Genomic DNA, 57671 nt, shown 5'->3' on the forward strand with positions numbered 1-57671 from the left:
ACTCCTACCATTATCCATGGATTTCCTAAAATTCACATGACCTTCCAAATCATTATCTACCATTTGAAAGTGACTATATACTAAATAAAGGTTCCCATTATCATCATTAGTAATTTGCGGGTAATCTGCAATACCATCATTCATATGTGGATTTCCGACCAATGTCCAATTCAAACCTAAATCTACCGATTCATAAATTTCCAAATCCATATTAAGAACGCCTGTACCTTGAATATTTCTTCGCATAACCACCAGAAACATTTTATCGTCTTTAGTTACCGTTAACACTGGATCATAAGCATCTCCAAGAGAACCATTCGTACTTTGTATAGAGTCTATAAGTGTCCAATTCACTCCTAGATTCTCGCTTCTATATATGAGAACACGATCTACATTCTCAACTCTCTCCATAACTACCGAAACAAAAGTCCCATCTTTCATTTGAACGCATTCTAACTCAACTACGCTCTTAGTCCCCATCTCATTTAATTCTTGTCCTTCCAATGTGAATTGGAACATACAGAACATGACTATTATGATCAATTTATCTTGCATCGTGTCTAAAACCCAAAAATGTATCATAAACCTGAGACCTTTCGCACCAACGGCATTGCCATATTGTTAATTAATTCAACGCATTATTCACCTCATTACGGATTTCAAATTACCTTTACCCTCTTCTTTAGTATGACCAATTATGATAGCACGTACACCAAAACAATCTGATACCGTAATTACAGAATTAATGATTCCTGCATATGCCAATTTCGGAGGTAAAATCCATGGTGGAATCCTGCTCAGTTTGATGGATAAAGTCGCGTATGCCTGTAGTACAAAACACGCAGGTAATTACTGTGTTACTGTATCTGTTGATGGTGTAGATTTTATAGAACCCGTAGAGGTGGGTGATTTGGTATGTATGATGGCCCGTGTTAATTATGTAGGCAACACTTCTTTGGTAGTAGGCATCAAAGTCACGTCTGAAAATGTCAAAGAACGTACCATGAAACATACAAACACATGTTATTTTACAATGGTCGCTAAAGGTGAAGATGGAAAACCTACTCGCGTACCACCACTGATTCTGGAAGACTTTTTAGATGTCAAAAGATTTGGTGAAGCTCTATTTAGAAAAGAATTGAAAAAGTATCGTTTAGATCAAATGGAAAAGAACAAAAAAGATATTTCCAAATCTGAACTCATCCGCATGTTGAAGGATGAAAGATGTGAAATTAATTTTTCTATTGACGACACTCACTAAATTCGAATTTTCACATGCTTTTTAAGTTATTTAAGTTCATCTTTATTCCGCCCATTAATTTTGTTCTTAGTCGAACGCTACATCCGTTTAGCTCATGGATTCCGAGCAAATATCACTTTCCTGTGATCGGGAAATATCAACTTCAAATTGATCCAAATCACTCCGTTTATCTGGAAGGACATTATACCAGTCATCTAAGTAAACTCATCTTTTGGCAAGGAATCAAGGGCTGGGAATATGACAACGTTAGATTGTTTATTGCGCTGATTCAAAAATCAAATACATTCCTGGATATTGGAGCTAATATAGGATATTATTCTCTGCTGGCCTCAGGGCTTCAACCTAAAATCCGCACTATTGCCTTTGAACCTTTCCCAGATGCCTATGCGGCATTAAATGACAACATTCAGGTAAATGGTTTTAAAAATATTCAAACCGAAAGCATTGCCTTGTCAGACCAAAAAGGTGCGTTTGATTTCTTTTATAAAGTCAATCCAACTTTTAAAGATTACAAATACCAACTCGCAGGTGATAACGGTCTTGTAGACTATGATGAAGATGTGCGTCAAAAATCAACGGTCAATACCATCACATTGGACGAGTTTATGGAAGGTCAAGATCTGAATCAAATCGATCTGATGAAAATGGATACCGAAACTACGGAGTATTTCATATTGAAAGGGGGCCAAAAAACGCTTTCCACATTTCAACCGATTATCATGTGTGAAGTTTTGAAAGGCTATCATGAGAAGGAGTTAGAAGAACTATTGAGTGATTTAGATTATACTTTTTTCAAGGTAACACCGGAAGGGTTAAAAGCTTCCGATACGATTATCCAAAATAAAGAACATCAAAATCAATACTTTTTTGTTCCGACTCAAAAACAAAGTTTGATTCACGATTTACTTGCGCCTTAAAAGAACGCACGCACCTGTACATTTCCCGTATGAATCACTGGGTTATTCTCACTCACCCTCCCCATATAACTTAAATTCAATTGGAGATATTTTGCAATGGTGCGCTGGTATTTAACTTCCCACAGACCATTTTTTCCGGGTTGTAATCCATCCAGCATTTGAAACGCAATCGGTGAATTTACATTCCCTTGATAATCATTAATCAGATAGCTTCCGGAAATAATTAAACTTCCTCTGCCCACTTTTCTCACATTGAGTTCGGCACTATACTTTTCACTTAAATTGGTTTCCCCTCCCAGCTCTACCAAATTACGTTTATTGGATTGTTCATACGACAATATGATCTTGACTCCTGATCCTTGTAAATACGTAATAATAGGCTTGAAACTCGTATAATTAATCTGATAATTTCTATTAGAATAAAACTGAGCTCCAGATCGTTTTATACCCTGCTTCGCTTCCAGATTAATCTGATAAATTCTACTCATATTATATCTAAAATTTACCAGGTGGAAATCATCTTCGGTTCCTAAAAGTCCATTGGTCTGCAACACTTTTGTACTTACATCCTGGTAGGTATAATCTATCGACCATAACTTATTTGCGCGATTCAGATACACTGTATTTCTTAAAGAAGAATTCAACGTTCGAATATTGCTATCTGCAATACTGGTTGCAAATGGGTCGACCCAATTATTTAAAGAATTATCATCTGTTTTACGATCAACACGATAGGCAAATTGATTGGAGAACTTACTCAATACTTTTCGAATACCTTTTTTGTTTTTCCAGGTGACTCCGGGTCTTAGAAAAACGGTTTGATTAAACTGCGTACGATACACCTTCTCAAAATTATTGGTTTGTGTTAATACACGAATGTAATTGGCCTGATCCTGAAACTTGGCAATCTCAAATTCATTTTGCTCTGCAATTCCGTTTCCATTATAATCCACCCAGGTATACACTCCGGTACCCGCAGGAACTTCGACATAAACAAAGGCTTGTTCTTCGGTAAGTCCGGATCCCAATTCATAAAAAGAAGATAAGGTCACTACTCCTTTTAACATGCGTACAGTATAATCAATCCGATTCGTTAAAGTCTGCTCCGGATTTCCCATATACAAAGTCGTATCCTTAACCTCCAAAACACGATACATCGAACTCAACTGAAGCTGTGCTTTAGGATTAGACACCAAACCTAATTTCCCCTCGACACTTTGAGCAAAAGTGGATCTTTGTAGTTGTCCATTTTTTACATTGTCATTAATCCTATTGATATATGCTAACTTGAATTTATTCTTCGTGCTATCTCCATTGGCTATAAATGCTTCCCATTCCCAAAAACTATAACTGGTATTCGCTAAGGTATCTGATGACGGTGCTTTCCTTAAGTTATATTCGAAATCATCTCTAAAACCGATATTGATTTTTTCATATTTCTTCTGTAACAAAGCTTTATGTCGATTAAAATTGGAATTTCCTAAATCTCCACTGGAATTCAACAAACTCCCTGTGACTTTAGCTGTATACTTCTTATTGTCAATATTACTAAACAACTGATGCCTGAATCCTTGATATGCGTCTCCGGAAATGAATGACTTAAACTGATATCCCAGTTGCCCTAAACCTTTCTTGATCCACCCCACTTCTGCAGATGGTACATGCTGCATTCCGGTTAACGTTTGCCCTCGTACATTCCAATCTCGATCAAACTCTACAGAACGATAACGTTGGATTTCTTCAAAATTATCAGTCCGATTTTCGTAGTTCACTTTTAACACCATAAACCACGGAGCCACTGTATCATTCGTAATTTGTTTCCTCCTTTCGATTCCCATCCAAACGCCTCCACCTACATTATTTTGATTCCCTATAGATGAAAATGAATTTAAATCCCTTTGAGTCACCGCTCCTTCAAAAACCACTTTGGTATACGGACTCAATTGATAATCCCCCCCTACAGTAAACATTTGTCTTTTCTTCGGAGTAATCAATAAAATCACCGGTAAATACGAACCTTGTCGCACACCTCCAATTGGAGCAACATATTCGAAAACACGCCCGTTAGCTGTACTTGGAATTTCGATATAATCTCCATTTCCGACTCCCACATTGGAAAAAGACAATTGATAAATGGCAGAATCCGGATTGGTAGAAAAAATATAAATCGAATCTCCGGTTACCGGATGAATTTCTCTTTTATATAAAACCCGATCATTTGAGAACTCTACTTGTCTGGCGGAAGGTACAATCGCCTGATCAATATCATCCCCAATGCTTTCTAACAACTCAATATTATCATTGGTCAAATCCTGAAGTAACGGCTGGTTTTTGGAATCCTGTTCAGAATACAAATTAAAATTCAGATTCAACTTTTTCATTTTCACATAATCTGAAACCTGAATCAAAGAACGACTGTATGCCTGCGCGCTATACTGGAATTCAACTACTATACGTTTATCTCTATTGATCGGACGTTTAGCCGTAAAAACAATTTCTGCTTTATTGTAATCAATTACATAATCATTTTCCTGTCCACGCGTCATTTTTTGCCCATCTATATACACCACTTCAGTCCCGGACAACACTGTGATAAATGATTCATTCTCTGCCCCGGTAAGACGATATGGTCCTTGATTTCCTTCTTCTCCCTGGATAATATTACGTGAAAACTTACCTCGACTTAAAGCTGCATTCACACTCAAATAATTCTCTACATTTTCTTTTAAGTTAAATCGTGCGTCTATACCTCCACCACGTAATCGCTTATCAAACTTCATGAAATAGCTCTTGGGCTTTTGAATTCTAAAATCCCCTGCGGTTAATTTCCAATCATCATTATATAACTGAATATACACCTGATCAAAATCTTGTAGCAACTGCGTATTCCCATCTGGTTGCACCGGAATATTATCATCAGAAATCACCGCTTTGATTTTGATTTTTTCCGTTAACTCCCCGGATAACTGTAAATTCAAATTCGAATTAATCCCCAGATTCTGATTATTCCCAAATAGTACCCCTCTGGAAATACTTCCTGATTTATCCAGTTTCCCTGTACTAAATTGCGCTTTGGGTGGAGTTCCCTGATATTTAAATGGGTTTACTTTCCCATACATATCGGGCATAAAAACAGAGCTCGTTTTATGCGAATACGATTTAGCAATATTTACGGGCCAGACTCGAAATTGCACATCTACACTATCCTGACTTGGCTTTTGAAGCCACACCCATTTGGCAGAGGGGTAATCTATATAATAGTAATTTGAATCAATATCTGAAACCTGAACAGAATTGGGAGCTATAGAAAGCGTATCCAATACAATCGTATCTTGTCGTGTTGAAATTCGAATATTTCTGACATTACTTTCAACCTGTCCCCAAACCAGAACCGGACATATTAAAATCAATATGATCGAAAGTACTTTACTCATTCATTAAATGGGGTAATCCCCTTATACTTCGTGTAACACGAAAATAGTTTTTATCGCTGGGCGATAAACGTAACAAACCCTTAATTATTTTGATTTAGAAGTTGTACAACTGCATAATAGAATGATATAAATACACGTTATAAAGCTAAAATTTATGTACATGTTATACCTCAAAAACATTTCTCTAGCCATACTATTTTCGACAACCATTTCTCTTCTTCACGCGCAAAAAATAAAAGTTTCGGAAGTCACCATTACACCCGGAGTTTACAGTGAAGGAAACCCATCTGCTACGGTAAATGACTTTTACGCTTTGGCGCCCAATTCACAACTTCTACCTGGAAGTTTAAATGGTTATAAAACTTATGGCTCTAGTAACAACGGTGGATTTACCTCAAGTATCTTATTAGGATTTCAATTTCTAAACAAAGATCAAAATGAATATAAGGCCAATCCATTATTACGTGTGGGTGTAACATTTAAATCCGGTGACGTAATTTCTGCTTCGATTTTTAAAGAGACACGTACTACAATTGACACCTTGATTTCACAAAGTAATGGACAAAAATATCCACTGGACTCAATTTCATATGAAGCCTATGGATTAAATTATCACTCGCAACAAATAAAATTGGATGCGTCATTAATATTCAGAACCAACCCTAAATCAAGATGGTATTTATTCGGTGGTTTTGGTGGCACTATAGGAACTTCAATTAATAACAAAACCACGATTAATTATCATCAGTTCAATTACTCTTCTCCAGAAAATGAAGACGTACTATTTTTACCAAACAATCCCAGAAATCATAACTCTCAAAACGAATCATTTGTCAACCAAAACAGTATGGTATATTCCATATACGTTCCACTTGGTGTAGACTTTAGAATATCCAATAACAATGAATTCTGGAAGAGAATCCATCTGTTTTACGAAATGCAACCAACTATAAATTTCACCCCGGTTCCGGAACTAAGAACTTTTACCAATATGGCTTTTCAAAATAATCTAGGCATAAAAGTATCATGGCTCTAAAATTTTAATTTTCTGAGCTTTTCATAATACAAACTCCTCTTATCCATGGGCAATCAGTTTTGATTGCCCATTTTTTATTTTAAAATTTTACGATTAAGAGCAACCCTGTCAAAAGCATCGCGTTAATACCATATAAAATTTGGCTATTTCTATAATAACCGAATTTAAAATTTACATCAATCCAACGCTCTACTGTATTATGAAAACGATGAAAGCTTTAGGCCTACTACCTATTTTCCTACTAATCACCTTCTTCTTCTCAAACAATGAAGTACTGGCAGGACATATTTCCGGAGCTGATTTCCAGTATATCTGTATTGGGAAAGGGCCTACTGAAGATACCATTTTGTTACGTCTGAATATTTTTAAGGATTGTTCGGGTATCCCACTACCAAACGCTATTCAAGTTACGATCACCAACTCATGTGGAGTTAATATCAATAACTTCCTAAACCCTACAAATGTAAATGGTATTGAGGTTTCATTTTTATGTGGACCTTTAAGTGGCCAAAGTACCTGTAATGGAGGAAATCTACCTGGTATGGAAATCTATACCTATGAAGCCATATTTAATATTCCATCATCCTGCCCCGGTGAATTACAAGCATCCGCCACGGGAGGCACCCCCGGCTATAATTATTCCTGGCCCATGGGGCTCTCAGGTTCTGATATAGATAAGTTGTGTGCAGGAAATTATCAGGTTACCGTTCAGGACAATAACGGATGTACTGCTGTGGACTCCTTTGAACTGGTAGACATAGATGGTTTAAAACTTACAGCAGCTGTTTCTGAAGTTTCATGTAATGGTGCTTGTGATGGAAGTATAACTGTAACACCGACATTAGGAACCGCTCCATTTGTATATAACTGGCAAGATGGTGCTTCGGGAAATTCCAGAACCAACTTATGCCCCGGACTTTACTCCGTAACCGTTATGGATAATGATGGAAGCCAATATGCCTACTGGGTAAATTTAGAAAACCCTACCCCCATTTTCACTAACTTCATTGTTGAAGATGAATCATGTGCTTCAGCTTGCGATGGTATTATACGCACAGAAGTTACCGGTGGAACTCCTCCATATACTTATGCCTGGTCCGGAGGTTTAACGGGAAATACCCAGGCAAACGTTTGCCCGGGAACCTATACAGTTACCATAACAGATGCTAACAGTTGTTCTTCTACTTCCTCAGTAACGGTTAATGCCGCAACTGCTATAACCCCTTCATTTGTCGTTACCAATCCAATTATTTGTAATGGAGACTGTAACGGGTCAGCTACAGTAGCTGCAACAGGTGGTGTTACCCCATATACTTTCGAATGGGACAATGGATTTGTTGGAACGACTCAAACGAATTTATGCGCTGGAAACTATGTGGTTTCTATCACCGATGCCAACGGCTGTATGGTAACACAAAATGTGATACTGACACAACCCGCAGCAATCACTTCCAACCCTACCATAACAAACGATTCTTGTATTAGCACCACAGGATTTCACGGAGCTATTCAATTGGCTCCAACTGGAGGGACATCTACGTATTCTTATAACTGGAACATCACACCTAACCCAGGTAATACCAATACAGTTTCCAATCTTCAAGCTGGTGCCTATCAAGTCACCATTACAGATGCCAATGGGTGTACATCTTCACATTCTTTTGGTGTGGGACACATCAATGGCCCAACCAATTCCAATAGCATTATTCAATCTCCAACTTGTATTGGAAATACAGATGGCAGTATTATCATCAACCCGTCAGGTAGCACTGCTCCTTATTCTTTTAGTTGGAATACAGGCGACACAACAGATACCATCTCTAGTCTTTCAATGGGAAATTATATCGTTACTATTACAGATAGCAATAGCTGTCAGTTTATCGATATTATCTCAGTAGCAGATCCTCAACCTATAGAAATTGCTTTAGTTACAACTGATCCTTCATGTAACAATTTATGCAATGGTTCGATTGCCATTACACCTTCTGGAGGTACCGGAGGTTATAACGTACTTTGGAGTAATGGTGGTACCGGACTTTCTCAATCTAACTTATGTTCCGGAACTTATTCTTTAACCGTAACAGATGGTAATGGATGTACTTTCGCTCAAAACAACATTGTTCTAATCAACCCTACAATACTTCAAGACTCTATTTCTCTTAACAGCACTGTTGATTGTAACGGTGATTGTAATGGTGAACTTCAGGCGTATCCTTATGGAGGTACAGCTCCGTATTCTTATAGCTGGAGTAATGGCACCTCATTGCAAAAAAATTATGATCTGTGCGCAGGTCTTCATATCGTGACTATTACTGATGCAAATGGATGTACGGTTGTAGATTCATTTACCATTACACAGCCTTTACCTATTGTTCCAACCGTCACACAATTAACCGGGGTTACTTGTAGTGGATTATGGTCTGGCGGCTGGGGCACTTGTTGCCGTGCTCCGGGAATTGTAAATACAGGAACAGCTGATTTTTACAGTGATTTTAAAATGAATCAGACGATACCGCAACACGATTGTAATAGCGGGGTAGAATTTGAGGACAATCCGGATGCGCATCCGCTTCGTTACGTATGTCTTGGAGATACTTTATGTTACAACTTTGGAGCTTCTGAATCTGATGGTGATAGTTTAGTCTTTGAATTGATTCCTGCTAAACAATTTGCCAATGTGAATGTATTATACAACACTGTTGGGGGAATCACTTACTCTGGGACCAATCCAATTGACGGTATTACTTTAAATCCTGCTACAGGTGAAGTTTGCTTTATTGCGCAACCTGTTGGCAGATATGTAGTCGCTATTCAGGTTAAAGAATACGATCCTGTTACCGGATTGTTTAAAGGTCAAAACATGAGAGATATTCTCTTTATTGTAGAACCTTGCCCTCCAAACATCGACCCGTATGGTAGTGACATTGTCAACTTTGATTCTACTGGCGGTGCACAACTCACCGGCCCAAATAGCATAGAAATGTGTGAAGGAGATAGTTTCTGTTTTGACATCGTATTCCACGATTCTAATCTTGTGGATACCAACATGTTTGTTTTCACTAACCTTCAAAACTGGTTAAATGGTCCTAATCCTTCTGATACTGCGACCATCGTTAATACCGTTCTGGATACTGTAATCATTAATGGTGATTCGTTGATGGAAATCACCAGTACCATCTGTTGGACTGCCCCACCTAATAGTGGAGGTACCTATAACTTCTATGTCGCGGTCAATGATGATCATTGCAATATTCCAAAAGACTTCTTCCGAGCCATTACAGTCAATGTCACCGGAAGTACGGTCGCATGGCCTGATGCCACCATCTGTGGTAATCAATCTTCTCAAATCTTCTCTGCTGGTGGTACCGCTTTCTCCTGGAATGCCATATCTGGTGATCCTATTCAGGTCGGAGTCAACTTCTCTTGTGATTCCTGTGCTTCTCCCGTTGCATCCCCTTCACAAACAACTACATATGTCGTCACCAGTAACATCAATAGTGCTTGTCAAAACTCTGATACCGTCACCATCACTGTTGCGCCTGACTATCAGGTGATCGCTACTCCCGATACCATCCTTTGTAACATTGATACCATTCAACTCAATGCTACTGCAACCATTCCGGGGACTTTCACCTATCAGTGGAACAACTCCGCTTCCCTTTCCAATGATGCTATCGCAAATCCTGTGGCTGTCCCTCCGGGTTCTACTGTATACTCTGTCACCATGACTTCTAGTGATGGGTGTCAGAAAAACTCTACTGCTAACATTATTATCACTCCTCCTTTCCCTGTCCTCAATCCGGTAGCTATCGATACTGCTTTGTGTGGAAACGGAGATAGTACCCAACTTAATGTCGAATTCCTGCATGGTAACACCACTTCTTGTGGGCCTAGTTATTCTCAATGTCTGAGCACAACTACTTCTACCGATATCGGGACTGGTACCACTTCTAATGGTACCACTACATATCCTGCTCCGTTCGGTAACTTTAGAGAAACTGCTAAACATCAATTCCTATATCGTGCTTCTGAGCTTACTGCTATGGGGCTCACTGCCGGAATGATCACCGAAATCGGGTTTGATGTCGCTTCTATCAATGGTACCACAAACTATAATGACTTCACCGTCAAAATGGAGTGTACTTCTTTGACTTCTCTTCCTGCTACTTTCCAGGCCGTGAATACTACTGTATTCCCTGCTGCAAATATCACCATCTCTTTAGGCTGGAACATGCTAGTCTTCTCTACGCCTTACATCTGGGATGGAACCTCCAGTTTATTAGTTGAAGTCTGTTTCGATAACTCTTCTTCGGTTACTACTTCTAATTCTGCAACCAGATTCTCCGCTACTCCATTTACCAGTTCTTTGTATTATGCCAACAACTTTAATAATGCTTGTTCTGCCCCTGGAGCTCCTAGTCCTTTGTTCCAAAGACCTAACACCAGATTCTCTTTCTGTGATGGAGCCGATACTGCTGCTTATACTTATTCCTGGGCACCTAATGTGAACATCTCTGATACTTCTATCATCAATCCTTTTGTCTGGCCGGATGCCACTCAAAACTATCAGGTCATTGTCAATGATACTTTCGGGGTCTGTTCGGATACTGCTGATATCACCATCTATGTCGGTGAACTTGAAATTGGTAATGATACTTTGATCTGTGAAGGTGATTCTGTACAGTTCAATCCTAATGTTGTTGCCATTTGTCCAAATGGTACTGATACCTATTCCTGGTCTCCTACCACTGGACTTAGCAATCCTAATATTGCCAATCCTGTCGCTACTGTAACGCAAACTACAAACTATGTCCTCACTTACACCAACTCTTGTGGCTGTACACTTATGGATACCGTTACCGTCTTTGTCAACAATATGCTCAATCCAAATAGAGTATTAACGCATCCTACTTGTGGTTTGGCTGATGGTGAGATTCTTATTAATAGTGTCGGGGGATCTGCTCCTTTCACTTTTAGTATCGACTCCGGAGCTACTTTTGTAACTACAAATAACTTCACTGCTTTAGCAATGGGGGGATATCATATTCAGGTTCAGGATAGCAATGGCTGTTTATCTCCTATGGTAACTGATACATTGATCAATCCTGGAACTCCTATCGTGGATAGTATCTCTACTGTCGATCCTAGTTGTTTTGGATTTACTGATGGAGAAATCACTATTCATGCTACCGGAGGTACAAATCCGCTACGTTATAGCATCTCAGGCGGGGCGCCATTTTTGATTAACAATCATTTTACCAATCTTGCGGCTGGTGCTTACACCATCGTTGTCAGAGATGATAGTTTATGTGAAACATTCCCCCAAACTGTTAATCTAGTGAGTAACAATCAACTCTTCTTAGATTCTATTCAGGCTTCTAACTTACTTTGTTTCCAGGATTCTTCCGGGTCTATCGAAGTATTTGGACATGGAGGTACTTCGCCTTTAACTTATTCTATCGATAATGGAATATCTTATGATCCTTCTGCTTTATTCAATGGTTTAAGTGCCGGATCTTATAACATCATCATCAAGGATGCTATTGGATGTACTACCACAATGCAAAATCAGGTCTTAACTGAACCTACCTTGTTAAGTGCTACCGTATATCCTACCAATGATACTTGTTTCAATGCTTGTGGTGGAGCGGCTAATGCGGTGGTCAATGGTGGTACGCAACCTTACACCTATTCATGGAAAAAAGGCGTCAACATCATTGGTGCCAATAGCAGTAATGTAAGTGGATTATGTCAGGGGATCGATTATGAGTTTACCGTTGTTGATTCTAACAATTGTGTGCAAGCGATTCCTTTTGTCATCACTCATCCTGATCTACTTGTCGCTTCTTTCTCTTCAACTAACATCTCTTGTTATGGCGCAAATGATGGGACACTTTCTTTAAGTGCTACAGGGGGTACTGCGCCTTATCAGTATAGTATTGATGGTGGAAATACTTTTAGTAATTCTCCTAACTTCTCTGCTTTGGCTCCAGGTACTTATAACATCGTTGTTGCTGATTCAGGGTTTAGATGTGATGCAACTGTAACTGCGATCTTAACTGAACCTTCGCAGATTACTATCTCTTCTAATATCACTCAAAAACAATTATGTCTTACCGGATGTACTCAGTTGATTGCTTCTGCTGTGGGTGGGGTCGGACCTCCTTACAACTACATCTGGAATCAGGGTTTAGATTCTAATGGAACGCAAACTGCTTGTCCTACACAGACTACCATTTACTCTGTTTATGCTGCGGATACCAATGGTTGTACTTCTGATCCTATTGGTATTACTTTAACACTCTATGATTCTTTAACTGTCGATGCAGGTCCAAATCAGGATTTATGCCCTGAAGAATCTGCGCAGCTTTCTGCCATCGCTTCAGGAGGAAATGGAAATGGTTTGAGTTATCAATGGACCCCTGCTGCTGGATTAGATAATCCCTTTATCTCCAATCCTACTGCAAAGCCTTTTAATTCTACGCTCTATACCGTTAAAGTAACGGACAACTGTGAAACGCCTGCAGCTTATGATTCTGTGTGGGTCAATGTACACCCACTTCCAACTATGGGATTCTATGCCAAGGATACCACTGAAGGCTGTGAACCTTTTGATATTACTTTAGTCAATACTTCTGCTCCGGTGCAATTTGCAGAGTGGTCTATTCCCGGTACAGGAATCACTGCACACGGGTTCCAGACAGACATCACAGACATCCCAGAAGGAGTTTACGATGTACATCTTAAAGTTATCACGCCATTTGGTTGTGAAAATGAAATCACCAAAACTGATTTTATCACAGTGCATCCTCTTCCAATTGCTAAGTTCAATATGAATCCGGATCAAACTACCATTTACAATACTGTGGTACAATTTAAAGATCAGTCTATCGGAGATATCCAAAGTTGGGCATGGGACTTTAGTAGTTTAGACTCTGCTACAGAGCAAAACCCTACTTATGAGTATCCTAAAGAAATCGGTAACTTCCCAATTAGTTTACACGTAACCACTACAAAATCATGTGAAGACGACATTACTCAATTCCTAAGAATTGGTGGAGAGTATAACATCTTTGTTCCAAATTCATTCACACCAAATAATGATCAAAACAATGATGTATTCGCCCCAAGAGCTACAGGATTAGATCCAACAAAATACTCTCTGATTATTTATGATCGTTGGGGAGGAATTGTATTTGAATCCACTGATCTCAATCAACCTTGGGACGGACGTGTTCAAGGTTCAACCAAAATGGCTCAGAATGGTGTTTATGTCTGGCGCATCGTAGCCCATGAAGCTACAGATGAAGCCGAGGGTCACGTTTATAAAGGAACAGTTAACCTAATCCGTTAACAAAAAAAGGGAAGTCAAATTGACTTCCCTTTTTCATTTACCAATATGATTAACTCTAATCTACATTATCATGTAAGAACGAGTTATTGTTGCTAATACCAGTTTTCTTACCGTCTTCCGTCTCAGATCCATCCAATGAGTATCTTGAAACCTGAGACTCTGATGAATGCGGCACATCTTCTAAAGAAACCGCACGTCTTTGATATGCCGGAACATCTTCTAATTCGCTTAAACCAGAGGCTGTACGCAATCTACGACTCAATTCTTTTAGTCTCCCCATTCTACTCTTAATTCTCGCTTGCTGTCCTTCATCATTCATCTGAGGTTCCGGAGCTTGTGTATTTTCTACACGCTCTTCTGTTTTCACAGGCTCATTTGTCGGCACTTCTTCATCTAATGAATGAACGATTGGTGCTTGCGGAGGAGGTGTTTGAGAAATCGGTTTTGGAATAAATGGTTTAGGCTCTTCCATTTTTGGTGCTGGAGGAGGCGGGGTTTGATTAGCAGGCTTAATAAAAGGCTCTAATGGCTCCGCTGGTTTTACCTCTTGCACTTCATCGGAAGGCATATCTAATTTAAACTCTATTTTCCCTTGCGTCTCATCTTTCTTAATAAAAGGCTCCGGAGTTACAGGAACTTCTGGCGCTTTTTGCTGTGGCGTAGGTGCTGGTGTTGGATTAGCCATAGCCGTTGGCTGTGGATCATCTAATGTATGCACCTTTTTACGATTAGCTTCCGGTAATACATCATTCTTGTGTGCATCAGATAAGTCAAATCCTGTAGCAATTAAAGTAACAGATAAACCATCACCCATTTCTTCATTTTGACCATATCCCCAAATGATGTCTGCTGTAGATCCTGCCTCTTCCTGGATGTAATCAGTGATATCAGCAATCTCATCCATGGTGATCTCTTCGCTACCAAATTCCATATTCAATAAAATGAATCTAGCTCCTTTGATATCATTATCATTCAATAACGGAGAAGAAAGTGCATTTTCAACAGCTTTAATCGCTCTGTTTTCACCTTGAGCAATCGCGGCACCCATGATAGCTACACCACTTTCTCTCATTACAGTTGACACATCCTGAAAATCCACATTGATATGTCCGGTTCTAGTAATAATCTCAGCAATTCCTTTCGCAGCAATAGTCAGTACGTTATCCGCCTGAGCAAAAACTTCACTCATTTTTAAGTTACCGTACATCTGACGTAACTTATCATTGTTAATGATCAATAAAGTATCTACAGCCGATCGTAATTCTTCTATTCCTTTTTCTGCTTGTTGCTTTCTTTTACGCCCTTCAAAAATGAACGGTAAAGTCACAATTCCCACTGTCAATATCCCTAACTCACGAGCAGTCTGCGCGATAATAGGAGCCGCACCTGTTCCGGTACCACCACCCATTCCGGCAGTAATAAAAACCATTTTAGTTTCAGGGTCAAAAATCTTTTGAATATCGTCTGCAGACTCAATTGCTGCATTTCTACCAACATCCGGGATAGAACCAGCACCCATACCTTCGGTTAAGGTACCGCCTAACTGTAACTTGTCACTAACCGGGCTTATATCTAAAGCTTGCTGATCAGTATTACAGATCAAAAAATCCACACCCTTGATTCCTTGTGAAAACATGTGGTTGACAGCATTGCTACCACCACCACCAACACCAATTACTTTGATGATAGACGGTTTTCCTTTTGGCAAGTTAAATTCCATAATGTTCTAATTTGTTATTTTCAATGTACTTCTCACACGATACACTATAACAAAAATGCAAGAAAATCCGCTTGATTTCTCACCTTTTTGCCACGGTTTATTAAGATTAATCTGTTAAATCACTAAAAAACGTATCTGAAGTCTTTTTAATCATATCTAAAAAGTTATTCATCCCCGACTTCTTTGACGGAGTTTCAACCTTTTCAATCATTTTCTTTTCTACCGAGCTTTCCGCATCGGTATTGGTTTGTAATCTTTCAAAACCTTTCAAGATCAGCCCCACACCCGTAGAATACATTGGACTTGTAATATCCTCCGTTCCATTAGCTAAGTGCTCAGTTGGATATCCAATTCTCGTATCCATACCCGTTAAGAACTCAAATAATTGCGTAATATTTTTCAACTGAGAACCACCACCAGTTACAACAATACCTGCGATCAATTGTTTTTCTAATCCTGAGTTACGGATTTCATAATAAACCTGCTCAATAATTTCTTCTACTCTTGACTGGATAATACAAGCCAAATTGAATAAAGAGATCTCTTTTGGCTCACGACCTCTTAAACCAGGTATAGACACAATTTCGTTGCTGGAAGCTGTTTCAGACAAGGCGCTACCAAATTTAACTTTCAATTGTTCTGCTTGATTCTTAATGATCGCACAACCGTGCTTAATATCCTCAGTAATAATATTTCCTCCGAATGGAATCACTGCTGTATGACGAATAATTCCTTCCTTAAAGATCGCCACATCAGTGGTACCACCACCTATGTCTACCAATACAACTCCGGCTTCTTTTTCCTCCGCACTTAAAACCGCATCAGCAGATGCCAATGGTTCCAAAATAAGATTATCCACTTCCATATCAGCACCAGCCACACATTTCACAATGTTTTTAGCCGCTGCAATATTTCCGGTAATAATATGGAAATTGGCCTCAAGCCTTACACCAGCCATACCGATTGGATCATGAATTCCTTTTTCATTATCGACAGTAAAGTCCTGAGGCAATACATCAATCACTTTTTCACCAGGTAACATTACCAATTTGTACATTTCCTTGATCAACTGATTGATATCCTTCTGTGTGATTTCAGTTTCAATATTCTCGCGCATGCGGCTACCGCTATGCTGAATACTACGAATATGTTGTCCGGCAATACCCACATTCACCTTACCAATCTCATATCCTGCAATTTCTTCAGCTTCTTTCATCACTTTCTGAATCGCGTCAATGGTTTGGGTAATATGTGTTACCACACCTCTTGATACACCTAATGACTCTGTTCTGGCCATTCCGAGTATTTCAAGTTTACCATGTTCGTTAATAGTTCCAATAATGGCTACGATCTTGGTGGTTCCAATGTCTAGCCCTGCTACGATTTCTTTATGTCCTGTCTGTTCCATAGTTATCGTTTTATACACACAATTTGATCTTTATACTTGAGGTTTATTACTCTATAGTTATTCCATCCGGTTTTACTCAAACCTTCTTTATACAAAATCATTAATTTCGTTAACGACTCATCAATGCTATTTGAGCCATCTATTAAAATCACGTGATTTCCTACTGCTGGGATAAGCTCTATATCCCCATCTTCTTTAAAATATATTTGTTTAAACTGCGCATCCCAAAATGGCACACTCATGAATTTATATGCCAATTGATATGCTTCAACTAATTTCTTTGCTTCAAAATTCTTTTGTGTCAACTGATTCTCATTTGCGAAATTCAAACCTGCAACAACACTATAATCAATATTCAAATCCCCATTAACCACAGGTACCTTTGCCGTATACTTATCAGATAAAGGCATCACATATCCTGCTTTATCCAAATAGAAACTACTCGTTTTTGTAAACACGCGTGCAATCGGTGTACGTTGTTTGATATCCACTTTCAACATGCCATTCAAAGTGGTATATACTTCTGCTTTCTTTACAGAAGGCATCGCATCGAATTGCTTTTCAAGAGCCTTTAAATCCAAATTCACGATAGGCTCCTTACCCGTTTGATATCCATGCGCAAACACCTGACTCTCGATATCCAAATCGTTCACAAAGTAGTTTCCGTCACTGACATCAATATTGACTTTTAAATCGCTAAACTTAACGTCCTGTCTATTCGTTTCAGCCAACCCCATTACGGATAAAATCGCTACAATAGAGATCAAAACAATCGCTATGTTCTTAAACTTTTTCATGCAACAATTAATTCCTTAATAGGTTCAACCAATGTATCTATATCACCTGCGCCCAGAGTGAATAACACTTCAAATTCATTTTGCTTCAAGTAATCCACTACCTTAGACTTTTCAATAATTCGTTTAGGTCCTGTAGTTACTTTTTCCAATAATCTTTCAGAAGTCACCCCATCAATTGGCAACTCCCTAGCTGGATAAATATCCAATAAAATCACTTCATCAAACCCGGATAAAGCTTCTGCAAATTCATTTTCAAAATCGCGAGTTCGTGAATACAAATGCGGCTGGAAGATCACAGATAACTTCTTACCTGAATACATCTCACGCGCAGATTCTAAAACTCTGGAAATTTCAGTCGGGTGATGGGCATAATCATCCACATACACCATTCCTTCTTTCTTGCGTGTAATTTCAAATCTTCTTTTAACCCCTTGAAATGCAGCAATGGCTTCACCAACTTTGTTCGCATCCAGTCCGGAGTTTACCGCAACAGCCATAGCAGCTACAGCATTTTCTACATTATGTCGACCAGGTAACATCAATTCTACTTCAGATACTACACCCTTCGGATAGTAAAAATCAAATTGATATTTTCCATCTACTACACGTAAATTTCTTGCTACGTAAGTCGCTTCTACTTCAATTCCAAAAGTCTCAATCGTCACATTCGACAGATCAAATATGGATGGGATCGCATGATTAATAATTAATCTACCATCTGGTTGAATTCTGCTGGCAAAATCTTTAAAGCTATCCACCAATGAGGCTTCTTCACCATAGATATCCAAATGGTCTGCATCGATAGAATTAATCACCGCAATTTGTGGTTTCAAGTGCAAAAATGAACGGTCAAATTCATCTGCTTCTACCACAAAATATTCGCTTTGATCCGAGTACAGAAAGTTGGTTTGGTAGTTTGTTAAAATCCCCCCAACAAACGCATTAATTTCACCTGAACAATACTTGAAGATATGTGTTAGAATAGCACTCGTGGTAGTTTTCCCATGGGTACCCGCAATAGCCAGGCATTTACCCGAATTACTAATCAAGCCCAAAACTTCTGCGCGCTTCATCGTCACTAACCCACGTTCACGAATCGCAGTCCATTCCGGATTATCACCTGATACTGCTGGTGTGTAAACCACTAAATCTACATTCTCAGGAATCCGATTCGCATCCGGAGTATAATGAATTGCAATACCTTCACGCTCCAATTGAATCGTCAAAGGCGTTTGAGTTTTGTCATATCCCAAAACTTCACACCCATGCAGTTTGAAATAACGCGCTAATGCACTCATTCCAATTCCTCCTACTCCGAGAAAATACACAGTTTGTATGTTGTTGATATTCATCATTTGATTATCGACAAAACTTCATTCGCAATTTGTTGAGCTGCATTTGGCTTGCCCAACTCTTTAATATTTTTCATCAATGACGCACCTTTATCAGGATTTTGCGTCAACTCTGTTACTTCTTTTAGTAATCCGGTTTTTACATCCGCATCTTTTACTAAAATGGCGGCACCTTTATCTACTAAAGACATCGCATTTTTGGTTTGGTGATCTTCCGCGGCATACGGGAATGGGACCAAAATAGTTGGTTTCCCTACCAGACTCAATTCGGAAACAGCTATTGCACCGGCTCTGGAGATCACCATATCTGCAGCAGCATAGCCCAAATCCATTTTAAAGATAAATTCCTTCACGTGAACGCCTTTATCCTGAAACGGTTTTGAAGCTTCGTTTATTTCTTTGTAACTCGTTTTACCGGTCTGCCAAACAATTTGAATCCCCAGATCAATCAACTGCTGTAAATTCTCAAGGATAGCCATATTTACAGATTGCGCGCCTAAACTTCCGCCTACTATCAGCAATGTCTTTTTATTCCGATCTAATCCAAAAAACTCAATCGCGTCATCTCTTTTCCCATCGATCTGTACCACTTCTTTCCTCACTGGATTTCCGGAAAGTACAATCTTATCTTTCGCGAAATACTTTTCCATTCCATCATAAGCCACACATATTTTTTTGGCCTTTCCTGACAAAATTCTATTCGTCACTCCTGGAAATGAATTTTGCTCCTGAATCAAACAGGGTACTCCTTTTTGAGAAGCGACCCTTAATGTTGGACCACTTGCAAAGCCTCCGGTTCCAATCGCCACATCTGGCTTAAATTCTTTTACAATTTTAGATGCCTTCCACATACTGGAGATCAACTTAAACGGGAACATTAAATTATTCACATTTAAACTTCTACTAAAGCCACTGATCCATAATCCTTCAATCTTAAATCCTGCGGCAGGAACTTTTTCCATTTCCATTTTGCCCTTTGCTCCAACGAACAAAAATTCCGCATTCGGATGTTCTTCCTTAATCGCATTTGCAATAGCAATTGCCGGGAAGATATGACCTCCAGTACCTCCCCCACTGACCAAAACTTTAAGCTGTGACATATTTCCTCCCATGTTTTTGTTTTGGTTCCACTTTTTCTTCAATGACCTCTTCTCCTTCCTCTTCTACCGTACGGCTCACACTCAATATGATTCCAATCGCTATGGATGTAAACCACATGGATGTTCCTCCCATACTTACTAATGGCAAAGTTTGTCCCGTTACTGGTAACAGATTCACATTTACCATCATATTGACCATACCTTGAATAACTAATCCAAAGCTGAGCCCTAAAACCAGATTAGCCGCAAAGCTACCCCTGGCCTTTTTTACAATCTTTATCGATCTGTATAACAATATCAGATACAGGAAAACCACCCCAAGGCCTCCGAAAAAGCCATACTCTTCAATTACTATGGAGTAAATAAAATCGGAAAATGAACTTGGCAAGAAATTACGCTGTGTACTATTTCCCGGCCCTTTTCCAAATGCTCCTCCTGTAGCAATGGCAATCTTTGCCTGATCAGCCTGATAGTTACCATTAGGATTCGGCTCATCTGAGCCAAATCGCTCTATCCTTTTTTCCCAGGTTTTAAATCTTGGGAAGGTATCAGGACTTACCTTATATATGGCGAATACTAAAAATATTCCTGCTAATCCTACAGGAATTACACTCAATAAACTTTTGATACTTACTCCGGCCATAAACATTAACATCATGCTCAACATCAAAAGCACTAATGCGGTAGATAAATTGGCAGGTAAAATCAGTCCTACAACCATAGCTACAACACCCATTAATGGAACAAAGGTTCCTTTAAAGTCATCGAGGCTTTTATTTCGAACAGCCAAAAATCTAGCGATGTACATTATAAGGGCAATTTTCGCTAAATCGGATGTTTGAAAACTCTGATTGATTATAGGTATGGTTAACCATCTACTGGCGTTGTTAATGTTATTTCCCATTACCAAAGTGAGCAAAAGCAATGGAATCACCAACCAGACTAAAAACTGTGCAATCTTAGATAGATACCTGTAGTTAATCCGATGGACCAAATAAATAATACCAAAACCTGATAAGACAAAAGTTCCGTGTTTGATGACATAATAAAATGTATTCCCACCCTGGTATTTATACGCCAAAGTCACAATAGAGCTATACACCAAAAGCAATGACAACAATGCCTTTAGCATAACCACCACCCAAATTGCGCGGTCACCACCAAGATATTTAAACATTTTATCTATCACCGATCAAAAGTTTATAAGCTTCTAACTAAGTTCTTAAACACATTACCACGTTCTTCATAGTTTTCGAATAAATCGAAACTTGCACAACACGGAGACAATAACACTGCATCACCTTTATCAGTAAATCTGTAAGCGATACCCACAGCTTCACCCATATCCGCTGCATCATAAATCTCTACCAAATCACCAAACGCAGCATGGATTTTCTCTACATCTTTACCCAAAGCGATAATGAATTTTACTTTTTCTTTTACCAATTCTACTAACTGTGAATAATCATTTCCTTTATCCACTCCACCCACGATCCAAGCGGTTGGCTGCGACATAGATTCTAATGCATACCATCCGGAATTCACATTGGTCGCTTTAGAATCGTTGATGTAATCTACATGAGATATCGTCATAAAATTTTCTAAACGATGTTCTACGTTTTGGAAATCTGACATACTCTCACGTACTACATCTTTACGGATATCCAGTACTTGTGAAATAATCGATGCTGCCATCGAATTGTTGATGTTGTGCTTGCCTTGCAATGCTAATTTTTGAATGCTCATTTTTAAACTACCCTTTATATTAATTGTTATACTCTCATTTTCCAGCCAACCACCTGATACTTGAGGATCTTTAAGGGAAAACCCATGTATCTGTGATTGGATATTGTTTTTTTCTAGCTTGTTTTGAATGACCTCGTCATCCGCAAAAAACACTAGATGATCTTTTGCTGTTTGATTCTGAATGATTCGGAATTTCGAATTGACATAATTGTCGAATTCATAGTTATACCGATCTAAATGGTCTGGTGTGATATTGATGATCGCTGCAATATGAATTACAGTGTCATACATTCGATCCAACTGAAAACTACTGAGTTCCAAAACCCAATAATCATAGTCTGTATCTACCAGTTGTGCGGCCATACTTTGACCAATATTCCCAGCTAACCCCACCTTTAACTTTGCTTTTTTCAAAGTCTCATATGTCAGCAGTGTCGTGGTCGTTTTGCCATTACTTCCGGTTATTCCAATCAGTTTACCTGAAGTATATCTGGCTGCAAATTCAATTTCATCAATCACCGCTGTTCCCTGATCATCTAATTGTTTAATCAGTGGCACGGTATCCGGGATTCCCGGACTTTTGATGACTTCTTTTGCCGCCAGGACACGATCCATCGTATGTCCATTTTCCTCAAACGGAATCTTCGCTTTTGAAAGAACTTTCTTGTATTCGTCTTTTATTTTACCCAGGTCCGATACAAGTACCTGCATTCCTTTAGCTTGAGCCAGAAGCGCTGCTCCGGTTCCACTTTCGCCACCACCCAGTATTACAATTTCACTCACTTCTTATCTGATTTTGAGTGTCACTATACTGAGAACCATCAGCATAATCCCCACGATCCAAAACCTGGAAACAATCTTAGATTCGTGAATACCCTGCTTTTGAAAATGATGATGTAATGGGGCCATTAAAAAGATTCTTCTCCCTTCACCGTATTTCTTTTTGGTATACTTAAACCAACCCACCTGGAGCATTACCGATAGATTTTCCGCCAAAAAGATTCCTGCCAAAAGAGGAAGTATTAATTCTTTTCTTACTGAAAGTGACATCACAGCAATAATTCCTCCCAGCGCCAGCGATCCTGTATCACCCATGAACACCTGAGCTGGATACGAATTATACCATAAGAACCCAACTGCAGCACCTACAAATGCTGCGGAGAACACTACAATTTCCCCACTATGCGGGATGTACATCACATTGAGATAATCGGCAAAAAACTGATTACCCGAAACAAATGCGAATACTGCAATCGCCACACCTATTATGGCGGATGTACCAGCTGCCAATCCATCAATTCCATCGGTCATATTGGCTCCGTTGGACATTGCAGTGATAATCAAGATCACAATCGGGATATAGATCAACCAGGTATATGGTAATAAGTCTTTACTTAACCATGATAGAAACCATTTGTAATCAAACTCATTATTCTTTACAAAAGGAATTGTGGTTTTTGTGGACTTCGTTTCTTGCCAAACAAATTTCTCGGCCGTTTCATTCTTTTTTAAGTTTCCAGCTTCAGCTTGTGCTACGTTAGTTGCCCCATTGGCAACCTGATGACGTACCACTACATCTTGATTGAAATACAGAATTGAACCTACAATGATTCCAATTCCAATTTGCCCAACAACTTTAAACTTTCCTTTAAGACCTTCCTTATTCTTCTTGAACACTTTGATGTAATCATCAATAAACCCAATGGCACCTAACCATACCGTTGAGATCAAAAGCATAATCACATAAATATTATCCAACTTAGCAAACAACAATGTTGGAATCAGGATAGAAGCCAGAATAATCAATCCTCCCATGGTTGGGGTCCCTGCTTTTTCCATTTGTCCCTCAAGTCCTAAATCACGAACAGATTCACCTACTTGTTGTTTACGAATCAGGTCAATAATTCTCCCACCAAAAACCATGGAGATCAACAGCGAAACCACAATCGCCATCGCAGCACGAAAAGAAATATACTGAAACAATCCAGCTCCAGGCATTCCCAATTCTTGTAGATATTCAAATAAATAATACAGCATTATTCTTGTTTTTGGTTTAAGAGATTTTCTAAAATTTCGACATCATCAAAATGATGTTTAACACCTTGTATATCTTGATAGGTCTCATGACCTTTTCCTGCTACCAATATGATATCTCCTGATTGCGCCAGTGCTGAAGCTACTTTTATGGCTTCTGCTCTATCCAGAATACTCAGAGATTTCTTCTTTTGAATTGGATCTAAACCAGCCACCATTTCATCAATGATGGTTTGTGGATCTTCAGTTCTTGGATTATCAGAAGTAATAATGACCTGATCACTCAGTTTAGCTGCAATCTGCGCCATTTTCGGACGTTTTGCTTTATCTCGATCACCTCCACATCCAACAACAGTGATTACTTTTTCGTTTCCTGTGCGAATCTTCGAAATAGTATCCAATACATTATTTAGGGCATCTGGAGTATGCGCATAATCCACAATACCATTTACACCATTATCACTATCCACCTGTTGGAATCTCCCAGGTGCAGGCGCGATTTGAGAAATGCTGGTCAATACATCAATTTCATCCTGCCCACACGAAACAGCTACACCGTAAATGGCTAACAAATTGGATGCATTAAACTCTCCAATCAATCGGGTCCACACTTCATGTCCGTTTACATTGAGCTGTAATCCATCAAATTGATTTTCGACAATCTTTGCTTTATAATCAGCCATGGACTTTAGCGAATAGGTCTGTATTTGACTTGCGGTTCCCTGAACCATCTGTGCCCAGTGCTTATCATCCTTATTCACTATTGAAACTGTATTTGGACCTAACATTCCAAATAACTTTCTCTTGGCTTCTATATAATTATTGAATGTGCCGTGATAGTCTAAATGGTCATGTGTAATATTCGTAAAGACAGCTCTACTGAACACTACTCCGCTTACACGATGTTGTTCCAACGCATGCGAGCTCACCTCCATAAAGCAATAGTCACATCCTTCGTCTACCATCTCAGCAATCAATTGATTCACCTTTACAGCATCCGAAGTAGTATGCGTAGATTGAATCTCTCTTTCCCCAATTCGATTAACTACCGTTGAAAGCATTCCACAGTTGTATCCCAGCTTGGTAAACAAATCAAAAAGCATGGTTACAATACTGGTTTTCCCATTGGTACCGGTTACTCCAATCACCTGTAGTTTTCGCGATGGCACATCGTAAAAGTTAGCCGCCATACATCCTAGAGACTCAGCACTATCACTTACTTTAACATAAGTCACATTTTCGTGCAATTGATCCGGAAGCGCTTCGCAAACCACTGCTACAGCTCCTTGCTCAATCGCTTTTTCGATGTAATGATGACCATTTACCACTGTACCGTTTACCGCAACAAAAACTGAAAACTTAGAGACCTCGCGTGAATCAAAACACACCTGCTCAATAGCCAAATTGGTAGTCCCAACGACCTCCTTAATTCTGGAGCGATATAATATGTCCTTTAATAATTTCACGCTAAACTCAATTTTATTTTCATTCCCCTTTGGGTAATCACAAATCCCGGAGCAATGGACTGTGCTTTCACGACTCCACGACCTTCAATCTCCACTTTAATTCCTTTATTTTCTAATAGGTAAATTGCATCTTCTACATCCATCCCCACCACATTAGGCACCATCTGCCCTTCATATCTTTTTGTTTTCACCGCCACTGAATCTTTTCCAGTACTTACAGCAACCCACTGCGCATTTTCCATCTCCGTATATGGCACCTCTAATTCCTGATAGACATCAGATAAATCATCGTAATCACCATTTTTAGATATTGGAATTCTTGGTCGTTGGGTTTCTACATTCTGCGCCACCAATTCATCTTGCGCATCCAAACTAGTAGAGTACACTTTATTGGCAATTTCTTTAAAGATTGGCCCTGCTACCAGATTTCCATAATACACATTTTTACTTGGCGCATTCACCACAACAATGCAACTATACAATGGCTTATCCGCTGGGAAATACCCGCAGAAAGAAGCTTGATATGACTTACGTCCTTTATATCCACTACTCCCCTTTGATATTTGTGCAGTCCCGGTTTTACCTGCAATCGAGAAACTCGCATTTCGCAAATTTTTCGCAGTACCATCACGCACCACTTCTTCCAACATCTCTTTTGCTTTAGCAATAGTCTCTTTACTCGCCACAGATTCTTTTAGGATTATTGGATGAAATGTCTTTACCTCATCACCATAATTGGTAATCGCTTTAGCGAACATCGGCTTCATCATTCTACCATCGTTTGCTACCGCATTATAAAAGGTCAACAACTGCAACGGAGTCAACTCCAACTCGTACCCATGAGAAATCCACGGTAATGACAACCCTGACCAGGTAGAATCGTTCGCAGACTTTATATATGGCGTCCCCTCACCACTAATCTCCACACCCAACTTTTTGTTTAAGCGCATTTGATATAGATGATTGATAAATTTTTGAGGATCCTCTTTATAGTACTTCTCAACAGTCTTTGCTATAGCAATATTAGACGACTTCGCAAACGCTTCTTTTACTGTAATCTCTCCATACCCTCCTTCATGAGAATCATACATGGTTGTTTTATAAAACACATGTTTCCCATTTCCAGTTTGAATCTTATCATCCAGATCTACATATCCATCCTCCAGCAAAGCCATCCAGGAAGCCAACTTGATCGTTGACCCAGGTTCGGTTGCTGCCCCAATCGCATAGTTATATCGTTCTCTATAAGTACCATCCGAACCTTTTGACAGATTAGCAATAGCACGAATCTCCCCCGTTCTTACCTCCATTAAAACCACACATCCGTATGCCGCCTGATGCGCCTCCAACTGCCTCAACAATGCAGCTTCCGCTACATCCTGAATATTGATATCTATAGTTGTTACTAAATCATATCCGTCTTGCGGCTCGATATCATCAGAATCGCTAATCGGCATCCAGGTACCACCAGCAATCTTTTTCTCCAGACGTTTCCCGCTTACCCCACGTAGTTCTTTACGGTAAGCCGCTTCCAATCCTACACGCGCACCATTCTCACGATCATAACCAATGGTCCGTTCCGCCAGAATTCTAAATGGCTTTTGACGCTTATTCTGCTGCACATATATAAACCCGCCTTTATAACGACCTTTATTAAAGATTGGAAATTCACGCATTGCTTTCAAATCCGTAAACTTCACATTTCTTCTAATTAAATAATATCGCTTTCCTTTTTGACGCGCATTAACCAATTCCGACTTATATGATGCTGCAGAACGATCTTTAAACAAATCCGCCAGCTTCCACGATAAGCTATCAATATTATCTTCGAAAACAGCATCAGTAATGGCATCTGCGTTTGGGTCAAAACGCACTTCATACTTCGGAACGGATGTCGCCAACAAGCTCCCATCTACTGCGTAGATATTTCCACGTACCGCATCAATCGTACGATAGTCGATCGTAAGGTTCTCAGATTTTTGACGCCACTCCTCTCCTTCAATCAACTGAATTTGAAGCACACGCGCAAGCACCGCCACCATACCAAGTGCCACCAGAACAAACATGAAGAAACTTCTTCTTAATATGATTGTTTTATTTTCCAACTAATGCGTCCTCTCTATATTTTTCTAATTCTGATTCGGTTATCTCAATTTTTTTTGGTGGTTGAAAAGACTCCTCCAGAGCCAATCCTTTTTCGTGTAATATTTTTATCAATTCAGATTGCTTTGTTGCATACATCAAATCCGACTTAATCGTGATGTACTCGGAACGCATTTCTTTCAACTCAGCCTTGTTTCGATTAATTTGACGCACAGAGTCTTCAGCAGAATATCCTATACCTATATATACCAAACCCAAAAACACCAAAAACCCCACATACGGCAAATGCTTAATCAGCATCTCACTTCCGAAGAACTCTCCGCTCATCACCCCAACAAATGCACGACCCACTCCTGCAACCTTTGGCACTTCCACCTTGATATTTTCTACATCCTGCTCCATTACACTCTTACCGCAACTCGAAGCTTCGCACTTCGCGCACGTTGATTTTCTTCTATTTCTTTTTCTGTCGGCACAATCACCTTCCTATTTACCGGCTCAAATGGACGCACCAGATTCCCATAAAAATCTTTCTCCTGCTTCCCTTCAAAATTTCCGGTTCTCATATAGTTTTTTACCAACCGATCCTCCAATGAGTGATAGGTAATTACGGACAACCTTCCATTTGGTTTCAGCACTTTCTCAGTAGCTTTCAACATCTCCTTCAAAGCACCTATCTCATCATTCACCTCTATCCGAAGCGCCTGAAACACCTGCGCCATATAATTCTTTCCAATCTTCCCCACCTTAGCCGCATCAGCAACACGCAACAAATCGCTCACCCTATTAATAGGAGTCACAACCCGCTCACCCACAATCTCCGCAGCCAACCTTCTTGCATTTTTCAACTCTCCATACTCCCTAAACACACGAATCAAATCTGACTCTTCATATGTGTTCAACACCTTCTTCGCATCCAGATCCGCGTTTTGATTCATTCGCATATCCAAATCCGCATCCCCTCTAAATGAAAAACCTCGTTCCACCTCATCAAACTGATGAGAAGAAACTCCCAGATCAGCCAGCACCCCATCCACTTGAGCCGCTTTATGCATTTTCAAAAAATTAGACAGATACCTAAAGTTTTGTGGAATCAGCGTAAAACGTTCATCTTCCAGTGCATTTGCATGCGCATCCGCATCCTGATCAAACCCAAACAATCTTCCATCACCCAAAAAATTCAATATCTCCCTGGAATGACCACCTCCACCAAAGGTGACATCAACATAATCTCCCGATGGGTTAATCGCTAACCCTTCAATCGATTCGCTTAACAGAACAGGTTTGTGATACATCATTCTTCTGTATTATCAATTTCTCCCATGACATCTTCTGCCAACTGAGCAAAATCTTCTATATCTTCATTCATTACTTGTTCGTACTTCGCCTTATCCCACACCTCTATTCTATTCGCGTACGCAAAAAGGACAATCTCTTTTGCTATACCCACACCAGCCATTAGCGGCTTTGGCAATAACAACCTTCCCGTTCCATCTAACCCCAACTGTGTTGCCCCATTATGAAACTGTCTATAAAACTTCCTGTTTTTGGTCACAAACAGATTTAGCTTCTCAAACTTTTTAGTCTCCAATTCCCACTCATTCATCGGATACAATACCAAACACCCTTCGAACCCGCGATTGATCACAAATTGATCTTTAGCGGCAGGATCGAGCTGTCGTTTCAAACCAGCAGGCAGCATAAACCTCCCTTTGGCATCCACTTTACATTGATATTCACCTAATAAGCTTGACATCAGTACACTTCAATTTCAAGTCGTAAAAATATCCAAATTTTTACCACTTTTTACCACTTTTTACCACTTTGTTGAAAACTTTCTGATTTCTAGCACTTTTCAACGCCATAGATGCACTGTTTTTTAACGGGTTATGTAGTGTCACAAAGAACAGATTTACGGAGATTCATTTTTTTTGGAAAGGCGCATTATTCCTAACATACATTTGTGAATAGCGGCCAGAATTAATGGCCGTTTATATTAAGAATTGGTTAATTTTGAGTTTCTAAAATCGTATGCCTAGGATGGAAGAAATTATTAAAAAAGATGGGGATTTTGAATACGTTGAAGTTGGAGATGGCCCGGTTATCATTGTTCTTCACGGTCTATTTGGAGCACTAAGTAACTTTAAAGATGTGCTGGATCATTTTAAAAACGACTATAAGGTTGTCATCCCGATCATGCCTCTATACACATTGCCGGTTTTAAGCACAAATGTCAAAAGCTTAATGAAATACGTAAGTGAGTTTATCGAATTCAAATCTTACGATCGTGTTAATTTACTTGGAAACTCTCTGGGTGGGCATGTCGCATTAGTATATGCTTCTAAATACCCTGAAAAAGTAGATACATTAACACTTACCGGAAGTTCTGGTTTATATGAAAACTCTATGGGTCAATCTTATCCGAGAAAAGGGAATATTGACTACGTAAGAGAACGTGTAGAGTATACCTTCTACGATCCGAAAACGGCAACTGACGAACTGGTAAACGAATGTTTCGCCATAGTCAATGATCGCAAGAAAACACTAAAGATTCTTTCTTTAGCCAAATCTGCTATTCGACATAATATGGCAGAGGAGCTACCTAATATGACAATGCCAACTTGTCTAATTTGGGGGAAGCAAGATACCATTACTCCTCCTGAAGTAGGAGAAGAATTTAACAAGCTGATGCCTAATTCTGAATTATTCTGGATGGATAAATGTGGACACGCACCAATGATGGAAAAACCAGAAGAATTCAATAGCATATATCGAAAGTGGCTTTCCAAGACATTATAAATTGGTCTAAGCTCTAATCTTATCATTTTAATTTGCGTCATTATGAAAGTTAAAAACGCCAAATTCGTCATGAGCAACTCGGACTATAAAAAATGTCCAACTCCGGATTTGCCGGAATATGCTTTCATCGGTCGTTCTAATGTGGGTAAATCTTCTTTGATTAACGCGCTGACCAATCGCAAAAGCCTCGCTAAAACTTCTGGCAAACCAGGAAAAACGCAATTAATCAATCACTTTATGATTAATGATGATTGGTATCTGGTGGATTTACCTGGATATGGGTATGCTTCGGTATCAAAAACCAAGCGGGCTGAATTTCAAGTTTTTCTAAGAGCTTATTTGAAAAACAGAGAAAACCTCATGTGCACATTTGTGCTTTTAGACTCCCGATTAGAACCTCAGAAAATTGATATGGAGTTTATGCAATGGATGGGTGAGCAACAAATTCCTTTCGTGATGGTTTTTACAAAAATCGACAAACTGAATAGCTCTCAGCTAAGTAAAAACATGAGAAAGTATCAGTCGAAGATGTTGAACTCCTGGGAGGCATTACCAAAAATATTTCACACTTCTTCGGTCACTAAATTCGGTTCTGATGACATCCTCAAATTTGTGGAACAAACCAACACACTTTTTAAAGACTAATTGTGGAGTTTATAGATACACATGCTCATCTATATTTAGATAGATTTGAATCAGACATTGATGAAGTCATAAAAAATGCCATTGATAGCGGGGTTTCTAAAATGTTACTACCGAATATTGATAGTTCTACAATTGACTCCATGAATCAATTGAGTCAAAAGTTTCCGAAAAATTGCTTCCCGATGATCGGTTTACATCCTTCTGATGTTAAGGCAAACTTTAAAGAAGAGTTAGATATCGTCAAAAAAGAAGCTCTTACCGGAAAATATATTGCAATTGGTGAAATAGGAATCGACCTGTATTGGGACAAAACTTTTATCAAAGAACAGCAAGAGGCTTTTGCTGTTCAAATTGAACTTGCCAAATCATTAAATCTTCCAATAGCTGTTCATGCACGTGATTCATTTGATGAAATTTTCGAAGTTTTGGACCAACATAATGACGATCAACTCACAGGTGTTTTACACTGCTTTACCGGAAATCTTGAACAAGCTGAACGTATCATTAACTACGGAGGGTTCAAATTAGGTATTGGAGGTGTTGTGACTTTCAAAAATGGAGGACTTGACAAAGTTATCCCTCATGTGGACCCCAAACATTTAATCTTAGAAACAGATGCTCCCTTTTTGGCACCCAAACCTTATAGAGGAAAAAGAAATGAAAGTCAGTACATACCAATTATTGCAGATAAAATCGCATCATTAAAAGGAATGAAGATTGAGGAGATTGCTGAAATTACCACACAAAATGCTTTGGAGTTGTTTTCCAGGGTGAATTAAATCTCAATTTCCTTACTAGAAGTCAACTCGCTGGATCCATTTTCATAATACTCTATACGATATTTTCCAGCTTCCATTTCTAATTTCAAATCACATTCTACATTACCTGATATAGCGGTAAAGGTCTGAGACTTTTCACTCCAATTGTAATCAGAGACACTCCAATTAGAGATCGAAGAAAAACCGACAAACCAGGCGCTATTTTGTAGACGTATCAATTTAATAACTAAATCTCCATTCTCTGGTATTTTAGCATACAAGCTAAACTCACTACCTGAATAGTCCAGAACATCTTCATCGAGAAGGTTAATTCCAAACGCGCCTGAGTCGGCATAGGTGATTTCAGTAGTTGTGGTGGTTGAACTTGAAGGAGTACATCTAATCAGATTTAATGAACAGCAGACTATTGTTCCTAATACCAAATATTTCATCGCGCAGAATTTTCCACAAACTTATCCGCGCAACACGCTCTAATCATAATCTAAAATAAAGTCTTAACACATATAAACTTAGAGTGTTAAAAAGGGTTGTTCATTCTGGTTTTCACGCCATATATACACTTGAATTAATTACAAAACAAAAAAATACCGTGAAATTATTTTACATGTAAAATAATTATTTACATTTGCGTATCATTTATTGGAAATGGCTACAATTGACGAAGAATTAAAAACGAGATTTACGCACGATAAACATCGGTTTATTGCAAACTTGATCTTCACATCAAATTCTTTTCAAAATGCATTTAACGCCTTCATAAAACCTTATGGACTCTCTTCTCAACAATACAATATACTTAGAATCTTAAGAGGTGCAGCTGATTGGGTTTCCATGAATACCATTAAAGATTTAATGATTGATAAATCACCAAATACAACCAGACTGGCAGACAAACTTTTTAATAAAGGATATATAGAGAGACAAAGAAGTGATCAGGATAGACGTGTAGTCTACCTATCTATCACACAGAAAGGTCTGGATTTATTAGAAGAAATTGACCTGGACGACTCAGGACATCAAAATGAATATCTGGCTCGTATTTCAGATGATGAAGCACGCCAATTTTGTGACATTTTAGATCGAATGAGAGGTTAAAAAAATTTACTCAAATATTTTACATGTAAAATATAAACACAACAATCAAATATATATATACAATATCAAAATCATTAAACGTAAGACGAAAAAAATTTAACTAAATACTCTACATGTAAAATAAATCCATGTAACATAATAAATATAAAACGATGAAAACACTAGAATCATTAAAATGGAGAGCTGCAATTAAGAAATTTGATGGCTCCAAAAAAGTTAAAGAAGAAGACCTAAATATCCTTATCGAAGCTGCGAATTTAGCCGCTACATCCGGAGGACTCCAACCATTTAAAATGGTGGTCGTTGAGAACAAAGAACTACAATCTCAATTGGTGCCATATACCTATGGACAGGCTCAAGTTAAAGATGCCTCTCATGTTTTGGTATTTGCAATTGAGGCAGAATTTGACACCGATTTAGTTGATAGATATATCGACAGGGCTGCTGAAGTTCGAAACATGGACAAACAGAATCTGGTGGGTTACGCTGACTCCATGAAAGCATACATTTCTTCAATGGATGAAAACACGAAATACCACTGGGCTAAAAGTCAGGCATTTTTAAGTCTTGGCACTGTATTATCCGCTGCCGCTGATTTACGAATTGACTCTTGTCCAATGGAGGGTTTTGATGCCAGTCAATATCAAGAACTATTGGGCCTAAAAGCATATAATCTGATGCCTGTAGTGATTTTACCTATTGGCTATAGATCAGATGAGGATTTCCACTCGAAAGAAGCCAAAGTCAGAAAAACTTTAGAAAACTTCACAATCAAAATCAATTAAAAATGGAAAAGAGAAACTTAATTATTTTCAGAATTATCACCGGATTATTTTCACTAATGATTCTTGGTGGGGTCAGCCAATATTTTTTCAATCACGAAATGGTAGTTGGCATGTTTGAAAGCCTAAAATTCCCAACCTATCTGATTTATCCAATGGGTATCGCAAAAACATTAGGAATTGCGGCCATTTGGTTCAGTAAATCAGAAACACTGAAAGAATGGGCTTATGCTGGTTTTACTTTCAATCTATTACTTGGAATTTCAGCTCATCTCAACGTTGCTGATAACGAATTTGCCGGAGCAACCATTTGCCTCATTTTACTTATTGGATCATATGTATTCAATCGTAAATTAAATCCAAAAAACTAAACGAGAGATTCACACAAAAAAAGGGAGCTAATGCTCCCTTTTTTACTCTATAATCATCAATTCCATATCCTGATCCGGTTTTTGTTCATGCGAAATAGGTTCTATCACATACTGATAAATACCAGATTGTTCTTTTACTTGGATTTCACGAATTGATTCTTTCTTTTGATCAATACTACCAAATCTTAAGATTGTTTTCTCTGTATTTTCCTTTGCAAAAATCTGATGCACCTCCATAGCATGCTCAAAAAGCATTCGTGAGCGTACGCTCCAGGACAACCCAGAATTCAGTGACTTTAAAAGTATTCCTTTTGGCAATCCATTTTCATGATGCTGCAATTCAGCAACTACTCCTAAATTTGAAATCTTAAAACTGTTTTTTACTATGACCTTACCCTTCTCCAACTTTTTCATATACTTATCCTCTGAACTATATTACCTTCCTAAAATAAGTATTACTTCATCTAGCATAGTGATACTACTCTAAGAGCAGTTGAATAGTCTTTTGACTTCTCAATGTTTTTATACTTAAGAAATAAACTCCTGGAGCCTCATTAAGCTCAATCTTAGCTTGCGAAGTATTCTGTATTTTCTTTCTATAAATAAGCTTCCCCTGGACATCTGTAACCTTTAGTTCTACATTTGAAACTTGCTTTTCAAACACCACATTAAAGATATCCGAAGATGGATTAGGATATACTACCAACTTTACATTGGGTTCCAATTCACCTATCCCAACTTTTGTTATCGAAACACATGCTGAAGTATCGACACATCCATTTTCCGTTAATTCCACAGCATAATTCCCATTTTTTGTTGCTGTAAAACTCATTAAAGTTTCATTCGAAATGGGACTATAATTATCATCACAATCTAACCATTGATATGTCGCATTAACATTATTTGATGTAATCGTAACTTGATTCACAGAAACCGTCAAATCCGAGACTTTTGTTATTGTCAAGTTCAACGTAATAACACTATCGCATCCTTTTGAATTGATAAGTGTATGTGTAGCTGAGTTATTTGACATCGTATAAGTATTCCCATCTATCCAGGTATAACTATTACAAGCAGTTATGACATCTATTCCAGAATTCGGATAGTTTATTGTCAAATCCAATGTTACAACAGAATCACAGCCATTCATATTTGTAAGAGTATACGTAGCTGTATTATTTGATGAGGTATATGTATTTCCATCGAGCCAGGTATAACTATCGCATGCTGATATCACATCGACTCCTGTATTTGAATGATGTATTGTAAGATCTAACGTCACTACAGAATCACAGCCATTCGTGTTTGTCAAGGTATATGTAGCTGTATTATTCGATGAACTATAGGTATTCCCATCGAGCCAGGTATAACTATCACAGGCAGATATTATATCTACCCCTGTATTTGAATGATGTATTGTCAAATCAAGTATTATTACCGAATCACATCCATTTACATTCGTCAGTGTATGTGTAGCCGTATTATTCGATGTTGTATAAGTATTTCCATCGAGCCAGGTATAACTATTACATGCCACGATAACATCTGAGGTCAAAGAATTTAATATAGTTAAATCTAATGTCACCACAGAATCACAGCCTACTGAATTGGTTAATGTATATGTTGCCGTATTATTCGAATAGGTATATGTATTTCCATCTATCCACACGATACTATCACAGGCAAATAATGTATCCGTACTTGAATTCGAATTTATAATAGTTAAATCCAGGCTCACAATAGAATCACATCCTACCGAATTTACCAGCAAGAACTCGGCAGTATTATTCGATGAGGTGTACACATTTCCATCAATCCATGTATAAAAATCACATGCTGTTTGTACATCAGTAGCATAGGTAGGCATACATGGACTCAATTTTTGAACAAAAAAATCATAATCCCCATTCGACACGATGTTAGCTGTATCAGCTCCAGGTGCGAAGTCTACAACTCCACGGAAAACACCAGTTGAATATATATTCCCAATTCCATCTACAGTTATTGAATTTCCCTCATCATATTGCAATCCTCCCATATTCTTTGCCCATAAAAAACTTCCATTAGAATCTAATTTCTGAATAAATATGTCTCTAAGTCCGTTAGAAGTAAGAACTGTAGAATCCAAACCAGGATCAAAATCTACGGCCCCAGAAAAATAACCTAGTATATATGAACTTCCTAAGCTATCGACTTTTATAGAACGACCTACATCAAACCCTCCATCTCCCATGGATTTAGCCCAGACAAAATTTCCATTTAAATCCAGTTTTTGAACATAGACATCATCACTCCCTCCTGAAATAACATTAAAGACTCCAATTCCAGGATCCATATCTACAGTCCATTCAAAATACCCAGTTGAATATACGTTTCCATAAATATCTACAGCGATAGAATATGCCACATCATAACCAATCCCTCCCATTCTTTTGGCCCATAAAAAATCACCATTAGCATCCAGTTTTTGAATAAAAATATCCGTATTTCCAATTGAGGTAAGATTGTAAGTACCGATACCCGGATCAAAATCTACAGTTCCATTAAATACTCCTGCAGAATAAACATTCCCTAAATCGTCAACAGTCATTGAGTACCCAAAATCACCGCTTGTTCCTCCAAATCTTTTAGCCCATAAAAAATCACCATTACTATCTAGCTTCTGTACAAAAACATCGCTATAACCTGCCGAAACAAGATTAGATACTGCTACACCCGGATCAAAATCCACCGTCAATCTAAAATAACCCGAACAATAAATATTACTTTGATTATCTATAATAATCGAAGTTGCTTTATCCAGATTAATTCCTCCTATTTGTTTTACCCAAATAAAATTACCATTGACATCTAGTTTGAGAATAAAACAATCAATATTTCCATTAGAAATAAGATCAAAAACACCTATACTAGGATCAAAATCCACTGTATCTTTAAAGTTCCCTATTACATAAACATTTCCTATACTATCTACAGTAATTGAATTACCAATATCTGAAGAGTTTCCTCCAATACTTTTAGCCCAAATAAAGTTACCATTGCTGTCCAGTTTTTGAATAAAAACATCATCACTCCCATTTGAAGTCATATTCACCACTCCCGTTCCTGGATCAAAATCTACCGTCCCCCTATAAGATCCTGTAGTATAAACATTTCCAAAGTCATCAACAACAATAGAATTCCCTTCTTCCCAAGCACTACCTCCAACACCTATAGCCCATTCATAGGCTACACTTTGTGCAGTTAATTGAGATAAATTTAACATACTCATCAAGGGTAATAATAGCAGTATTAGTGTAATTTGTAATCGCATTATTCTTAGGTATTAAATATCAGATTAAATTCATTAATATGTCAACGTTCACATATTAAAGTAATCGTTTCCAAATATAACATTTTCAACCAAGTAAACTAAATCAAAATCTATTAACAAGGTCACTTTCATACCTATGGCTTACCAAACTCTTTCAACTCCATTTTATTCCCATCAAAAACTGCATAGGTAAAATCTACTACCCAATCACCAAGATTGATATAATGTGAGTTTTCTTTTAACTCTAAATCCATAGCGTAATGACGATGACCGAAAACAAAATAGTCGTAATGCTTCTTTTTCAATTCATCTTTGACATAAAGCACTAACCATTCCTTGTCATCTCCATGATACTCTTTATCCGCAGTCGCATTTGCAGCACGACTTCTACGTGAAAAATAATGCGCTAGCCCAATTCCAAAATTGGGATGCAAACGTGCAAAGCACCATTGCATTAAAGGGTTGGCAAAAAACTTCTTGATTCGTTTATACCAAAAATCACCTGGACCTAAACCATCTCCATGGCCAATCATGAATTTCTTACCGTTGATTTCTCGTTCAATTGGGTCTGTATACAAAACAACTCCTAATTCTTTCTCCAGATAATCAAAAGTCCACATATCGTGATTTCCTCTAAAGAAATACACCGGAATTCCACTATCTGTAATTTCAGCTATTTTCCCTAGCACTCTGGTAAATCCACGTGGTACGGCAGTCTTATATTCAAACCAAAAATCAAATAAATCTCCAAGTAGATAAATAGCTTCTGCATCTTTTTGAGCCATATTGAGCCATTTTACAAAATGCTGCTCACGTACTAAACTAGATTCAAAATCCGGTACTCCGAAATGTTGATCAGAAGCAAAATAGATTTTTTTCCCAGGAGAAATATCCATTACAATTATACGTTATCACTGGCAAACCACTCGGCATAACTAGTATTGGTTTCCCGCAATAAAACTGAATATAAATTAATATGATCTGGTAGATTTTCTTTAATGATTTCTACCATATGCTCTAGTAACTTTTCCGCTGTAGGCTGGTAAGGAACCAACATCAAACGCGGATTTATTTTATGGTCAATACTCCCCAAGAAACGCGAGTTATCTCTCAATACTAATGCATGATCAAAAATGTCCACTACATTTTCTTTTACGATCTTTTTTAAATCCGAAAAGTCAATCACCATTCCATCTTTTGGTGTTCCTGGTGCATCAATCGGCTCTCCAATAAAAGTCACCGACAACTCATAGGTATGTCCATGAATATTATGGCATTTTCCATCATGGCAATCTAAAGCATGTGCCATTTCAAAATCGAACTCCTTTGTAACTCTTATGATCATGAAGCATTTCCGTTTTTAGCCAATGCGGCATCTACAAAATCAAAAGTAGATAAGATATCCGGTTTTCCGTTTACGATAGCGACATCATGCTCAAAATGCGCTGACGGTTTTCCATCACGAGATACAATTGACCACCCATCGCTTAATTGTTTTACACGATAATCACCCATATTAATCATGGGCTCTATGGCCAACACTAAACCTTCTTTTAGTTTCTTCCCTCTTCCCTGTCTTCCATAATTCGGAACTTGAGGATCTTCATGCATCACACGCCCCAAACCATGACCAACTAAATCTCTCACTACTCCATATCCATGACTCTCTGCATGATGTTGAATGGCATAGCCAATATCTCCTAAACGCTTACCCGCTTGCATTTGCTCAATACCTAAATACAAAGATTCTTTAGTCACTTTAAGCAATTGCTTTACATCTTCTGAAACCTCACCAATAGCAAATGAATAGGCATGGTCCCCATAAAACCCGTTCTTTATCGCTCCGCAATCAACTGACAATACATCCCCTTCACGTAACTCCTGATTATTCGGAATTCCGTGTACCACATGTTCATTTAACGAAGTACAAAGTGTATTGGGAAAATCATATAATCCTAAGAAACCCGGTTCAGCACCTTGATCTTTTATGTATTCAAATGCTAGCTTATCCAACTCTAAGGGAGTCACTCCAGGGCCAATCTTCTCAGCGATTATACCTAAAGCTCGCGAAACAACTTGTGCGCTTTCACGCATCAATTCTATTTCTTCAGCAGATTTATAATGTATCATTCTAGTCCTAAATATTTTTAGTTCAACGCGTACGCCTAGCGTTTTTTGAAAAATGAAAACAGAGATTTCTTTTTTGGCTTTTTTAATGGTGCTGCATTCTCACCTTCAATCAGATGATAAATTGCTCCCCAACCTAGAAAGCCTCCGATATTTCTATCATCAATAAAAATATCGGCATTTATTTTACGCGATGATTTTCCAGAATATTGCTCTTCAGCAAATTCATTATTAACAGCATAAAACTCTATTCCATTCTTTTCACAAAACTCCACTGCCTCTCTTAAAGTCCTCCCTGAACGCACTGTCCAAAGAATTAACCGATGTCCTTTGGCTTCCAGCATCTTTAATGCTTCAAACGCAAATGGCATTGGTTTTCCAATTTTCGGATAAGCATCTTCAACGATGGTTCCGTCAAAGTCTACGGCTATGGTCAGCATTTTGTCAAACATCGCGCAAAACTATTGTTTATTAAGTGGGTATCCAAGCATTCCCGCTTGATACAAACCAAAAATATCCTTTAAAAACAAAAGCTCCATCTTTCGATGGAGCTTTCTTTCACTTAATGCATTTAAGCCGTGGATATTTTGCTCATTAATCAAAATCGGAGGTCAATTTGAACCTTAGTACACGGCCGTTTCCAGAATCAGCTACGTATACAATTTTATCGAGATATGCGACCGCACGTGGCTCATTGAATTGCGTTAACTCAATTCCCGTACCTCCAAATGAAACCTTCACATATTTCTTTACTCCAGCTCCCGGTGGTGGCTTAATACCTTCCAATCCGTTTGAAGTAAATTGATATAACGAATCTTTCTCTTGATCTACCACAAAGATAAAACCTGTTCCATCACCAGACATTGTAACATCCACAGGATGAGAAAATTTACCCGGTTCATCGATTGATCCATCTGCTAATGTGGTATCCAAAGGTATAATATCATTTGGATTATACTCTACTCCGAAATCAGTTTCGTTATAAGTAATTCCTCTTACACGATATAAATTATCTGCAGATTGATCCATCGAAGTAAATATAAAATGACGCGCAAAACTCGCACTAATCTGCGGTGGCTGCGCAAAAGAAGCCATTCCGAAAGGTCGTTTAAAGAAGTCTTTAAACACCCCTCCTCTGGTTGTCACACTAATCGGAGTAATATATTTATCGTCTGCTGAAAACAATAACACCGCATTATCAGGGCCTCCAAATTGATTTACATTATTACTAAATCCAGTTCTGGATACATAATATTCGTTTAATGCAATGATCGCAATATCCTGAAATTCCACAGCCAAATCCGAAGATGAGAATGTGTTTTTATGATAAAACGGATGTACAATTTCCTGAACTACTTTAGCATGATTCAAACCATATCCTAACGCACCTTGAAGGTCTAATCGGTAAATGCATGAAAAAGTATATGAACTCCCATTGATCACCGTGTCTTTCGTCCCAATGGCTAAAAGATTTAATCTACGGTCCTGAACAACTGTTTTGACGCCAGGAATACTAAAACTATATAACTCCCTACCACTTTGGTCTAATCCAACAATTTGTTCACGTCCCTGATCCGCTACATAAATCAAATCATCAAACCCAGCCAACACATCAGTTGGTTTTACAAATTGATCCAACACTGGCTGAATCGGCACATAAGCAATTGGTTTATTTTGAAAATCCGGAACATCAATAAAACTCACATCAGTTTTATTTCCAAAGAAATCATCACAACTGGTACTTACCACCATTAATGATAAAATCGCTCCTATTAAAAATACATTTCTCATATTACTCACGTATATCATTATTAATTGTAAATGAAAGTCCGAGAGACTGCTGATATCCCAGGTGATTGGTTGGAACCGCAGCGTAATCGATATATAGATCATGTGCTCCAATATGGGTACGTACTCCTACACCAAATACCGGCCAGTTATGCCCTGCCACATTTAGCTTATACCCCGCTCTGAAGAACAATAAGTTTAGATACTCAAATTCAGCTCCAATTCTAAAATTTTCCGCATTGTCTGATGGATGTTGTAGTTCAAAGTCCAATGCCAATGATTGATTTTTTCTCTTATAAGGTACCATAGACGCTCCCAGTCTAAAAACAGAAGATGATACGTAGTTATCCAATAAAACACCATTTCTATTAAAATCAACTTCCAGGTAGTCCCCCTTCAATGTTGAGTTTCCTCCGAAATTCTGTAACATTACCGCAAATGATAAGTCTTTCCAATCTGTCTGATACGCAAAACCCAAATCAATTGTGAATGTATGATTTTTATATTCCGCTAAACTCTCATTGATATAACGAATGGTAGACCCGAAAGCAAACATATCTGAGAGTCTTTTGGAATAAGTAAATCCAATTCCAACGGTACTCGCGTATACCTTTTGTCCAGTTCCATTCGGTTGAAATTCCGTTCTCACATCCATCTCTCCAGATGTTAAGAAGTTTACCGAAACACCATATGCAGCGGTATTTTGATTTGGCATTACTGCTGAAAAATATCCCTGATGAATTCCTGCTCCAACCAGATAACTGGAGTATGTGGCATTTAATCCTTTTAAATCTGCCGCATAAGCAGGATTCGAAAAGGTTGAATATCCTTTGGTATCAACCGCTACACTAGCTCCACCGATTCCAGCTGAACGCGGATTCATGTCATTTTTCAAGAAACTAAATGTAGCTAACCCCGCACGTTGTCCTCCCAAATTTGGCAAAATTTGCGCCTGTACTGAAATACTCAATACGGTCAGGACCCATATGTAAACTAACCTTTTCATTAAAATTTAAAACTAATTCCGTATAAAAATTGACGTGGCGCTAAGTATCTCGCAGGGTCATCCGGAAGTTCTCCATTTTCCTCTGGACCTAAATAACGCTCATCTCTATATTTACTGGTCACATCGTCACCAGGCTCATATCCTCGTCCGGTAATTGGATTTACCGTTTGTGCATTCTTATTGTTAAACAGATTTCTGATTTCGAAACTGAAAATCAAACCTGATTTTTTTTCTTTACCTGTAGTAATCTGATAAGACAATTTTAAATCTGCATTAAACCAGGCCTTTCCACTCTTTGCCAAATATTGATCTAAGTCCGGCTCGTACAATGGACGTCCTAATGCATTTGTTCCCACCTGAACTTGTGGAGTATATCTGTACCCCGAAGAATATCTCATTGTAGTAAATGCCGTAAAACCATGTAACACTTTCATACTGGTATCCGGCTTAAATACCAAATTCCATTTGATATCCCATGGTCTATCCCAAGCCAAATATTGCTCCTTGGTCAGTGCCACCTGTCCGTTTTGCTCAATTTGCAGGCCTGACTCACGTGCAGAATTTGACTTCCCACGCGCCACTTGATATGCTACGTTAAATGAGGTGCGGAAATGTTTCGCAGGTCTCCAGAATATGCTGAACTCAATTCCATAAATTCGTGCGTAATCCTGATTGATATACATTGATTTTGAAACCGGTCTTCCGGTTTGATCTTTTACAATCACACGTCTGGAAACGATATAATCAAATCTGTTGTTATTAAACGCAGCAATCGACATCGCTAAGTCCTTCGTAATTTGAGATTTCATCCCCAATTCGTAATTCACACTCACCTCTGGATTCAAATTTGGATTTCCCAGACTGCTTAAGAATGAATTCTGCTGATAACGTAAATCCAATCCCTGATACACAAAACGCGGATGTGGTAATCTCATGAAGTGACCATAGTTAAAGTATAATACATTGTTATCCGTTACCGGGAATGACACATTAATTTTCGGAAGTAATCTCGCTTTGAATCGTTTTCCAAACATTCCGAAAGTTTCATTCATGTAATCCTCTCTAATCTGGTCCACTACCGGAGAATTCGGGTCATTTACTACATCATCAATATAGGTTCCCTGAGACCAGTAGTTCAATCTTAAACCTATTGTGGCTACAATTCCTTTGTAAGTGATTACATCCTGCGCAAATAATGCCCCATTACTTGGTTTTACTTTCCAGATATCACTGGTCACTCCAACACTGGTTGAAGGTGTTGTCAAAGTATCATTAATTACGATTGGTGCACCTACCCATGGCTTATCTACATCGGTCCATTGATATTCCAGGAAGTGATGTTCGAAACCGAAACTATAACGGTGTGTTTTATTATCCGGATAGTATCCCACTTTTGCTTTAATAGTATAATCCTGTACGTAGTGATCGTGCCAGGTACCAGAAATACCTCCATTGTTAATTAACCATGGCCCAGGTTGTGTAAATACAATTGGATCTCCAGGATTAAAAATCCCAACCGGATTGGTTACAATATCATCTTCATCTAAGATTTGATCAACTGTTTCGGTTCTAAAAGGACGACCATTTGCATCTGCTCTTAAATTGGTAAACAATCTACCTAAAGAAGCATTCACACTCCAATTGTTATTAAAGAAGTGATTGAAGTTTAAAACTGTTAAGTTCGATTGCTGTGTATAGGTAGTTGCATTATCCAGATTTAAACTTCTTCTATATTGAAACCCTGGTGCCAACACCTGATCAAAACCTACGATCTGTAATGTTCTAGAATTTTGATTGATTTTTAAACTATGCTGATTCGTAATAAAAAATTTGGTTCCCGGTTTCACCTCATATACCAATTTGATGGTATTTGAATACGAGTTATTGTAACGTGGTGCCCAAATGGAATCATTTGAAGGTAGTAATGAACTGTGCAATTGATTGGCCGTAGGACCAAAATAATCATCCGTTAAATTCGCATCAATTGAAAAGAAGTAACGCAGTTTCTTTTTTGTAAAAGGAAATGCACCACCAAAGTTTAGATTGAAAATATCTGTATTCCAGGAATGCGCGGCATCTCTGTCAAATCCAAGGTTATCACGTGTCCATGAACCTCCAATTTCAAATTTATCGCCACCTTCACGAATCTTGGTTGAAATTACACCAGCCATACCACCAGCCTGATCTGCACCAGAACCACCTGTGGTAATTTGAATATCCTGAATAGATGAAGATGCTACACTTACTCCTGCTCCTGTTCCTGCCAATGGATCTTCTACTGATATTCCATCTACCACATATTGTGTTTCGTAAACTCTACCACCACGAATCGAAATACCATCCGTAGTTTTATTTACTCCGGCTTGCATAGAAGCTACTTCTGTCACATCACGCGCATTCATTTCGGACAATGCTTCTTGCGAAATTTTAACTTCTGAAGATGCAGCTTCCAAATCAATAAGATTTTTCTCCCCTACAATCTCTACTGCTTTTAATGTTTGAGATCTTGGGCTCAATTCGGCATTTAGGGTAGTTGTTTCTCCATTCGCAATATGAATACCGTTAAACACTTTATCGGCATAACCAATAAAACTTACTTTAATCGAATAATCACCGGGTTTAATATCCGTAATGGTATATTTCCCATCAATATCTGTGGCAGTTCCTTTATAGGTTCCCACAATCATTACTGTTGCACCAATCAAGGTCTCCTTTGTTCCGGCATCTTTAATTACCCCAGATAAAGAACCTTGCGCTTTTGCCTGACCTGAAAAAATCAAGGTCAAAGCCATCATGCAGATCGTAAATATTTTACCAGTTAAAGTCATTGTTTAATATCTGATCAAATAATATTTCTAAATCACTGATTTGCTGATCCATCTTATACAGCTGAACTGAAAAGAAATATTGATAAATATTGTTATTTCCGTCTTTTCTTCTTGCACCTACAGTACTTGGTCCGGTCCATCCACCTTGTTTTACCAAATGGCCGATATATACTTCTTCGGCTCCAATAGACATATAGAATGGTGATACTCCAGATAGAATAAATGTCGGACTTAAATCCGGGTAATTGGGACCGAAAGTGGATGAAATGGTACTATCAGGCACCAATCTCGCCTGTCCATTTGAAGAGGATAAACTATCAATAGGTAACGTACTTGAAATTCCGGAAATATCCTGCCCTTTGGTAAATGAAGTTACAATCAAAGATTTTCCTCCGTTGTTACTAAAAACCTGCAATGAAGGTGCTGCAAATTCCAATAAAACGTCTTTACGACCTGTTACTACATTAGTGAAGTTAGATTCATCCGATGTGAATACGATATCATCATAGTGTTCTAATAATAAATCAAATGTAGGCGACCAAAAGGCAGGCTGATATTTTCCTCCATCGGTAGCATAATCCAACGCATCATAACTAGTCATGTTATTATTCATCACCCCTTTATAAACATCAGTAGGTGGTGCCGACAACCCGGTTACATATAATAAATCTGAAGTTTTAGGTTTTATGTATAACACATCTGATGTATCAGGTTCACTTTCCGCATTGGCAAAATCAACTACTTTAATATAAAAGTGATTGGTATCTCCTACTACTAATCCGTTAAGCTTTTCAGTCAGTGGCAAATCATTCGTTCCATAGTAAACATGAGCATCAACTGTTCCTGTTTGACTACTATTGACAGGAACTATAGATAGCATTTTTTCATTTACATCAATTTCCATCCAATCTCCTTGATTGGCCTTCAAATAAGCTTTTATTATAGTTTCATCACCGTCTACATCCACTGCGTTCCATCTAAATGTGGTCACAATATTTACGGTGTCAACCGGGAAGCCTTTTTCATTGAACAAAGCTACCGGTGGTGTATTCTTTAATGGGACTTTTAAGTATGCCGGGGTTGGGTCTATCAAACTATCATTATCGATAGCTCTGACGTAAAAATCAATATCGGTGGTATCCGATCCGGGTTCAAGGGTAAAGTTAAATGTACTGTCATTTTGGGTAGTAAATACCCAATTTTGGTTGTCTAAAGAGATTTCATATCCTTTTATATATCCATCTTTATCTGAACCAAACCAACTTAAAAATACCACACTATTCAAGCGGTCATCACCGGTTAGGTTGATGCTCTCCGGAGTCAATACTGTATCTGGAGCTAAATTGGCATTTTTCTCTAAAGTACGCTTACAACCGAAAGCCGTAACTAATAAAGAAATGAAAACGATGTATTTAAAATTCAATTTCATTTTGATCCGTTCTATTCAAAAAAGGAAATGAAAAACCGGGTGTAAGGTCTACACCCGGTTATTTATTTTTTAGTGTTTAATCACGATTTTTTCAATGGCTAATTGATTTCCTTCCATGTCAGTTACTTTCATTAAGTAAATTCCATTTTGAAGCGCATCAACACCAATTTGTCCACCATTTGAGATTACTGAAGTTTGGTTTACCAAACGTCCAGATAAATCTAAAATAGATACCATGAAGTTTCCTTGTAATCCATTCACCGAAACAGTTACGTTGTTTGCTGCAGGATTTGGATATACAAATGTCTCAACAGTATTTCCATTGATTTCAACTACTGCCGTAGGCAATTGTAGATTAGTAGTATCTAAATCAATTGCAGTTCCATTTTCAGATAATCCAATGATATCATCATTGTTACGTGGCATTACTTTATAGTTACCGAATGTATAATACATCATACCCATTAAAGTATCCATTTGCATATCTGTAGAAGTAATTACTGTATCAACTTCCATTTGACCATCAGTAGTATACCAGGTTCCGTCAGCAACCAAAGACACCCATAAAGAAGAGAATGCATTGTTTGATTGACGACCAGTTGTTACTCTCGTATCAGTTGTAGCAGATGCTGAAGTACCAATTGCATAGTCACCGAAACCTAAGTTTGCATTGGTGATAAACAATTTACCTCCGGTATTTACCATTCCTACAGCCATACCTTCATACTTCTCAATTTCGTTTGTTGAGTGTAAATTCGCATCAGATGGATCGAAATATACCATTTCGTTAGGAACAATATTTCCAGTTTTCACCACATCGATTACTTGCATACGTGTCAAACCATAGTTTTCTTCAATAACACCTGTTACAGTTACTTCATGCGTTCTTAATAACAATACCAGGTCAGAGTTTCCAACTAATGGAAGACCACCCCACTCAGTAGCACCTGGTTGTTGGATGTAAACATATCCTAAATCATAATCTTTAGAAGAAGCACAAACCACTCCTGTTACTGTTACTGTATCACCCATGTAATAAGAAGCATCCTCATTGTAATCCAATACTTTTTGGATATCCACGATTGTTAAACCGTTATCTCTAACCGTATAAATCTTCACATTTGGACTAGTAGCTCCTGAAGGAGTTGCAGGATACTGAGAAGTGTTTCCATCGTTATCAGTTGCTTTGATATAATATCCTACCATCTTTCCGTCTGCAAATGCAGGAATATTAGCGGTGTACTCATCAGTTGACCCACCTACTAAAGTAAAGTTAGCGCTTGTGAAAGAACCACCTGCGATATCATCAGTATAGAATAATTCAACAGAAGTAATTGTTCCGTCAAAATCAACTACTTTACATGTAACTTCTGGAGTTTCAGTACTTGTTGGTGCAATAGGATTTCTAGTTGCATCAGAAATTGCTGGAGGAGTTACTCCAACTACATAGTGAGACGGGCTGAAAGGATTCAACTCATATCCACGACCATTTGCTCCAGTACAACCGTTTTCTGAATGTAATACAATACCTATTAATGTATCATAAACCAAACCTACTGGTGGCGCTACAAAATTTCCTGTAGTAGATGGTGAACTTGGATTCACAGTTGTGTGTCCTGGTAATTTCTGAGCTAAAAATCTATCAGAAATGTTAATTGTGTTACCATTAGCATCTGTTACATCAATACTTACACGGCTACCTCCAGAGAAGAAGTTTACTGCAGTTACTGTAACATTATTAATCATTACTAAAGACCCCTCAATTGGCTCTCCAGTTTCTAATTGATTCACACGGTTTCCATCATTTAAATCACCTACACTCACTACTCTTGGTTCCGGAGCTGTAGTTGTACCAATTGCATTTACCGCCTGGTTGTTTAATGGATAGATTTGAGTTTCACCCTGGTAACGACCAACAGTACCAGTTACTTCAACGATATCACCAGCTACTAATGAGTTCAAAGCCGTTACGGGTTGGTTACCCGAACCATCGTTAAATACACCGTGAATCTGAATTCCTGCGAAGTCACCACCTTGTCCGGCATTTGCTGTATCTAAAAGGTGAATTGCTGCACGATATCCTCCTGCAGTTGAACTTGATGGAATCTCAGTTAAGTTTCCATCATGCATAACGATTCCTCTTACTTTTACAGTATCACCCATGTAAGCTGAAGAATCATTACAGTTTGCCAAATCTGCTGCAGATACATATTGCACATCATAAATACTCACGTTATTTACTTGAGCAAATCCAAAAGCAGATGAAATAGCAAAACCTAATAATAGTAAAGTTTGTTTCATGTTCTTGCTTATTTAATTATTAAAAATTTAGATTTATAAATCTTTCCAGTTTCCAGATCTTCTACCGTAAAAATGTAAAGTCCTCTGGCCAATATCTGATTATCTTGTGTTAATAAGTCCCAAGCATGCTCTCCTCCAGAGAACACATTTTTGTTCGGATCTTCTGCTCCAAAGGTTTGGAACCAACGGATATCTGTACCGTTATAATCCTGATCGTGATAAATTTCATCTAATAAATCACCTGCGGTGGTATACACTCTAATTTTGCATCGCTCTGGTAAGTTCGCAAAAATTAATTTTCTACTTTCTTCCTGGAACGAGCTATTTCCTTCCCATGCGGCTCCGGCATAATATGGATTTGGATACGCAAACGGACCATTTTCTTTTAAATCTTCAACCGCATCTTTTCCTGCAAATACTCTGAAGTTATTAAAATTTGGACTCGACTCTAATGACTCTAAATTAGCTCCCGGATTTCCTCTATCAAAAGCAGTTACTGCAACCGCATATTGCCATCCATTTTGAATATTTTCAATACTATATTTATATACATAAACATTCGTATCCCCTTCAAAGGTTACTGGTTTTTCCAAACGGATGGACTCAAACCCTATATCATAAAATAACCCGTTGTTTGGAATATCATTTTCTCCCACTTTCACGAATTCCAATTTCGGTGGAGTTTGCGCTACATCAAAACCTAGCTTGGATGTATATACTCTATATCCTTCAAAATCCATTTCTTGTGTAATCGGATCCACAGATGACTCGCTATTATCTGCCCAGTACACATCAATACGATTATCGGTAGCATCAATCCGTGTTCTAGGTGAATTTGGTGGAGCAGGCAAAATATAACGTGTAATACGTCCATTTCCATCCACATCCTCTCCCGGATCCAGTTCTCCATTAAAGTTTACATCCTCACCATTGTACGCTGTTTGCGCCCAACCCGCATTCTGCATAAAATATTCTTTCTGTTCCAAAGTATTTATTGAAGGATCTTGTCCATCGTCCTTCTTTGGCCCAAGAATAAATGCGTATGTTACATTGATTGTATCACCTGGCGCAAAATCTCTAAATGGTCCTACGGATACCAAATCTGATCTATTTCCTAAATCATTGATTTGTTCTTGAATAGACTTTGCACTACAATTTCCGTTAGTTGACGAGTTTTGATCCCAACATAAAGTATGGTTCAACCCTGCTGTCATCTTCTGATATCTTTGATTGTCCGACTGCGGCAAAAAATAAATTGGATCTGCAGTATTATTAAACTGCCAAACATTGTAATGAATATTCAATTCATTCAACAGATTCCCGTTATCATCAACCAATCCCGGATGATGGAATCCATGTTTATCTTCAGCTCCCAAAAACTTTTGTCCAACATATGATTGGGTAAAACCTATATCACCTCCCTTATCATAACAATATGACATGTATAAAGAATCGAGATAGCCATTCCCCCCTTTGTTATAAAATGCTGCACCTCCAGAACCCGCTGGAGTGATATTAATATTTCTTACAACGGTATTTGCCCAGAAAGAGAAATGTGCACTATCAATCGTTGAGTTACTTCTGTTAATGATATAGAAGTTGGTAATTACAAAGAAGTTACTGAAGGTATAATTCCAGTTATAGGTATGTCCGATAACTTCAACATTCAACGGATTATCATGTCCTTGAATTGGAATTTGTGTACCTGGAATTAAAATATTGGAATCCGTAAATGTAGATACGAAATCTTCGTGAGACACAGCATCCGGAGAGAAAAACGGACTATCAAAATACGAAGATCTAATTTTTAGCGGGCCACTAACATTGGTAAACTCAAACCCTGCACGTCCGGTAGCATAACCTTGTGGTGCGTCATAAGCAGAAGTTGAAACTAAAACCTGACCGTTAACAATACCTCCGAACCAGAATCCGGATTCGAACATATGCTCTACACCTGATCCGGCAGGATATTCACAACTTTGAGAACCACTACCGTCACGATATCCTCTAAATGCGTTTCCAAATGTTCCAATGTTCGTTACGTTTAAACGTACATCGGAGACTTTTGTCGTTTGTTCATCAAATTGCTGAGCCTGAACTGAAAACCCGATGAATATCCCTAAGGATAGTAGTAAATAAAGCCTCTTTCGCATATCAAATTTTGTTTGTTAGCTGCTTATTTATCCGTCCCTTTTTTAAAACGGGGCGACAAATGTAATGCGTTTTTTACGTTCAGCGTATTTTATAGATAATTAAATTGTTAATTCTGAATTACTCTAACTACTTTTTTATTCCCAGAATTGTCCTCTACTTTCACCAATAGCACTCCCTTCGGCATATCAGAATACTCAAAAGTAGTTTCTCCTTGATGAACAATATCTTGATGTTTTAATAACGCTCCGGTGATACTGTAAATCTTAATCGTATAATTTCCTGATGGTCCAACCAATTTCCCGGAAACTCGATCACCTGGAGAGATCATTTGAATGGCCCAATCGGATTGTACACTTTCTGCTACCGAGTTGGGTTGAGCTTCTGTAATAATCATATCCATAACTACTGGAAGATGATCACTTCCATTATAGATGGCATCTAACACATTCGCTGGGACCGAATTATTTGACGGATTATTAATCGCGCTATTAAAATGGTTTCCATCATTCGCTAATGCCTTATAACTATTACTCACATACTCTATACGATTTCCATTATCCTTAATATCCTGAGAAATCAACACAAAGTCAAAACGATCATCCAAACCTCCTCCACTTGCACATCCGTTTCCAACGCTACGGGTAGATTGAGTGTGTACATCTGCATATGCTCCGTTATTATTCCAACTGCCCATGCGATTTACAGGATCAATGAATTTCACCTGAGGGTTTGATGGGTTTACCAAATTCTGGAATGCAGCTTCAGATGCCGCATACACGTTAAAATCACCTGAAAAAATATAGTTCCCATTGATATTCTCATCTGTGATATATTTCATCACAGCCTGAGTCGCTTCATCTCTTTGATTTTCATTTGAACTTCCGCTTCCCGCTTTTAAATGTGCTACAAAAACGGTCAAAAAAGTCGTATCCGCACCTAAACTTAGATTGGCATCTTTATAATACAATTCAAATACATCAATCAATCGAATAATATTATCCCCCCCTACCTCTTTCCGAATTTGGTCGTTGCTTTTTAAAGCAAACATTTCACCGTTATAGAAAAATGCATTGGCTATACTTGATCCGGAAGAATAATTAAACGGAGCCATTTCATATTTGGTCTCTCCGTTCACATTTAAACATCGATCTAAAATCTTAGACGCATTGGATGGGTTAGAACCGACTTCATTACACGCTATCAAATCCGGTTGTACATGAGCAAAAATAGTTTTCATGTATCCTTCCTTTGCCAAAGGAGAATTATTGGTATTGGTACAAAAACTTGTTTCGTTACGGTAATTCAATGTGTTGTAAGAAACAAAAGTAGCTACTTCCTGGTTTTGTGCCCAACCAAAGAATGGCACTAACACCATTAAAATCAATAACTTTCTCACCATATTTACAATTTTGGGGATTGCAAATGTAGAACGGATTTAATATGCGCGCATAATTTTTTTGTTAACAGTACATTATCTGTCACTCATAACACATAAGTAATTGGGCTGAATCACTTATTCACAAAGGGCTTAAGCTATTTTGTTAATGGTCAAAAAAAATAAAGCGAAAAACCTTTGGTCATGATTTAATCATTCACCTGAGTTTTTCGCTTTATTTTTAATAGATTTTACTTGTTCAGTTCTTCTTTAACTAAAGTTGAAATCAGCTTACCATCAGCTTTACCTTTTAGTTGTCCCATCACCGGCCCCATTACTTTTCCCATATCAGATGGACCTGAAGCACCTACTTTGGCAATCGCTGCCTGCACTACTTCTCTTACTTCATCTTCACTCATTTGAGCTGGTAAATATGCCGCAATAATTTCCGCCTGGAACAATTCTGGTTCTGCCAGATCCATTCTATCCTGACCTTTATATAATTCTCCTGAATCTTTTCTTTGCTTTACCAATTTTGAAAGAATCGCTACCTCCTCATCTTCTGATAAAGTTCCTGAACTTCCTTCCGCAGTCTCAGCTACGATAATTGCCGCTTTTACAGCTCTCAAAGCAGTTAACTTATCTGCTTCTTTCGCACGCATAGCGTTTTTTATATCTGTATTTATTTGGTCTTTTAAACTCATAATTTAATTTTTAACAAAGAAACATTTTGTTCGTTTAGGTTAAAAGAATTTGAACAGTTTCCTAATTAAATTTTCAACTTATATAATCCGTGTTTCAGAGCGTATTTGATAATTCCCATACTATTTTTTGCTCCAATTTTTTCTGATATCTGCTTTCTGTGTGTTTCCACTGTTCGAATGCTTATACATAGTATGTCTGAAATTTCCTGATTCTTTTTTTCCTCGCAAATCAGCTCAATAATTTTTAATTCTCTAGGAGTAATCACCGGATGTCCTGGTATAATCGGACGTCCTTCTACGCCATTTCGAATGGTTGTTACCAAAGCTCTGGATATGCGTTCATCAAAATAAAAATCATTATTATGGACGGCATAAATAGCATCCACAACTTTTTCAAAGTCACAATTTTTGGCTAAAAAACCATTTGCGCCCAATTCAATAGATTCCCAAATAAATTCATCATCATACAGCATACTGATAATAATAACTTTAACTTTTGGGTATTTTTCTTTTATCACCTTTAATGCCTGTGTTCCATTTATGATAGGCATATCTAAATCCAGCAGAATGACATCAACCATTTTTTCTCTCAAGGTATCGAGTAATAGAGAGCCGTTTCCTACATCGAAAACAACACGCAAACCCTTTTCTCTCTGCAACAAGGCCACCATACCTTGTCGAACGAGTTCATGATCTTCAGCTAGACCTAATCTAATTTTCTTTCTCATTTTTAACTAGTGGGACAGTTAATGTAATAGTAGATTCTGTAGTTCCTTTTTGGAAGAGTAGTTCTCCACTCAGCACCACCACACGTGCCTGAATGGAATTCAATCCTAATCCCTTGGATTGAATGGCTAATGTTTCAAATTCTTCTTGAGTTAAACCTTTTCCATGATGGGTAATTTTTAAATTTAGATCGTTATTAAGTTTATACAAATTTACATTTATCAGGTTCACCTTTTCGTGTTTAACAATATTATTAATCAACTCCAAAACCAAGCGATACATGTTTATAGCGACTTGCTTACTCAATTCTTCGGAATCGAAATCCGGTTTAAAAACAAACTCCACACCTGTGATCTTATTAAAGAAATTTCTCAATGCTTTCTCTAATCCAAATTTCAATAAAAAGTGCGGGGTTAAATCATAACTTGCCGTACGGATATTTTCAATAATACGGTCAACAAACTTTTGTTCGGCTTTAAGTTGGTCAACTGTCAATACACCATCTTCCAGATCAAATATAATATTATTAATGTTTAATTTATGCGTTGTTAATAACGGACCTATTTCATCATGTAGATTTCTGGCAATCGTTTCTCGTTCATCTTCTTGCACTGTAATTGAGTTTCTTAGCAATTCTAACTCCTGATTTTTTATCGTCATTCGGAGCGAATTATCTTTTTCCATCATCTTACGATTGTAGGTTAAAGTAAAAACAATAATCATCATCACCAGAATAAATATCACTAAGCTTCCGGCTATAACGATTAAGATAATTTCTACTTTACTGTCCATATCGCGCGTGCAACAAAAAGATTAAATATTATGGTACTTATGAGCTGAATGGGCCATAAATACTTATGGTAAAAAATTTCCTGAGATAAGACGCTCATCTCAAAAAAGGTCAAAATTATTGTTGACCCAAAATACACCATTATTCCACTATTTAACCAATAAAAGTAATATCTATATAAGTTTAATATCTCTAAATCCCGATATATTTTAACAAAGTACAGCATGGACCCTATTAAAGTCACAGTACTCAGCACAATATAAATCTCAGGTCTATACTCACCCAATCCGTTAAATTCATATACAACTATCCCTGTGAAAGCCAAAAACATCAATAACACCAGGGTCATGATCCTTTTGATTTCAATTTCAGAGATTTCGAGCCAGTATACCCAGTAAAGTGCGAGGCTTAAACCGATACAATACCCTACATAAATTTGATGATTTCCATTACCATGATGGGCCATATATAAACTCACCAAATCCGTCAGAAAATTCCACATTAATAAAACCAAAAGAGCTCCCAGAGATAATCTGGGAGCTCTAATTAGTTTAAATGGTATTAAGACCAACGGTAATACGGGGCTGAAAACTGATAATTTCAATAAAAAATCAAATTGCCCGCCTATCATTATTTTTTAACTATTTAGTTGGTTCGACTGCCCACAATTTGGCGGGCACTTTACAGATCGTTCCAAAATTACACCATCTTCCATATCGTCTTCATCAGCCTTAGCTCCGACCAACACCAAATTCTTGGTTCCGTCATCTTCTAATCCATAATAAATACGGATTCCCATACATTCTGATTGGTCTAAGATTTCGTTTAGTAGGTCTTTCCCAAAAAAATGTCCTTTTATTCCTCCTGCAGGAATAGTTTCTCTGTAGTTTGCGGTCCATTCCGCTGCTTCTGACAAGGTTACGATTTCACCTTCTGTTCCATTAAAAGCCATATTATTTTGTTTTTAGTTAGTATATGTGTACTAAGCTATCGTAACAGAATAATATATTCTCAAATGTAAAAATTTGAATTGAAAACCCACTCAAGTTTAACCCCCAGATTGACTTGGTTTTATTCATGTTTTATACGTATAAACCACATTTTATAAATACGTATAAACACGTATAAGAAATGTGGTTTATACGTATATAAAATTTGTGGTTTATACTGTTGCAGGAATCTACCAGTGTTATGACATTTGAGAGTTTTAGAATCGAAAAGTGATTTTAGTCTCTCCACATCCTTTTATCCGATTGTAATAACGGATATCTATTTAATGTATCTTAAGAATTTCATGTAATGAGATTCTTTCCGGATGTTGATTAGTTTATTACCGAAGCATCAAATTTCGATGCTCAGTGATTTTCAGCAGGAGAGTCAGATGAGCGAAAAAGATTGCAATTATAAACTAATGAACACATTATAGAATATATTTACACTTATTTTTTGTAAACAACACTAATGATCCAACCGCTATGAGATATTTTCACCAAACCAAACCTTACAAATACTATCGCCTAATAGAACAATATTGTCCCTCTTAATTCAAGATCTATTACTAATACTATACTATTTATGACTTACTATCTAATTGGAGACTTTTTTAAACCTTCCATGAGTTCATTTTGGGTTCATGCTGACCAGAACAATAATGTCTCCCTTCACTAACACTACTTTTAGCAAATTTTTAAACTGTTTAACATGAATGATTTTCCCACTCAATTAGACCAGCAAGAGATGCTGTCTGAAATTCGAAACATAATGATTAAAGATGTTGGACAATTATGGATACATATTGAACATCATATTGACATCTATTTAGAAAATCAAAAAAACCATCTCGAACAACTCATTAACGAGAGAATCGAAGGCACTATTTCTTATGAGCTTTTTGAGACCAAGCTGGAAGATGTCCAAATGGCTACCGCGATTTTTTTACATCAATTTGAGATTATTCCTTACGACATTGTAAAAAAGACCTCCGAAAATATGGCTCTTGTTGTTAAACAAAAAGTGGAATCCCATCTCATCGCATTGCTCATGCCTTTTACTTATGTAGAACCCGCAGCATGTTAAAGGCGCCATCAACTTAACCCTACAACCCCTTAAATAACAACCAGTAATATTTTTATCTTTTTTTGACTGACCGCTTGGTCGACTTAAAACATTCCCATTATTTTGTTTTAAGATTTACTACTATGTCTCCCAGAACTAGAGAACAAAACCTGGAAATTCGGGCAAAAACCAAAAAGAATATCATTCTTTCATCTATGCGACTTTTTGGACAAAACGGATATGAAGGTACTTCTGTAAATGCAATAGCTAAAGAGGCCAATATATCCAAAGGACTGGTCTATTACCATTTTGAATCTAAAGAACATATTGTTCGGGGTATCGTAGAATTTCTTACCGAAATTGGGGACAATATTATTTATCCAAAAATAGAATTTGAAACTCCTAAGCATCACCTGAAGTATATCATTGATGAATACTTCAACATCGCCAAAGAAGAAGCCGAACTCATGTCATGGATGCTTCCTATGGCATTTCAAGTGGGAAGGTATCCGTTTGTAGCCCAATTGGTCACTAAAAAAACGAAGATGGCCATTAGCGCTGTTCGAAAAATATTCCAGGAACTTAACTACCCATATCCTGAACAAGAAGCCTGGGCTTTTGGAGCGCTATTCGATGGCATCAGTATGGATCAGATTCTCGTTCCCAATTACGATTCAAAAGGAATGCATCAATATCTATTAAACAAATACGAACTTAATAACATCTAATATGAAACGACTTATTTTAATCTTGTTCCTTTTACCTCTTATGTCATGGGGACAGAGCGCATTAGAAATTGTAACCAAATCGGATGATAAACTCAAAGGTAAAAGTGCCAGAGTAGAGACGACCATCACTATTGTACGCCCAAATTAT

Annotated in this window: 47 protein-coding genes (2 of these 47 running past the window's edge); 13 read left to right on the forward strand and 34 right to left on the reverse strand. The window is 37.9% G+C overall.

The window, feature by feature from the left end:
- A protein-coding gene (locus tag KFE94_05020) for a T9SS type A sorting domain-containing protein (GenBank protein ID UTW67476.1) crosses the window boundary here: on the reverse strand, window positions 1-582 show its 5' end (the start). Its footprint begins 870 nt before the window's first position; 582 of the gene's 1452 nt are visible here — the first part of the coding sequence; it begins with the start codon at window positions 580-582; the stop codon falls past the left edge of the window.
- Between the two features lie 115 nt (window positions 583-697).
- Here KFE94_05020 and KFE94_05025 point away from each other — a divergent pair, with 115 nt between their 5' ends.
- Window positions 698-1261 (forward strand): acyl-CoA thioesterase, encoded by a 564-nt coding sequence (locus KFE94_05025; protein UTW67477.1) that lies wholly within the window; start codon window positions 698-700, stop codon window positions 1259-1261.
- A gap of 14 nt (window positions 1262-1275) precedes the next feature.
- Entirely contained in the window at window positions 1276-2178 is a 903-nt protein-coding gene (locus KFE94_05030; protein UTW67478.1) for an FkbM family methyltransferase, read from the forward strand.
- On the opposite strand, the gene KFE94_05035 is transcribed toward KFE94_05030, so the two are convergent.
- Window positions 2175-5612: a hypothetical protein gene (locus KFE94_05035; GenBank protein ID UTW67479.1), complete on the reverse strand. Its 3438-nt coding sequence runs from the start codon at window positions 5610-5612 to the stop codon at window positions 2175-2177. The two genes, KFE94_05030 and KFE94_05035, sit on opposite strands and share 4 nt — an antisense overlap.
- A 160-nt stretch (window positions 5613-5772) precedes the next feature.
- On the opposite strand from KFE94_05035, the gene KFE94_05040 reads away from it, so the two are divergent.
- Window positions 5773-6648: a hypothetical protein gene (locus KFE94_05040; GenBank protein UTW67480.1), complete on the forward strand. Its 876-nt coding sequence runs from the start codon at window positions 5773-5775 to the stop codon at window positions 6646-6648.
- A 199-nt stretch (window positions 6649-6847) separates the two neighbouring features.
- Window positions 6848-14002 (forward strand): gliding motility-associated C-terminal domain-containing protein, encoded by a 7155-nt coding sequence (locus tag KFE94_05045; GenBank protein ID UTW67481.1) that lies wholly within the window; start codon window positions 6848-6850, stop codon window positions 14000-14002.
- Between the two features lie 55 nt (window positions 14003-14057).
- On the opposite strand, the gene ftsZ is transcribed toward KFE94_05045, so the two are convergent.
- From ftsZ to mraZ, 13 genes are all read right to left on the reverse strand, one after another.
- Window positions 14058-15722 (reverse strand): cell division protein FtsZ, encoded by a 1665-nt coding sequence (gene ftsZ, locus KFE94_05050; protein ID UTW67482.1) that lies wholly within the window; start codon window positions 15720-15722, stop codon window positions 14058-14060.
- A 106-nt stretch (window positions 15723-15828) separates the two neighbouring features.
- Window positions 15829-17130, reverse strand: coding sequence for a cell division protein FtsA (ftsA, locus tag KFE94_05055; protein ID UTW67483.1), 1302 nt, complete (start codon window positions 17128-17130; stop codon window positions 15829-15831).
- A gap of 2 nt (window positions 17131-17132) precedes the next feature.
- Window positions 17133-17927 (reverse strand): hypothetical protein, encoded by a 795-nt coding sequence (locus KFE94_05060; GenBank protein ID UTW67484.1) that lies wholly within the window; start codon window positions 17925-17927, stop codon window positions 17133-17135.
- The gene (locus KFE94_05065; protein ID UTW67485.1) at window positions 17924-19279 is read right to left on the reverse strand and encodes a UDP-N-acetylmuramate--L-alanine ligase; all 1356 of its coding nucleotides are present in this window, start codon (window positions 19277-19279) and stop codon (window positions 17924-17926) included. The genes KFE94_05060 and KFE94_05065 overlap by 4 nt, the downstream gene beginning before the upstream one ends.
- Window positions 19279-20379 (reverse strand): undecaprenyldiphospho-muramoylpentapeptide beta-N-acetylglucosaminyltransferase, encoded by a 1101-nt coding sequence (gene murG, locus KFE94_05070; GenBank protein UTW68215.1) that lies wholly within the window; start codon window positions 20377-20379, stop codon window positions 19279-19281. The genes KFE94_05065 and murG overlap by 1 nt, the downstream gene beginning before the upstream one ends.
- Window positions 20366-21556 (reverse strand): FtsW/RodA/SpoVE family cell cycle protein, encoded by a 1191-nt coding sequence (locus tag KFE94_05075; protein ID UTW68216.1) that lies wholly within the window; start codon window positions 21554-21556, stop codon window positions 20366-20368. The genes murG and KFE94_05075 overlap by 14 nt, the downstream gene beginning before the upstream one ends.
- A 23-nt stretch (window positions 21557-21579) precedes the next feature.
- Window positions 21580-22908 (reverse strand): UDP-N-acetylmuramoyl-L-alanine--D-glutamate ligase, encoded by a 1329-nt coding sequence (gene murD / locus KFE94_05080; protein UTW67486.1) that lies wholly within the window; start codon window positions 22906-22908, stop codon window positions 21580-21582.
- Window positions 22909-22911: 3 nt separating this feature from the next.
- Window positions 22912-24162, reverse strand: a complete 1251-nt coding sequence (gene mraY / locus KFE94_05085; GenBank protein UTW67487.1) for a phospho-N-acetylmuramoyl-pentapeptide-transferase — start codon at window positions 24160-24162, stop codon at window positions 22912-22914.
- Complete coding sequence (locus KFE94_05090; GenBank protein UTW67488.1) at window positions 24162-25625, reverse strand: UDP-N-acetylmuramoyl-L-alanyl-D-glutamate--2,6-diaminopimelate ligase; 1464 nt, start codon at window positions 25623-25625, stop codon at window positions 24162-24164. The genes mraY and KFE94_05090 overlap by 1 nt, the downstream gene beginning before the upstream one ends.
- On the reverse strand, window positions 25622-27691 hold the full coding sequence (locus KFE94_05095) for a transpeptidase family protein (protein ID UTW67489.1): 2070 nt from the start codon (window positions 27689-27691) through the stop codon (window positions 25622-25624). The genes KFE94_05090 and KFE94_05095 overlap by 4 nt, the downstream gene beginning before the upstream one ends.
- 28 nt (window positions 27692-27719) lie before the next feature.
- On the reverse strand, window positions 27720-28130 hold the full coding sequence (locus KFE94_05100; GenBank protein UTW67490.1) for a hypothetical protein: 411 nt from the start codon (window positions 28128-28130) through the stop codon (window positions 27720-27722).
- Entirely contained in the window at window positions 28130-29023 is an 894-nt protein-coding gene (rsmH, locus tag KFE94_05105) for a 16S rRNA (cytosine(1402)-N(4))-methyltransferase RsmH (protein UTW68217.1), read from the reverse strand. The genes KFE94_05100 and rsmH overlap by 1 nt, the downstream gene beginning before the upstream one ends.
- The gene (gene mraZ, locus KFE94_05110; GenBank protein ID UTW67491.1) at window positions 29023-29484 is read right to left on the reverse strand and encodes a division/cell wall cluster transcriptional repressor MraZ; all 462 of its coding nucleotides are present in this window, start codon (window positions 29482-29484) and stop codon (window positions 29023-29025) included. The genes rsmH and mraZ overlap by 1 nt, the downstream gene beginning before the upstream one ends.
- A 284-nt stretch (window positions 29485-29768) precedes the next feature.
- Here mraZ and KFE94_05115 point away from each other — a divergent pair, with 284 nt between their 5' ends.
- Genes KFE94_05115 through KFE94_05125 form a run of 3 tightly spaced genes read left to right on the forward strand, consistent with a single transcriptional unit; the run spans window position 29769 to window position 31951 of the window.
- Entirely contained in the window at window positions 29769-30527 is a 759-nt protein-coding gene (locus tag KFE94_05115) for an alpha/beta hydrolase (GenBank protein ID UTW67492.1), read from the forward strand.
- A 42-nt stretch (window positions 30528-30569) separates the two neighbouring features.
- On the forward strand, window positions 30570-31172 hold the full coding sequence (locus KFE94_05120; protein UTW67493.1) for a YihA family ribosome biogenesis GTP-binding protein: 603 nt from the start codon (window positions 30570-30572) through the stop codon (window positions 31170-31172).
- Window positions 31173-31174: 2 nt separating this feature from the next.
- Window positions 31175-31951 carry a TatD family hydrolase gene (locus KFE94_05125; protein UTW67494.1) on the forward strand — a complete coding sequence of 259 codons (777 nt, stop codon included), beginning with the start codon at window positions 31175-31177 and terminating at the stop codon, window positions 31949-31951.
- Here KFE94_05125 and KFE94_05130 read toward each other — a convergent pair.
- Complete coding sequence (locus tag KFE94_05130; protein ID UTW67495.1) at window positions 31948-32382, reverse strand: hypothetical protein; 435 nt, start codon at window positions 32380-32382, stop codon at window positions 31948-31950. The two genes, KFE94_05125 and KFE94_05130, sit on opposite strands and share 4 nt — an antisense overlap.
- Before the next feature lie 214 nt (window positions 32383-32596).
- Between KFE94_05130 and KFE94_05135 the strand changes: the two genes are divergently transcribed.
- The 3 genes from KFE94_05135 to KFE94_05145 all read left to right on the forward strand — a co-directional run bounded on the left by KFE94_05135 (window position 32597) and on the right by KFE94_05145 (window position 34199).
- Window positions 32597-33046, forward strand: coding sequence for a MarR family transcriptional regulator (locus tag KFE94_05135; GenBank protein UTW67496.1), 450 nt, complete (start codon window positions 32597-32599; stop codon window positions 33044-33046).
- Window positions 33047-33198: 152 nt separating this feature from the next.
- Window positions 33199-33831 carry an NAD(P)H-dependent oxidoreductase gene (locus tag KFE94_05140; GenBank protein UTW67497.1) on the forward strand — a complete coding sequence of 211 codons (633 nt, stop codon included), beginning with the start codon at window positions 33199-33201 and terminating at the stop codon, window positions 33829-33831.
- A 2-nt stretch (window positions 33832-33833) separates the two neighbouring features.
- Entirely contained in the window at window positions 33834-34199 is a 366-nt protein-coding gene (locus KFE94_05145) for a DoxX family protein (protein UTW67498.1), read from the forward strand.
- Window positions 34200-34241: 42 nt separating this feature from the next.
- Here the strand turns inward: KFE94_05145 and KFE94_05150 are convergent, their stop codons facing one another.
- The 18 genes from KFE94_05150 to KFE94_05235 form a co-directional block, all read right to left on the reverse strand.
- Window positions 34242-34613 carry a hypothetical protein gene (locus tag KFE94_05150; GenBank protein UTW67499.1) on the reverse strand — a complete coding sequence of 124 codons (372 nt, stop codon included), beginning with the start codon at window positions 34611-34613 and terminating at the stop codon, window positions 34242-34244.
- Between the two features lie 64 nt (window positions 34614-34677).
- Window positions 34678-37470, reverse strand: coding sequence for an SBBP repeat-containing protein (locus KFE94_05155; GenBank protein ID UTW67500.1), 2793 nt, complete (start codon window positions 37468-37470; stop codon window positions 34678-34680).
- A gap of 176 nt (window positions 37471-37646) precedes the next feature.
- Entirely contained in the window at window positions 37647-38408 is a 762-nt protein-coding gene (locus KFE94_05160; GenBank protein UTW67501.1) for a UDP-2,3-diacylglucosamine diphosphatase, read from the reverse strand.
- A gap of 5 nt (window positions 38409-38413) precedes the next feature.
- Window positions 38414-38857 (reverse strand): 6-pyruvoyl tetrahydropterin synthase family protein, encoded by a 444-nt coding sequence (locus KFE94_05165; GenBank protein ID UTW67502.1) that lies wholly within the window; start codon window positions 38855-38857, stop codon window positions 38414-38416.
- On the reverse strand, window positions 38854-39642 hold the full coding sequence (gene map / locus KFE94_05170; protein ID UTW67503.1) for a type I methionyl aminopeptidase: 789 nt from the start codon (window positions 39640-39642) through the stop codon (window positions 38854-38856). Before map ends, KFE94_05165 begins: the two co-directional genes overlap by 4 nt.
- A 35-nt stretch (window positions 39643-39677) precedes the next feature.
- Window positions 39678-40091, reverse strand: coding sequence for a hydrolase (locus KFE94_05175; GenBank protein ID UTW67504.1), 414 nt, complete (start codon window positions 40089-40091; stop codon window positions 39678-39680).
- Window positions 40092-40233: 142 nt separating this feature from the next.
- The gene (locus tag KFE94_05180; GenBank protein ID UTW67505.1) at window positions 40234-41430 is read right to left on the reverse strand and encodes a hypothetical protein; all 1197 of its coding nucleotides are present in this window, start codon (window positions 41428-41430) and stop codon (window positions 40234-40236) included.
- A gap of 1 nt (window position 41431) precedes the next feature.
- On the reverse strand, window positions 41432-42433 hold the full coding sequence (locus KFE94_05185) for a PorV/PorQ family protein (GenBank protein UTW67506.1): 1002 nt from the start codon (window positions 42431-42433) through the stop codon (window positions 41432-41434).
- Entirely contained in the window at window positions 42433-45261 is a 2829-nt protein-coding gene (locus tag KFE94_05190; protein ID UTW67507.1) for a TonB-dependent receptor, read from the reverse strand. The genes KFE94_05185 and KFE94_05190 overlap by 1 nt, the downstream gene beginning before the upstream one ends.
- Entirely contained in the window at window positions 45245-46690 is a 1446-nt protein-coding gene (locus KFE94_05195; protein UTW67508.1) for a hypothetical protein, read from the reverse strand. Before KFE94_05195 ends, KFE94_05190 begins: the two co-directional genes overlap by 17 nt.
- A gap of 69 nt (window positions 46691-46759) precedes the next feature.
- On the reverse strand, window positions 46760-48991 hold the full coding sequence (locus KFE94_05200; GenBank protein UTW67509.1) for a T9SS type A sorting domain-containing protein: 2232 nt from the start codon (window positions 48989-48991) through the stop codon (window positions 46760-46762).
- An 8-nt stretch (window positions 48992-48999) separates the two neighbouring features.
- Window positions 49000-51144 carry a hypothetical protein gene (locus KFE94_05205; GenBank protein UTW67510.1) on the reverse strand — a complete coding sequence of 715 codons (2145 nt, stop codon included), beginning with the start codon at window positions 51142-51144 and terminating at the stop codon, window positions 49000-49002.
- Between the two features lie 107 nt (window positions 51145-51251).
- Window positions 51252-52544, reverse strand: a complete 1293-nt coding sequence (locus KFE94_05210; protein UTW67511.1) for a T9SS type A sorting domain-containing protein — start codon at window positions 52542-52544, stop codon at window positions 51252-51254.
- Between the two features lie 227 nt (window positions 52545-52771).
- Window positions 52772-53224: a GatB/YqeY domain-containing protein gene (locus KFE94_05215; protein UTW67512.1), complete on the reverse strand. Its 453-nt coding sequence runs from the start codon at window positions 53222-53224 to the stop codon at window positions 52772-52774.
- A gap of 65 nt (window positions 53225-53289) precedes the next feature.
- A complete protein-coding gene (locus tag KFE94_05220; protein UTW67513.1) occupies window positions 53290-53952 on the reverse strand; it encodes a response regulator transcription factor in 663 nt (220 codons plus the stop codon).
- On the reverse strand, window positions 53936-54742 hold the full coding sequence (locus KFE94_05225) for a hypothetical protein (GenBank protein ID UTW67514.1): 807 nt from the start codon (window positions 54740-54742) through the stop codon (window positions 53936-53938). Before KFE94_05225 ends, KFE94_05220 begins: the two co-directional genes overlap by 17 nt.
- Window positions 54727-55242, reverse strand: coding sequence for a hypothetical protein (locus KFE94_05230; GenBank protein ID UTW67515.1), 516 nt, complete (start codon window positions 55240-55242; stop codon window positions 54727-54729). The genes KFE94_05225 and KFE94_05230 overlap by 16 nt, the downstream gene beginning before the upstream one ends.
- A 135-nt stretch (window positions 55243-55377) precedes the next feature.
- Window positions 55378-55692, reverse strand: a complete 315-nt coding sequence (locus tag KFE94_05235) for a hypothetical protein (protein UTW67516.1) — start codon at window positions 55690-55692, stop codon at window positions 55378-55380.
- A gap of 749 nt (window positions 55693-56441) precedes the next feature.
- On the opposite strand from KFE94_05235, the gene KFE94_05240 reads away from it, so the two are divergent.
- From KFE94_05240 to KFE94_05250, 3 genes are all read left to right on the forward strand, one after another.
- Window positions 56442-56816 (forward strand): hypothetical protein, encoded by a 375-nt coding sequence (locus tag KFE94_05240; GenBank protein ID UTW67517.1) that lies wholly within the window; start codon window positions 56442-56444, stop codon window positions 56814-56816.
- A gap of 122 nt (window positions 56817-56938) precedes the next feature.
- A complete protein-coding gene (locus tag KFE94_05245; protein ID UTW67518.1) occupies window positions 56939-57523 on the forward strand; it encodes a TetR/AcrR family transcriptional regulator in 585 nt (194 codons plus the stop codon).
- A 19-nt stretch (window positions 57524-57542) separates the two neighbouring features.
- Window positions 57543-57671, forward strand: the 5' portion of a protein-coding gene (locus KFE94_05250; GenBank protein ID UTW68218.1) for an outer membrane lipoprotein-sorting protein. It continues 600 nt past the right edge of the window; the window shows 129 of its 729 coding nt (coding positions 1-129); the start codon lies at window positions 57543-57545; its stop codon lies off the right edge, out of view.

The sequence above is a fragment of the bacterium SCSIO 12643 genome, from assembly GCA_024398135.1.
GTDB lineage: Bacteria > Bacteroidota > Bacteroidia > Flavobacteriales_G > Salibacteraceae > CAJXZP01.

What these genes read in the sequence shown, in the direction of transcription:
- KFE94_05025 (UTW67477.1), top strand. Translation starts at nt 698, where the DNA reads ATGATAGCACGTACACCAAAACAATCTGATACCGTAATTACAGAATTA.
- KFE94_05030 (UTW67478.1), top strand. Translation starts at nt 1,276, where the DNA reads ATGCTTTTTAAGTTATTTAAGTTCATCTTTATTCCGCCCATTAATTTT.
- KFE94_05035 (UTW67479.1), bottom strand. Translation starts at nt 5,612, where the DNA reads ATGAGTAAAGTACTTTCGATCATATTGATTTTAATATGTCCGGTTCTG.
- KFE94_05040 (UTW67480.1), top strand. Translation starts at nt 5,773, where the DNA reads ATGTTATACCTCAAAAACATTTCTCTAGCCATACTATTTTCGACAACC.
- KFE94_05045 (UTW67481.1), top strand. Translation starts at nt 6,848, where the DNA reads ATGAAAACGATGAAAGCTTTAGGCCTACTACCTATTTTCCTACTAATC.
- ftsZ (UTW67482.1), bottom strand. Translation starts at nt 15,722, where the DNA reads ATGGAATTTAACTTGCCAAAAGGAAAACCGTCTATCATCAAAGTAATT.
- ftsA (UTW67483.1), bottom strand. Translation starts at nt 17,130, where the DNA reads ATGGAACAGACAGGACATAAAGAAATCGTAGCAGGGCTAGACATTGGA.
- KFE94_05060 (UTW67484.1), bottom strand. Translation starts at nt 17,927, where the DNA reads ATGAAAAAGTTTAAGAACATAGCGATTGTTTTGATCTCTATTGTAGCG.
- KFE94_05065 (UTW67485.1), bottom strand. Translation starts at nt 19,279, where the DNA reads ATGAATATCAACAACATACAAACTGTGTATTTTCTCGGAGTAGGAGGA.
- murG (UTW68215.1), bottom strand. Translation starts at nt 20,379, where the DNA reads ATGTCACAGCTTAAAGTTTTGGTCAGTGGGGGAGGTACTGGAGGTCAT.
- KFE94_05075 (UTW68216.1), bottom strand. Translation starts at nt 21,556, where the DNA reads ATGTTTAAATATCTTGGTGGTGACCGCGCAATTTGGGTGGTGGTTATG.
- mraY (UTW67487.1), bottom strand. Translation starts at nt 24,162, where the DNA reads ATGCTGTATTATTTATTTGAATATCTACAAGAATTGGGAATGCCTGGA.
- KFE94_05095 (UTW67489.1), bottom strand. Translation starts at nt 27,691, where the DNA reads ATGTTTGTTCTGGTGGCACTTGGTATGGTGGCGGTGCTTGCGCGTGTG.
- KFE94_05100 (UTW67490.1), bottom strand. Translation starts at nt 28,130, where the DNA reads ATGGAGCAGGATGTAGAAAATATCAAGGTGGAAGTGCCAAAGGTTGCA.
- rsmH (UTW68217.1), bottom strand. Translation starts at nt 29,023, where the DNA reads ATGTATCACAAACCTGTTCTGTTAAGCGAATCGATTGAAGGGTTAGCG.
- mraZ (UTW67491.1), bottom strand. Translation starts at nt 29,484, where the DNA reads ATGTCAAGCTTATTAGGTGAATATCAATGTAAAGTGGATGCCAAAGGG.
- KFE94_05115 (UTW67492.1), top strand. Translation starts at nt 29,769, where the DNA reads ATGGAAGAAATTATTAAAAAAGATGGGGATTTTGAATACGTTGAAGTT.
- KFE94_05120 (UTW67493.1), top strand. Translation starts at nt 30,570, where the DNA reads ATGAAAGTTAAAAACGCCAAATTCGTCATGAGCAACTCGGACTATAAA.
- KFE94_05130 (UTW67495.1), bottom strand. Translation starts at nt 32,382, where the DNA reads ATGAAATATTTGGTATTAGGAACAATAGTCTGCTGTTCATTAAATCTG.
- KFE94_05135 (UTW67496.1), top strand. Translation starts at nt 32,597, where the DNA reads ATGGCTACAATTGACGAAGAATTAAAAACGAGATTTACGCACGATAAA.
- KFE94_05140 (UTW67497.1), top strand. Translation starts at nt 33,199, where the DNA reads ATGAAAACACTAGAATCATTAAAATGGAGAGCTGCAATTAAGAAATTT.
- KFE94_05145 (UTW67498.1), top strand. Translation starts at nt 33,834, where the DNA reads ATGGAAAAGAGAAACTTAATTATTTTCAGAATTATCACCGGATTATTT.
- KFE94_05150 (UTW67499.1), bottom strand. Translation starts at nt 34,613, where the DNA reads ATGAAAAAGTTGGAGAAGGGTAAGGTCATAGTAAAAAACAGTTTTAAG.
- KFE94_05155 (UTW67500.1), bottom strand. Translation starts at nt 37,470, where the DNA reads ATGAGTATGTTAAATTTATCTCAATTAACTGCACAAAGTGTAGCCTAT.
- KFE94_05160 (UTW67501.1), bottom strand. Translation starts at nt 38,408, where the DNA reads ATGGATATTTCTCCTGGGAAAAAAATCTATTTTGCTTCTGATCAACAT.
- KFE94_05165 (UTW67502.1), bottom strand. Translation starts at nt 38,857, where the DNA reads ATGATCATAAGAGTTACAAAGGAGTTCGATTTTGAAATGGCACATGCT.
- map (UTW67503.1), bottom strand. Translation starts at nt 39,642, where the DNA reads ATGATACATTATAAATCTGCTGAAGAAATAGAATTGATGCGTGAAAGC.
- KFE94_05175 (UTW67504.1), bottom strand. Translation starts at nt 40,091, where the DNA reads ATGTTTGACAAAATGCTGACCATAGCCGTAGACTTTGACGGAACCATC.
- KFE94_05180 (UTW67505.1), bottom strand. Translation starts at nt 41,430, where the DNA reads ATGAGAAATGTATTTTTAATAGGAGCGATTTTATCATTAATGGTGGTA.
- KFE94_05185 (UTW67506.1), bottom strand. Translation starts at nt 42,433, where the DNA reads ATGAAAAGGTTAGTTTACATATGGGTCCTGACCGTATTGAGTATTTCA.
- KFE94_05190 (UTW67507.1), bottom strand. Translation starts at nt 45,261, where the DNA reads ATGACTTTAACTGGTAAAATATTTACGATCTGCATGATGGCTTTGACC.
- KFE94_05195 (UTW67508.1), bottom strand. Translation starts at nt 46,690, where the DNA reads ATGAAATTGAATTTTAAATACATCGTTTTCATTTCTTTATTAGTTACG.
- KFE94_05200 (UTW67509.1), bottom strand. Translation starts at nt 48,991, where the DNA reads ATGAAACAAACTTTACTATTATTAGGTTTTGCTATTTCATCTGCTTTT.
- KFE94_05205 (UTW67510.1), bottom strand. Translation starts at nt 51,144, where the DNA reads ATGCGAAAGAGGCTTTATTTACTACTATCCTTAGGGATATTCATCGGG.
- KFE94_05210 (UTW67511.1), bottom strand. Translation starts at nt 52,544, where the DNA reads ATGGTGAGAAAGTTATTGATTTTAATGGTGTTAGTGCCATTCTTTGGT.
- KFE94_05215 (UTW67512.1), bottom strand. Translation starts at nt 53,224, where the DNA reads ATGAGTTTAAAAGACCAAATAAATACAGATATAAAAAACGCTATGCGT.
- KFE94_05220 (UTW67513.1), bottom strand. Translation starts at nt 53,952, where the DNA reads ATGAGAAAGAAAATTAGATTAGGTCTAGCTGAAGATCATGAACTCGTT.
- KFE94_05225 (UTW67514.1), bottom strand. Translation starts at nt 54,742, where the DNA reads ATGGACAGTAAAGTAGAAATTATCTTAATCGTTATAGCCGGAAGCTTA.
- KFE94_05230 (UTW67515.1), bottom strand. Translation starts at nt 55,242, where the DNA reads ATGTGGAATTTTCTGACGGATTTGGTGAGTTTATATATGGCCCATCAT.
- KFE94_05235 (UTW67516.1), bottom strand. Translation starts at nt 55,692, where the DNA reads ATGGCTTTTAATGGAACAGAAGGTGAAATCGTAACCTTGTCAGAAGCA.
- KFE94_05240 (UTW67517.1), top strand. Translation starts at nt 56,442, where the DNA reads ATGAATGATTTTCCCACTCAATTAGACCAGCAAGAGATGCTGTCTGAA.
- KFE94_05245 (UTW67518.1), top strand. Translation starts at nt 56,939, where the DNA reads ATGTCTCCCAGAACTAGAGAACAAAACCTGGAAATTCGGGCAAAAACC.